At 59.6% G+C, this 56,026-nt stretch carries 54 protein-coding genes (2 of these 54 cut by a window edge); 28 read left to right on the forward strand and 26 right to left on the reverse strand.

The window, feature by feature from the left end:
• From V1T76_RS01825 to V1T76_RS01835, 3 genes are all read left to right on the forward strand, one after another.
• On the forward strand, nt 1–979 hold the 3' portion of the coding sequence (locus tag V1T76_RS01825; protein WP_330558913.1) for a class I SAM-dependent methyltransferase. The gene continues 131 nt to the left of window position 1, outside the view; 979 of the gene's 1,110 nt are visible here — the last part of the coding sequence; its start codon lies beyond the left edge, outside the window; it ends in the stop codon at nt 977–979.
• Nucleotides 980–1,050: 71 nt separating this feature from the next.
• Entirely contained in the window at nt 1,051–2,370 is a 1,320-nt protein-coding gene (ribB, locus tag V1T76_RS01830) for a 3,4-dihydroxy-2-butanone-4-phosphate synthase (protein WP_330558914.1), read from the forward strand.
• 23 nt (nt 2,371–2,393) lie between these two features.
• On the forward strand, nt 2,394–2,948 hold the full coding sequence (locus tag V1T76_RS01835) for a hypothetical protein (protein ID WP_330558915.1): 555 nt from the start codon (nt 2,394–2,396) through the stop codon (nt 2,946–2,948).
• Nucleotides 2,949–3,073: 125 nt separating this feature from the next.
• On the opposite strand, the gene yghX is transcribed toward V1T76_RS01835, so the two are convergent.
• On the reverse strand, nt 3,074–3,979 hold the full coding sequence (yghX, locus tag V1T76_RS01840; RefSeq protein WP_330558916.1) for a YghX family hydrolase: 906 nt from the start codon (nt 3,977–3,979) through the stop codon (nt 3,074–3,076).
• A gap of 120 nt (nt 3,980–4,099) precedes the next feature.
• Nucleotides 4,100–5,185, reverse strand: a complete 1,086-nt coding sequence (aroC, locus tag V1T76_RS01845) for a chorismate synthase (protein WP_330558917.1) — start codon at nt 5,183–5,185, stop codon at nt 4,100–4,102.
• Between the two features lie 342 nt (nt 5,186–5,527).
• Here aroC and V1T76_RS01850 point away from each other — a divergent pair, with 342 nt between their 5' ends.
• Nucleotides 5,528–7,768: a putative bifunctional diguanylate cyclase/phosphodiesterase gene (locus tag V1T76_RS01850; protein WP_330558918.1), complete on the forward strand. Its 2,241-nt coding sequence runs from the start codon at nt 5,528–5,530 to the stop codon at nt 7,766–7,768.
• Here V1T76_RS01850 and V1T76_RS01855 read toward each other — a convergent pair.
• Complete coding sequence (locus V1T76_RS01855) at nt 7,759–8,943, reverse strand: DUF3095 domain-containing protein (RefSeq protein WP_330558919.1); 1,185 nt, start codon at nt 8,941–8,943, stop codon at nt 7,759–7,761. The two genes, V1T76_RS01850 and V1T76_RS01855, sit on opposite strands and share 10 nt — an antisense overlap.
• A gap of 220 nt (nt 8,944–9,163) precedes the next feature.
• Between V1T76_RS01855 and V1T76_RS01860 the strand changes: the two genes are divergently transcribed.
• On the forward strand, nt 9,164–9,817 hold the full coding sequence (locus tag V1T76_RS01860) for a hypothetical protein (protein ID WP_330558920.1): 654 nt from the start codon (nt 9,164–9,166) through the stop codon (nt 9,815–9,817).
• A 50-nt stretch (nt 9,818–9,867) separates the two neighbouring features.
• Here V1T76_RS01860 and V1T76_RS01865 read toward each other — a convergent pair whose 3' ends face one another.
• The gene (locus V1T76_RS01865) at nt 9,868–10,512 is read right to left on the reverse strand and encodes a histidine phosphatase family protein (protein WP_330558921.1); all 645 of its coding nucleotides are present in this window, start codon (nt 10,510–10,512) and stop codon (nt 9,868–9,870) included.
• Nucleotides 10,513–10,600: 88 nt separating this feature from the next.
• Entirely contained in the window at nt 10,601–11,419 is an 819-nt protein-coding gene (fabI, locus tag V1T76_RS01870) for an enoyl-ACP reductase FabI (RefSeq protein WP_330558922.1), read from the reverse strand.
• 169 nt (nt 11,420–11,588) lie between these two features.
• Here fabI and V1T76_RS01875 point away from each other — a divergent pair, with 169 nt between their 5' ends.
• The 4 genes from V1T76_RS01875 (at nt 11,589) to V1T76_RS01890 (ending at nt 17,799) form a co-directional block, all read left to right on the forward strand.
• Nucleotides 11,589–13,001 (forward strand): FAD-binding oxidoreductase, encoded by a 1,413-nt coding sequence (locus V1T76_RS01875; RefSeq protein WP_330558923.1) that lies wholly within the window; start codon nt 11,589–11,591, stop codon nt 12,999–13,001.
• Nucleotides 13,002–13,255: 254 nt separating this feature from the next.
• Nucleotides 13,256–14,536 carry a hypothetical protein gene (locus tag V1T76_RS01880; protein ID WP_330558924.1) on the forward strand — a complete coding sequence of 427 codons (1,281 nt, stop codon included), beginning with the start codon at nt 13,256–13,258 and terminating at the stop codon, nt 14,534–14,536.
• A gap of 949 nt (nt 14,537–15,485) precedes the next feature.
• Nucleotides 15,486–16,949: a chromosomal replication initiator protein DnaA gene (dnaA, locus tag V1T76_RS01885; RefSeq protein WP_330558925.1), complete on the forward strand. Its 1,464-nt coding sequence runs from the start codon at nt 15,486–15,488 to the stop codon at nt 16,947–16,949.
• 418 nt (nt 16,950–17,367) lie between these two features.
• Nucleotides 17,368–17,799 carry a glyoxalase superfamily protein gene (locus tag V1T76_RS01890; RefSeq protein ID WP_330558926.1) on the forward strand — a complete coding sequence of 144 codons (432 nt, stop codon included), beginning with the start codon at nt 17,368–17,370 and terminating at the stop codon, nt 17,797–17,799.
• A gap of 71 nt (nt 17,800–17,870) precedes the next feature.
• Here V1T76_RS01890 and V1T76_RS01895 read toward each other — a convergent pair whose 3' ends face one another.
• Together V1T76_RS01895 and V1T76_RS01900 are read right to left on the reverse strand one after the other, a co-directional pair.
• Complete coding sequence (locus V1T76_RS01895) at nt 17,871–18,746, reverse strand: methyltransferase (protein ID WP_330558927.1); 876 nt, start codon at nt 18,744–18,746, stop codon at nt 17,871–17,873.
• A 79-nt stretch (nt 18,747–18,825) separates the two neighbouring features.
• Entirely contained in the window at nt 18,826–19,581 is a 756-nt protein-coding gene (locus V1T76_RS01900) for an SOS response-associated peptidase (protein WP_330558928.1), read from the reverse strand.
• 114 nt (nt 19,582–19,695) lie between these two features.
• Here V1T76_RS01900 and V1T76_RS01905 point away from each other — a divergent pair, with 114 nt between their 5' ends.
• The 4 genes from V1T76_RS01905 to V1T76_RS01920 all read left to right on the forward strand — a co-directional run bounded on the left by V1T76_RS01905 (nt 19,696) and on the right by V1T76_RS01920 (nt 21,649).
• Complete coding sequence (locus V1T76_RS01905; RefSeq protein ID WP_330558929.1) at nt 19,696–20,208, forward strand: hypothetical protein; 513 nt, start codon at nt 19,696–19,698, stop codon at nt 20,206–20,208.
• 59 nt (nt 20,209–20,267) lie between these two features.
• On the forward strand, nt 20,268–20,714 hold the full coding sequence (locus tag V1T76_RS01910; protein ID WP_330558930.1) for an NUDIX hydrolase: 447 nt from the start codon (nt 20,268–20,270) through the stop codon (nt 20,712–20,714).
• 60 nt (nt 20,715–20,774) lie between these two features.
• A complete protein-coding gene (locus V1T76_RS01915) occupies nt 20,775–21,185 on the forward strand; it encodes a TIGR02301 family protein (RefSeq protein WP_330558931.1) in 411 nt (136 codons plus the stop codon).
• A gap of 191 nt (nt 21,186–21,376) precedes the next feature.
• Nucleotides 21,377–21,649 carry a hypothetical protein gene (locus V1T76_RS01920; RefSeq protein WP_006933467.1) on the forward strand — a complete coding sequence of 91 codons (273 nt, stop codon included), beginning with the start codon at nt 21,377–21,379 and terminating at the stop codon, nt 21,647–21,649.
• Between the two features lie 89 nt (nt 21,650–21,738).
• Here the strand turns inward: V1T76_RS01920 and V1T76_RS01925 are convergent, their stop codons facing one another.
• Nucleotides 21,739–22,392 carry a LysE family translocator gene (locus tag V1T76_RS01925; RefSeq protein WP_330558932.1) on the reverse strand — a complete coding sequence of 218 codons (654 nt, stop codon included), beginning with the start codon at nt 22,390–22,392 and terminating at the stop codon, nt 21,739–21,741.
• Nucleotides 22,393–22,604: 212 nt separating this feature from the next.
• Here V1T76_RS01925 and V1T76_RS01930 point away from each other — a divergent pair, with 212 nt between their 5' ends.
• Nucleotides 22,605–23,309 carry a hypothetical protein gene (locus tag V1T76_RS01930; RefSeq protein WP_330558933.1) on the forward strand — a complete coding sequence of 235 codons (705 nt, stop codon included), beginning with the start codon at nt 22,605–22,607 and terminating at the stop codon, nt 23,307–23,309.
• Between the two features lie 200 nt (nt 23,310–23,509).
• On the forward strand, nt 23,510–23,722 hold the full coding sequence (locus V1T76_RS01935) for a hypothetical protein (protein ID WP_330558934.1): 213 nt from the start codon (nt 23,510–23,512) through the stop codon (nt 23,720–23,722).
• Between the two features lie 116 nt (nt 23,723–23,838).
• Here the strand turns inward: V1T76_RS01935 and V1T76_RS01940 are convergent, their stop codons facing one another.
• Nucleotides 23,839–25,644 carry a hypothetical protein gene (locus V1T76_RS01940; RefSeq protein WP_330558935.1) on the reverse strand — a complete coding sequence of 602 codons (1,806 nt, stop codon included), beginning with the start codon at nt 25,642–25,644 and terminating at the stop codon, nt 23,839–23,841.
• A 216-nt stretch (nt 25,645–25,860) separates the two neighbouring features.
• On the opposite strand from V1T76_RS01940, the gene V1T76_RS01945 reads away from it, so the two are divergent.
• The 5 genes from V1T76_RS01945 to V1T76_RS01965 all read left to right on the forward strand — a co-directional run bounded on the left by V1T76_RS01945 (nt 25,861) and on the right by V1T76_RS01965 (nt 31,839).
• On the forward strand, nt 25,861–26,139 hold the full coding sequence (locus V1T76_RS01945; protein WP_330558936.1) for a hypothetical protein: 279 nt from the start codon (nt 25,861–25,863) through the stop codon (nt 26,137–26,139).
• Nucleotides 26,140–26,141: 2 nt separating this feature from the next.
• Nucleotides 26,142–27,788 carry an arylsulfatase gene (locus tag V1T76_RS01950; protein ID WP_330558937.1) on the forward strand — a complete coding sequence of 549 codons (1,647 nt, stop codon included), beginning with the start codon at nt 26,142–26,144 and terminating at the stop codon, nt 27,786–27,788.
• 83 nt (nt 27,789–27,871) lie between these two features.
• Nucleotides 27,872–28,867 (forward strand): HAD family hydrolase, encoded by a 996-nt coding sequence (locus V1T76_RS01955; protein ID WP_330558938.1) that lies wholly within the window; start codon nt 27,872–27,874, stop codon nt 28,865–28,867.
• Between the two features lie 88 nt (nt 28,868–28,955).
• Complete coding sequence (locus V1T76_RS01960) at nt 28,956–30,911, forward strand: multiheme c-type cytochrome (protein ID WP_330558939.1); 1,956 nt, start codon at nt 28,956–28,958, stop codon at nt 30,909–30,911.
• A gap of 136 nt (nt 30,912–31,047) precedes the next feature.
• A complete protein-coding gene (locus V1T76_RS01965; RefSeq protein ID WP_330558940.1) occupies nt 31,048–31,839 on the forward strand; it encodes a transporter in 792 nt (263 codons plus the stop codon).
• Nucleotides 31,840–31,949: 110 nt separating this feature from the next.
• Here the strand turns inward: V1T76_RS01965 and V1T76_RS01970 are convergent, their stop codons facing one another.
• Both V1T76_RS01970 and V1T76_RS01975 read right to left on the reverse strand, forming a co-directional pair.
• A complete protein-coding gene (locus tag V1T76_RS01970) occupies nt 31,950–32,270 on the reverse strand; it encodes a DUF1330 domain-containing protein (protein WP_330558941.1) in 321 nt (106 codons plus the stop codon).
• 12 nt (nt 32,271–32,282) lie between these two features.
• Nucleotides 32,283–32,693 carry a hypothetical protein gene (locus tag V1T76_RS01975; protein ID WP_330558942.1) on the reverse strand — a complete coding sequence of 137 codons (411 nt, stop codon included), beginning with the start codon at nt 32,691–32,693 and terminating at the stop codon, nt 32,283–32,285.
• 133 nt (nt 32,694–32,826) lie between these two features.
• On the opposite strand from V1T76_RS01975, the gene V1T76_RS01980 reads away from it, so the two are divergent.
• Entirely contained in the window at nt 32,827–33,645 is an 819-nt protein-coding gene (locus V1T76_RS01980; RefSeq protein ID WP_330558943.1) for a helix-turn-helix domain-containing protein, read from the forward strand.
• Nucleotides 33,646–33,662: 17 nt separating this feature from the next.
• Here the strand turns inward: V1T76_RS01980 and V1T76_RS01985 are convergent, their stop codons facing one another.
• The gene (locus V1T76_RS01985) at nt 33,663–34,373 is read right to left on the reverse strand and encodes a helix-turn-helix transcriptional regulator (RefSeq protein ID WP_330558944.1); all 711 of its coding nucleotides are present in this window, start codon (nt 34,371–34,373) and stop codon (nt 33,663–33,665) included.
• Between the two features lie 91 nt (nt 34,374–34,464).
• Here V1T76_RS01985 and V1T76_RS01990 point away from each other — a divergent pair, with 91 nt between their 5' ends.
• Together V1T76_RS01990 and V1T76_RS01995 are read left to right on the forward strand one after the other, a co-directional pair.
• Nucleotides 34,465–36,072, forward strand: coding sequence for an FAD-dependent monooxygenase (locus V1T76_RS01990; protein WP_330558945.1), 1,608 nt, complete (start codon nt 34,465–34,467; stop codon nt 36,070–36,072).
• Nucleotides 36,069–36,263, forward strand: coding sequence for a hypothetical protein (locus V1T76_RS01995; RefSeq protein WP_330558946.1), 195 nt, complete (start codon nt 36,069–36,071; stop codon nt 36,261–36,263). The genes V1T76_RS01990 and V1T76_RS01995 overlap by 4 nt, the downstream gene beginning before the upstream one ends.
• Before the next feature lie 170 nt (nt 36,264–36,433).
• Here the strand turns inward: V1T76_RS01995 and V1T76_RS02000 are convergent, their stop codons facing one another.
• From V1T76_RS02000 to V1T76_RS02045, 10 genes are all read right to left on the reverse strand, one after another.
• Complete coding sequence (locus V1T76_RS02000) at nt 36,434–36,784, reverse strand: RidA family protein (RefSeq protein WP_330558947.1); 351 nt, start codon at nt 36,782–36,784, stop codon at nt 36,434–36,436.
• Nucleotides 36,785–36,820: 36 nt separating this feature from the next.
• Nucleotides 36,821–37,921 (reverse strand): NAD(P)/FAD-dependent oxidoreductase, encoded by a 1,101-nt coding sequence (locus tag V1T76_RS02005; RefSeq protein WP_330558948.1) that lies wholly within the window; start codon nt 37,919–37,921, stop codon nt 36,821–36,823.
• Nucleotides 37,918–38,940: a histone deacetylase family protein gene (locus V1T76_RS02010; RefSeq protein ID WP_330558949.1), complete on the reverse strand. Its 1,023-nt coding sequence runs from the start codon at nt 38,938–38,940 to the stop codon at nt 37,918–37,920. The genes V1T76_RS02005 and V1T76_RS02010 overlap by 4 nt, the downstream gene beginning before the upstream one ends.
• The gene (locus V1T76_RS02015) at nt 38,937–39,425 is read right to left on the reverse strand and encodes a GNAT family N-acetyltransferase (protein ID WP_330558950.1); all 489 of its coding nucleotides are present in this window, start codon (nt 39,423–39,425) and stop codon (nt 38,937–38,939) included. The genes V1T76_RS02010 and V1T76_RS02015 overlap by 4 nt, the downstream gene beginning before the upstream one ends.
• Before the next feature lie 2 nt (nt 39,426–39,427).
• A complete protein-coding gene (locus tag V1T76_RS02020; protein WP_330558951.1) occupies nt 39,428–40,357 on the reverse strand; it encodes a 3-keto-5-aminohexanoate cleavage protein in 930 nt (309 codons plus the stop codon).
• A gap of 9 nt (nt 40,358–40,366) precedes the next feature.
• Nucleotides 40,367–41,722 (reverse strand): aminotransferase family protein, encoded by a 1,356-nt coding sequence (locus tag V1T76_RS02025; protein WP_330558952.1) that lies wholly within the window; start codon nt 41,720–41,722, stop codon nt 40,367–40,369.
• Nucleotides 41,719–42,804, reverse strand: a complete 1,086-nt coding sequence (locus tag V1T76_RS02030; protein WP_330558953.1) for an ABC transporter ATP-binding protein — start codon at nt 42,802–42,804, stop codon at nt 41,719–41,721. Before V1T76_RS02030 ends, V1T76_RS02025 begins: the two co-directional genes overlap by 4 nt.
• 85 nt (nt 42,805–42,889) lie before the next feature.
• Nucleotides 42,890–44,029 carry an extracellular solute-binding protein gene (locus tag V1T76_RS02035; RefSeq protein WP_330558954.1) on the reverse strand — a complete coding sequence of 380 codons (1,140 nt, stop codon included), beginning with the start codon at nt 44,027–44,029 and terminating at the stop codon, nt 42,890–42,892.
• A gap of 52 nt (nt 44,030–44,081) precedes the next feature.
• Nucleotides 44,082–44,867, reverse strand: a complete 786-nt coding sequence (locus V1T76_RS02040; RefSeq protein ID WP_330558955.1) for an ABC transporter permease — start codon at nt 44,865–44,867, stop codon at nt 44,082–44,084.
• Nucleotides 44,867–45,733 (reverse strand): ABC transporter permease, encoded by an 867-nt coding sequence (locus V1T76_RS02045; RefSeq protein WP_148585064.1) that lies wholly within the window; start codon nt 45,731–45,733, stop codon nt 44,867–44,869. Before V1T76_RS02045 ends, V1T76_RS02040 begins: the two co-directional genes overlap by 1 nt.
• 108 nt (nt 45,734–45,841) lie before the next feature.
• Between V1T76_RS02045 and V1T76_RS02050 the strand changes: the two genes are divergently transcribed.
• The 3 genes from V1T76_RS02050 to V1T76_RS02060 all read left to right on the forward strand — a co-directional run bounded on the left by V1T76_RS02050 (nt 45,842) and on the right by V1T76_RS02060 (nt 49,562).
• Complete coding sequence (locus V1T76_RS02050) at nt 45,842–46,810, forward strand: LysR family transcriptional regulator (RefSeq protein ID WP_330558956.1); 969 nt, start codon at nt 45,842–45,844, stop codon at nt 46,808–46,810.
• Between the two features lie 156 nt (nt 46,811–46,966).
• The gene (locus tag V1T76_RS02055; RefSeq protein WP_330558957.1) at nt 46,967–48,049 is read left to right on the forward strand and encodes an OmpA family protein; all 1,083 of its coding nucleotides are present in this window, start codon (nt 46,967–46,969) and stop codon (nt 48,047–48,049) included.
• A gap of 7 nt (nt 48,050–48,056) precedes the next feature.
• Nucleotides 48,057–49,562 carry a caspase family protein gene (locus V1T76_RS02060; protein ID WP_330558958.1) on the forward strand — a complete coding sequence of 502 codons (1,506 nt, stop codon included), beginning with the start codon at nt 48,057–48,059 and terminating at the stop codon, nt 49,560–49,562.
• A 50-nt stretch (nt 49,563–49,612) separates the two neighbouring features.
• Here V1T76_RS02060 and V1T76_RS02065 read toward each other — a convergent pair whose 3' ends face one another.
• From V1T76_RS02065 to V1T76_RS02080, 4 genes are all read right to left on the reverse strand, one after another.
• The gene (locus V1T76_RS02065; protein WP_330558959.1) at nt 49,613–50,269 is read right to left on the reverse strand and encodes an SAM-dependent methyltransferase; all 657 of its coding nucleotides are present in this window, start codon (nt 50,267–50,269) and stop codon (nt 49,613–49,615) included.
• A 32-nt stretch (nt 50,270–50,301) separates the two neighbouring features.
• Nucleotides 50,302–51,564: a DUF3419 family protein gene (locus V1T76_RS02070; RefSeq protein ID WP_330558960.1), complete on the reverse strand. Its 1,263-nt coding sequence runs from the start codon at nt 51,562–51,564 to the stop codon at nt 50,302–50,304.
• 245 nt (nt 51,565–51,809) lie between these two features.
• Nucleotides 51,810–53,024: a L,D-transpeptidase gene (locus tag V1T76_RS02075; RefSeq protein ID WP_330558961.1), complete on the reverse strand. Its 1,215-nt coding sequence runs from the start codon at nt 53,022–53,024 to the stop codon at nt 51,810–51,812.
• Between the two features lie 257 nt (nt 53,025–53,281).
• Nucleotides 53,282–54,613 (reverse strand): dihydroorotase, encoded by a 1,332-nt coding sequence (locus V1T76_RS02080; protein WP_330558962.1) that lies wholly within the window; start codon nt 54,611–54,613, stop codon nt 53,282–53,284.
• 195 nt (nt 54,614–54,808) lie between these two features.
• Here V1T76_RS02080 and ygfZ point away from each other — a divergent pair, with 195 nt between their 5' ends.
• Both ygfZ and V1T76_RS02090 read left to right on the forward strand, forming a co-directional pair.
• On the forward strand, nt 54,809–55,723 hold the full coding sequence (ygfZ, locus tag V1T76_RS02085) for a CAF17-like 4Fe-4S cluster assembly/insertion protein YgfZ (RefSeq protein WP_330558963.1): 915 nt from the start codon (nt 54,809–54,811) through the stop codon (nt 55,721–55,723).
• 23 nt (nt 55,724–55,746) lie between these two features.
• On the forward strand, nt 55,747–56,026 hold the 5' end (the start) of the coding sequence (locus V1T76_RS02090) for an HD family hydrolase (protein WP_330558964.1). Its footprint extends 383 nt past the window's final position; only the first 280 of its 663 coding nucleotides appear in the window; it begins with the start codon at nt 55,747–55,749; its stop codon lies off the right edge, out of view.

A 56,026-nucleotide genomic window follows, 5' to 3' on the forward strand; every position in this document is an offset into this window, starting at 1 on the left:
CGAAGCCATGCGGCGGATGAACCGGGATCTCCAGAAAGAGCTTCCCGAAACGCCGAAGGTGGTGCCGACCGGTCCGGTGCCGAGCCAGAGACGCATGCTGTCGGACATCGTCAAGCTGTTTGCGGACGATTTGAAGGCCGTCGAGGACGGTCTTTATCCGCTGCCGACCGATGGAACCATGACGCCGGGCGAGTTGATCGCGACCAGCCGCGCCTTCTTCAAGGACGTGCCGGAGGTCGCGCGCCGGCGTGCGAGCGGTTCGCACCAGGAAGTGAATTCGACTGAGGGCTTTGCGGCGGCCCTGCCCCGCTATTACAGGCAGAACTTTCATTTTCAGACCGATGGCTGGTTGTCGGAGGAAAGCGCCCGGCTCTACGACTTCCAGGTGGATGTGCTCTTTTCAGGGGCCACCGCCGCGATGCGGCGCAGAGCCCTTGTGCCGTTTGCCCGCATCTTGCGCCGCAAGGACCAGCGCCGCGTTTCCTATCTGGACATCGCCTGTGGCACCGGCGGTCTCTTGCGGCCTGCCCTGTCCGCTTTCCCGCGCCTCAAGGGCACCGGGCTCGATCTGTCGGAACCTTATCTGAACGTTGCCCGTGAGCGTCTGCCGTCCCGCCGTGCGGGCTATGTCTGCGGTCTTGCCGAAACATTACCCTTTGCGGACAATTCTCTGGATGTTGTTTCCTGCGTCTTCCTGTTTCACGAACTGCCGCCGAAGATCCGCAGGCAAGTCATGGCTGAAGTGGCCCGCGTTCTGAAACCCGGCGGCTCGTTTCTCTTTGTCGACAGTCTGCAAACCGGAGACGTGCCGGAATATGACGGACTGCTGTCGGTCTTTCCGCAGCTTTTCCACGAGCCTTATTTTACGTCTTATCTCAGCGAAGATCTGACAGGGCTTGCCAAGGCGGCAGGGCTAGAACAACGCTGGATGGTTCCGGCCTTTGTCTCCCGCGTCGCCGAGTTTGTAAAAAGCGACTGATCTTTCAGTATCACTGAAATTTTTTACATCTTCTCTTGAGACTGAAAATATTCGGGCGTATATCCAACGTCATGAGATTGGATCTATGGCTCTTGCAGACCGGGGAAAGCCGCAGCGCCTTTGCGCGCCGCGCCAACCTCTCGCCTGCCTCCGTTACGGCTCTTTGCAACGATCCCAATGTCTGGGTCTCGCGGGATATGGCCCGCAAGATCGCCATTGCAACCAATGGCGCCGTAACCCCCAACGACTTTCTCGGACTGTCTACAACCAAGGAGCATCCCGTGTCCCAGGCCCGTGTCGCAGAAGCAATCCGCGCATTCGAACGTGGAGAAATGGTGGTCGTGACTGACGACGATGACCGCGAGAACGAAGGCGATCTGATTGTCGCTGCGGCCAAGGTCACGCCCGAACAGATGGCCTTCATGGTGCGTCACACCTCCGGCATCATCTGCGCCCCCATGACGGTTGCCCATGCACGCCGCCTGCGGCTTGACCCGATGGTTGCCGAAAACGATGCTCCGCTCGCAACGGCCTTCACCATTTCCGTCGACTACCGCCAGGGATTGACCACCGGCATATCGGCCGAGGAACGCTGCTCCACCGTACGCGCGCTGGCAAACCCGAATGTCGGCGCCGATGATTTCGTCCGCCCCGGGCACATCTTCCCGCTTGTGGCCAAGGAAGGCGGCGTCATGATCCGCTCCGGCCACACGGAAGCTGCCGTCGACCTGTGCCGTCTTGCCGGCCTGGAACAGGTCGGTGTCATCAGCGAGCTGGTCAATGATGACGGCACCGTGAAGCGCGGCCAGCAGGTGGCCGAATTCGCCGCGGAGCACGAGCTGAAGATGGTTTCCGTGTCCGACCTGATCGCCTGGCGCCAGCGCACCGAGAAGCTGGTGGAGCGGGTCAATGAACAGCCCGTCGAGACGGTTTTCGGCCCGGCGTATGCAACCACCTATTCCACGCCCTACGACCCGATGCACCATCTGGCCATCGTCTATGGCGACATTCTGGACGGCCGCAGCGTGCCGGTGCGCCTGCAACTGGAGTCCGTACTGGACGACGTCTTCGGTGACGCCCAGCCGCTTGACCAGATCATGAAACATTTTGCGGATCGCGGACGGGGCATTATCGTCTATCTGCGGGAAGGCTCGGTCGGCGTTGCCCGTCAGTCGAAGCGGCCAAGATCGGATTTTGAAGCCGCCGATACCGAGGAACACAGCTCCGCACAAGCTAGACAGGAACAATGGCGTGAGGTCGGACTTGGTGCACAGATCCTGAAGGACCTGGGCGTCAGTTCCATTCGCCTGCTGGCTTCTCGTGAGCGTCATTACGTTGGGCTGGAAGGGTTTGACATCAAGATTGACGAAACAGAGATCCTCGACACCTGAGGATCCTTCGGAAGGGGCCTTTCATGGCGGCGAAGAAAGAGGCAGTCAAACAAGAGGAAAACGCAAAGCTGGCTCCGGTGCCCTTCACTGTCGGTTTTAACCGCAGTCAGAGCGAGAGCCTCGTCTACGGCAGCCTCATCCTCGGTATTCTGTTCGCAGTGATCGGCGCCGTCGGCGGCCTTCCCCTGCTGGCTCTCGCCTCCCTCGCCCCATTTGGAATCGCCTATTGGCACTACCCGATGGTCGAAAAAGGCAAGCCTCAGCTCGGCGCCAATGAGGAAGGGCTCTATGTGGAGCGCATCGGCTTCATCGACTGGGCCGCGATCCGGATGACCGACGTCAAGCGGACGTCGGTCCGCAACATCGAGCTGGTTCGGCTCGACGTTCTTCTGACCCGGTCACTCGATGACGCCGTGACCAAGGCTCAGACCTTTCCGGTCTGGAAGAAGTTCATGATGCGCAACTGGAAGCGCACCCCGCGCGAACACGGCCGGGAACTGCTCGCTATCAACCTTCACACGCTCGCCGCCGATCCGGAAGAAATCCTGAGCCGCATTCGGGCCTTCAAGTTCGTCTGATCCGCCGCCCAAGACAGCCATCGGACCAGACATTTTCAGAAGTTCCCGAAAAAACGGCCGGTCACCGTCGTCCCGCCCAGGAAAACCCGAACGGGATGATCGCTCAAAGGCAGAACCCGGCTGCCTTACATCAGGTTTTCCTTGAAGAACTCGATCGTTCTTTCTTCCGCGAGCTTTGCTGCTGCTTCGTCGTAACGCGGTGTCGTGTCGTTGTGGAAGCCGTGGTTCACGCCCGGATACATATGGGCCACATAGGTCTTGCCGTTGGACTTGAGGGCTTCCTCATAGGCCGGCCAGCCGGCATTGATGCGCTCGTCCAGCTCGGCATATTGCAACATCAGGGGCGCTTCGATCTTGGAGACATCCGCGGGATTCGGCTGACGGCCGTAGAACGGCACACCGGCGGCAAGCTCCGGATAGGCAACCGCGATTGCGTTGACCACACCACCGCCATAGCAGAAGCCGACAGCGCCCACCTTGCCAGTGCTGTCGTCGCTTTTAAGCAGATACTCAAAACCGGCGAAGAAGTCGTTCATCAGCTTGGTGCCGTCGACCGTGCGCTGCAGCTCGCGGCCCTGATCGTCATTTCCGGGATATCCGCCGACGGAGGTCAGGCCGTCGGGCGCCAGTGCCATGAAACCGGCCTTGCCGAGACGGCGGGCAACATCCTCGATATAGGGGTTGAGGCCCCGGTTTTCGTGCACCACCAGCACCGCCGGCAATTTGCCGGTCGCGCCCGCCGGCTTCACCAGATAGCCGTTGACCTCACCATGGCCGTTGGGCGAGGGATACGTGATGCGTTCGGTGACGATACCGGGATCATCGGGAGCAACCTGCTGGGCAAGCGCATAGTTGGGCGACAGTTGGTCCAGCAGCATCGCGGCGGTCAGTCCACCAACCGCGAATTTGGCAGCGCCGTTCATGAACTCGCGCTTGGTGATTTTTCCATGCGCGTAAAAATCATAAAGATCGAGCAGTTCCTGAGGAAAATCCTTTGCCGTCATGCGGCGTACAGGCGTCATTTCGTTCATGTCATCACTCCCTGAAATGCATCACACGTCATGCTGCAGATAAAACTAGGGGGATGACGGGCAAGGTCCATGGCCCTCGCCTTGCGGAATTGTAATCAGTTGTAACGCTGGCAGCGACGGTCAGCCGATCTGGCCGCGATGACGCAGGAAATGGTCTGCCAGGACACAGGCCATCATCGCCTCGCCCACCGGGACGGCGCGAATGCCGACGCAGGGGTCATGCCGGCCCTTGGTCATGACATCGACCTCTTCACCCTTGCTCGTGATCGACTTGCGTTCGGTCAGGATCGATGACGTCGGTTTGACGGCGAAGCGCACGACCAGCGGATCACCGTTGGAGATCCCGCCGAGAATGCCGCCGGAATTGTTGCTCAGGAACACGGGACGGCCGACATCGTCCAGGCGAATCTCGTCGGCATTGTCTTCACCGGTCAGGCTTGCGGCATCGAACCCATTACCGACCTCGACTCCCTTGACCGCGTTGATCGACATCATTGCCGCGGCGAGATCCGTGTCCAGCTTGCCGTAGATCGGCGCGCCCCAGCCGGCAGGCACACCTTCGGCAACCACTTCAATGACCGCACCGACGGAAGATCCGGCCTTGCGGATCCCGTCCAGATAGTCAGCCCAGAAGACGGCCGCCTCGGCATCGGGACAGTAGAAGGCGTTGTTGTCGACTTCAGCCCAGTTCCAGTTGCTCCGGTCGATCTTGTGCGGACCGATCTGCACCAGGGCACCGCGAATGGTCACACCTTGCAGCACCTTGCGGGCGACAGCCCCAGCGGCAACACGCATGGCCGTTTCACGCGCCGACGACCGGCCACCGCCACGATAGTCGCGGATGCCATATTTGGCGTCATAGGTGAAGTCAGCGTGCCCGGGACGGAACCGGTCCTTGATCTCGGAATAGTCCTTGGAGCGCTGGTCGGTGTTTTCCACGAACAGCGAAATCGGCGTTCCGGTGGTTTTCTGGATGCCATCCTCATCGACCATGACACCGGAGAGGATCTTGACCTCATCCGGCTCGCGCCGCTGTGTCGTGAAGCGGGACTGGCCGGGCTTGCGCTTGTCCATGAAGCCCTGGATATCGGTCTCCGTCAGCGGAATGAGCGGCGGACAACCGTCGACCACGCAACCGATGGCAGGCCCGTGGCTTTCGCCCCAGGTGGTAACCCGGAAAAGATGACCAAAGCTGTTGTGCGACATGAATGGCGACCGAGGTTTGCAAATGAAGTTTCAGGCGCCGAGCGATACGCCATCACGCCCGCAAGCTCAAGCCCGCAGCCGGGAATAGGAAACTTTTTGGCAGGCTTCTGCCCTCTGGGGATTACCAAAATTGAAAACAAGTAGATTTCCAGTGGATGCTGCAGCCCTCTGAAGAGGTTTCACAAGCTCTGCTTGCAGGACATCGAAAAATTGCGAATGACGCGCCGAAATTCGACCCTGGATTTGCCAATCCTTAAACCTCTACCTCTATTACACGTTGTGAACGAACAATAACCAAGAGGCAAATCGTTGCGGATCAGGGGCTGGCTAACTGGACTGATCGTGTTCCTGCTGGCACCCAGCCTGGTGTTTGCCTCGCTCTGGTTTCACAACAAGTTCGACAAGGTCAACTCGATCGACAACAGCCTCGCCGGTCTTCACCTGATTGAAGCACTGGGACCGCTGCAGCAGGAAAAAGCCCTCACCGGAAAGATCAGCAGCTCGCCGGACCTCTTGCGCGAGCGCCTGGAAGAGCTGGGCGGTAGTGAGCGGTCTGCGGACCTTATGCCATTGCTCGACACCCTGCTGGAAGAGCGCAGCATTCCCCTCGCGCTTCGTCAGGCTCAAATCCTTTCCTCTAAAATCTCCCAGATCACGAGGTTGAGTTCAGCCTCCTCCTTCAAAACCGCAAAGCTTCCGCAGCTCATCACCGACACCTTGCCGACCGTGGTGATCCAGTCCGCGATCATGGCGAACAACGCCAAGAGCATCTCCACCTGGGGCGAGATCAACGTCTGGGACAAGATGGTGATCCCTGTCCAGGGCGGGCAGTACAAGATTGCAGCCGACGGCGCCGCGCGCGACACCATGGAATACTTCCGCGACCTGACCGGCGCGCAAGCCGAACTTTTGAAGGAGCAGGCCGGCGTCTTCAGGACAACAAACGTTACCTTCCAGAACGCCGGGTCAAAAATGCTGTCTTCGACGATCACCGCAGAAAAAGGCGGAGACGTCATGACCGGGCCGGTGATGGACATGCAGCCGGCGCTGGTAAATGCCACCTTTGCCTTATGGCAGTCCACGGTCGACTATCTGTTGATGGACCTGCAGCGGCAACGGTCCGAAACGCTGTTTGCCGTTTCCCTTGCAGGGCTTGTCGGCGGACTGGTGATCGTCGCGGCCTTTGCCATAGCCATCGCCCTGTCGCGCGCGCTTGCCGACAAGACGCAGCAGGAGTTCGAAAGCCTCGGCTTTCATGACCCCCTGACCGGCCTTCCGAACAGGCGTGCCCTGTTGAACACCATCCGCAACCTGCCTCCAGCGGAGCCCGGACTGCGGACCGGCGCTATCCTGATCGACCTTCGAGAATTCAAGAAGGTGAACGACCGGTTCGGCGATCACAACGGCGATTCCCTGCTTCGGCAGGTGGCAGAGCAGTTGAACCAGCGCGCCGAGCCCGATGACTTTCTGTGCCGCACCGGCGGGACGGAATTTCTGCTCCTGCGTCCGCGCCTCAAGAAGGCGGCACGCTTTGAGCAACTTGCCTTCACCTTGCTTCAGGAAATCTCGACGGACCGGATCATCGGCAACAACAGATCGGCGATCGAGGCCAATGCGGGCATTTTCATCAGCAATCCTGGCGACCAGATCTCCGATCACATTCTGACCGACGCAGCTCTGGCCCTCAGGGCGGCAAAGCAGAAAGGGCCGCGCAAGTTCGGCCGGTTCACCCCGGCGATGCGCACAGCCTTTGAGGAAAGCGACCAGATTGCCAAGGAGCTGCAAGACGCGCTCAAGGAAGGCAACATCGTCGCCTGGTTCCAGCCTCAGGTGAATATTCACACGGGCGAAGTGGTGGGCGCCGAGGCCCTGGCCCGCTGGATAGACAAAGACACCGTCCGCTATCCCGGCGCCTTCCTGCCGGCGGCCATGGAAGCCGGATACATGGACGACATCGAAGACGCGGTGCGCAGCCATGCGCTGACCTTCGCCGCAAGCCTGAGCGGCAAGACCCGGTCCGCGATACATCTGGGCCTCAACGTCACTGCCGGTCTTCTGACCAGCGCCAAGGCCGTGGACGTGCTCCACAAACGAGTGATCGACCTGGGCCTGAAACCGGCCCATGTGAGCCTTGAAATCCTGGAAGCCGTGATGATCGACGAAGCCACGGCCGCGCCGATCAAGCAGAACATTGCGCGTCTGTCTCAGCTTGGGTTCTTCATCGAGCTGGATGACTTCGGAACCGGCCATTCCAGCATTTCCAGCCTGCGCGACCTCAATGTCGACCGGGTCAAGATCGACCGCAGCTTCATTTCCGGAGTTGATACAAACCCGGCGCTGCAGAAGTTTACAAGCGCACTGATCAACCTTGCCAAGAGCCTCGACATCAGTGTCTTGGCAGAAGGCGTGGAAACCGTGGGCGAGCGGGACTGGCTGAGACGCAATGGCTGCGATGTCATCCAGGGTTTCCTCATATCGCAGGCTGTGCCAGACACCGACCTTGCGACGATGATCCTGCAACAGAATTTCAAGCCCAAGGTGTCTGCACTCGACGGAAACGGGCTGTTGCGCAGTCAGGCCTGACCGGCCGCTTTCGCCGTCATTTCTGCCTGCCGCTTCTTGAATTCGGCTGCTGCAAATGAAAACCCGCCGTCTGCGCCGTCCACAAAGTGAATATGCCGGCTGTTGCTGATGTCCTCCACGAAGCAAGTCATCAGCGCCGATGTGGAAACGTGCAGTCCGTACGCAAGATCGCCGGCCGCATAACCGGCTTTCAGATAGTCTTCGACCCTTCCAAGCTGCTCGGGTGTCAGATCCAGAACGAGCTGAAGGCTGTCGCCAACCTTGCGATGGTCCGTGTTCAGGCCAAGCTCGGGAAAGTATCGCTTCGGGTCGAAGGGACCTATGCGCCAGCCTGTGTGATGGCTGATCATGAAGACAACCGATTCCATCATCGCCTTCGCCCATCCGCGAAAGTGCCTGCCCGGAGACCCGAGCCGGACCTCATGGCGCGTGCCTGTGGGTGGGAAGCGGAAACGCAGACGCGACTTGTCCGCAAGCCTTGTGCGGCTGTCATCCGTCGAAGGGTCATAGCCGAGTTTTTCGGCAAGCCCTTGAAGGATATCCTGCATCGGAATGCGGCCGGTCGGTTTGACGATGAGAGACACGATATGGCCATTTTGCGAAGGAAGCGGCTCCCAACGGCAGGACAGCCCGTCAAGCGGCGGCAAAGCGGCATTTGGGATCGAGATCGCAAACGGGTGGGACTTCTCCTGATCTTTCAGGATCCGGTCGGCTATCGCCAGCCCGTCTCCCAGGATCATGGCAAGGTGATTGCCGGGACTGAGGAGGTACTTGCGCACTCGGACATCGCCGCCCATGGCCCGCAGATGGGAAACCGGGATGGCCGCGGCCCGCAACTCCAGCTCCATTACCTGACGCGCCAGACCGACGACGCCTGCAAGCGCATCGCAAGCAGCCTCGACATCCTGTTTGGGCACGAGCAGCATTGCCCCGTCACCCCCGAAAACAAAAGGAACCCGGTCACTGCCGATCCGGTTCAGGACTGCCGCGATTGCCGCGGCACCAACCATGTTGACTTCCTTGTAACGGCCCTGGGCAACTGCATCGCTGGAGCGGACAATATCTGCGGCAAGAACGTACCAGTCGTCCGGCACGGGGCGGTAATCGGCGAGATCCCCGACCGTACTGAAATCTGAAAAGCTTGGCAGCTCGCTGTAAAACTCATTGGCGGACACGGCACCTGACCTAGATTTTCTCCGGGCTCCCTTGCATTACCAGTTTTCTTTTACGCTGCGGTCGTCCCGACCGATCACCGGCACGGAACATGCCCGGGGGCGAACGCACCACAGGGGGTGAGTGCCTTTTTTGTTGTGTCGGCGATCACAAGCAAAACTACCTCTCATACGTACATTTCGGAAAGCAACGGACCGGCACTTTCCATAAAGGGACTCCGAAATGACTTACTCAAGAACGGCTTTCGATCAGGACCTTCTGACACTTTCCTACAATCACTATCAGTTGAATGAACTGAGGCAGAACCCCTGGGACAAGAACCGGACGCACTATGAAGCGCCCGGCGATGCAAACAGCAAGATCAGCTTATCGCACATCTCGAGGCAAACCGCGTGGGCTGTCTATGACAAAGTCGCCCGTTCGAGTGGCGACATGTATGTCGGCAGGCTGGAACAGACCCGACAGCTTTACCGGCGCTTCAATCTGGAGGACCCGAACCATTTCAACCTGACCGAGGGCCTTCCTATCAACGTCCAGAAACTTGCTCGCTGGTCTGTCTGCATCAATGACTGCTGGATCCTCGGGGCCATTCACACCCACAAGAAATTCTGTCTCGTTACCAAGATCCGCAACCCTGGTGAGATCTACGATTACACCAAAGATTTTTTCTTCGTCACGGGCCGGGAGCTCTATGGACTGAGCAGATTCGGATATCAGCCGGAACGGGAATGGGGAAGCGTCATGACCTTTGTCTGCACCAACACGCAGAAGGCCGACCGTGCGACGCTCAGGGACTACGCGGAACTCATGGGCCGTGCCGCCAACAGCGTTGTTGCAAAAGCGAAGATTTCGCTGTTTTCCCAGGGTATCTACTGATCAGCAGACCGCGTGCGAACGGTCGTCAGATCAAATTGGCAGCCGGTGCTTCAGACAATTTCGAACGTGCCGTTACGCCAGACAAAGACCTTGTCCTGCGGCACGTCCAGCTTGGGCACCAAATCGGTGCCCAGCCCTTCCAGCAAACCGCGCAAAACGCGGAAGACGCCACCATGGGACACGACGACAGACGGCCGGTCGACTGTCACCAGCCAGCGGCCGATGCGTTCCGTCAGCATCTTGTAGCTCTCGCCGCCGGGAGGAACGAAGCCCCACTTGTCGGCACGGCGGTGCAGAATCAGATCCTGTTCCTCATCGGCCAGTTCTTCCAGCGTAAAGCCTTCCCAGTCACCGAAGGTAATCTCCTTGAGCTGATCCTCAAGGCGGTAGGCCTCCACCGGCAGCCCCATGGACTGGCGCACTAACTCCATGGTGGACCGAGTGCGGTGGAGCGGTGAGGCAACAAAATCCAGCCCTGCCGGATCGATCGCCTCGCGCTCCAGAAATGCCTTCAGCCGCTCGCCATTGCCGCTTGCCTGGCCGCGTCCAGTGTCATTGAGCGGAATATCCTTCTGCCCCTGCATGCGCCCTTCGTAATTCCAGTCCGTTTGTCCATGGCGAACAAAGACCAGGAACTCCGGATCGTGCAGCCTTGGCAGCAGACCGGATGTCGGGGCACTCAGCACAGATGTCATGTCAGTTTCCGGAAGATGCGGTCAGCCCTGGCGAACGGGGCTCGTCCAATATGAAAATGGCCGGTTTGAAACCGGCCATCCGAAACGATCAATCCTTGACGACTGAGATATCCGGCGCGTCCACCGCCTTCATGCCGACGATGTTGTAGCCGCAGTCGACGTGCTGGATCTCGCCGGTCACGCCACGGCCGAGGTCGGACACAAGGAACAGGGCACTGTCGCCAACCTCCTCGATCGTCACCGTGCGACGCAGGGGCGAGTTGTATTCGTTCCATTTCAGAATATAGCGGAAGTCGCCGATGCCGGAGGCGGCAAGGGTCTTGATCGGACCGGCGGAAATCGCGTTGACGCGAATGTTCTGGGGGCCGAGATCCATCGCCAGATATTTCACGCTGGTTTCAAGCGCAGCTTTGGCAACGCCCATGACATTATAATGCGGCATCACCTTTTCGGCGCCGTAGTATGTCAGCGTCAGGATGGAACCGCCATCGGACATCAGCTTCTCGGCACGCTGGGTGACAGCGGTCAGCGAGTAGCAGGAGATATCCATGGTGCGAGCAAAGTTGTCGGAAGACGTATCGACGAAGCGGCCGGTCAGTTCGGATTTGTCGGAGAAGGCAACTGCATGAACGAGAAAATCGATCTTGCCCCATTTGTCTTCCAGCGTCTTGAAGACCGCATCGATGGAAGCGCCATCGGTCACGTCACAATGGCCCACAACAATGGCGCCCAACTGGTCAGCCAGTGGTTCGACTCGTTTCTTCAACGCGTCGCCCTGATAAGTAAGAGCCAGTTCTGCTCCCGCGTCGGCCAGTGCTTTGGCAATGCCCCAGGCAATTGACTTGTTGTTTGCCACACCCATGATCAGGCCGCGTTTGCCATTCATCAGTCCGCGCGTTTCCGCCATAGTCGTCTCCGAAAGAATTCCAATACCACCCCAGCGGGCTGGCTTCCTATGGCACAAGGGGTCTGTTCCTTCAAGAGACACGGTGACGGAATGAAGCGTCGACGCAGACGCTTTCAGACACTATGTTGGCGCCCGAATTTTACCGTCAAACTTCACGAGGACCTCGCTCATGGAGCGCACTGCCCATGCCGACCGCTTTGCCGAGATGATTGGCAAAGCCAACGTTCTGACCAGTCCGGACGACCAGGCTCCCTACCTCACAGAATGGCGCGACCTGTATCAGGGCGTCACTCCCATGGTGCTGCGCCCGGGCAGCACTGAAGAGGTCAGCGCTGTCATGACCTATGCCTATCAGAACGATCTCAAGGTCGTGCCGCAAGGTGGCAACACAGGTCTTGTCGGCGGCCAGATTCCGCAGGAAACCGGCGACGAAATCGTTCTTTCCCTATCTCGGCTGAACAAGGTTCGCGCGGTCGATCCGGCAGGCTTCACCATTACGGCCGAGGCTGGCGTGGTGCTGGAAACGCTGCAGAACGAAGCGGAAAAGGTGGACCGGCTGTTCCCGCTCGCCCTCGGCGCGCAGGGCTCGTGCCAGATCGGCGGCAACATTTCCACGAACGCCGGCGGTACCGCCGTTCTGGCCTATGGCAACACGCGCGATCTGGTTCTGGGCCTCGAAGTGGTGTTGCCGACGGGGGAGATCTGGAATGGTCTGAGAACCCTTCGCAAGGACAATACCGGTTATGATTTGAAACAATTATTTATCGGCGGTGAAGGGACACTTGGCATCGTTACCGCCGCGGCACTCAAACTTTTCCCCAGGCCCAAGAAACTGGAAGCTGCCTTCGTCGGCCTGCCGGACCCGCATGCCGCCCTCAAGCTGTTCACGCTTGCCAAGGCGCAAGCCGGCCCGGTTCTGACCGGTTTCGAGATCATGCCGCGCATCGGCGTCGAATTCTGCCTTCGCCATCTTGAAGGGGCGCGTGACCCGCTCGAAGGTGAACATGCCTGGTACGTGATGATGGAGCTGTCCAGCGGTTCGGACGCCTTTCCTGTCCGGGACCTGATGGAGAGCATTCTTGGTGAGGCGTTTGAAGATGGCCTTGTGGAAGATGCCGCCTTCGCCCAGAACCTGACCCAGGTTCAGGACTTCTGGCATATCCGCCACGGCATGTCGGAAGTGCAGAAAGCTGAAGGCGGATCGATCAAGCATGACGTTTCCGTGCCCGTTGCCTCAATCCCCGACTTTCTGGACAAGGCCATGGCTGCGGTCGAGGCCTTCGTTCCAGGCTGCCGCCCCGTTCCGTTCGGCCATATCGGCGATGGCAACATCCACTTCAATGTCAGCCAGCCGGTTGGTGCCGACAAGGAAGAGTACCTGGCAAAGTGGGACGAAATGAACGCGATCGTTCATGGCATCGTCAACGACTTTGGCGGCAGTATCTCTGCGGAGCACGGCATCGGCCGTCTCAAGCGCGATCTCCTGAAGGACGTCAAGAAGGGGATCGAACTGGATCTGATGAAACGGATCAAGGACGCATTCGATCCCAAAGGCCTGCTGAGCCCCGGCCGCGTTCTCTAGACTGTCACCGCCTCAATTCTTCAGACAATCAGTGCCGGCGTACCAAGCGCCGGCATTTTTTTGAGCAGCCCGGATTGCATCGTCCAGAGTGCCCCGTCAGCGCCGCTTGCGACCTGCATTCGCCTCAATGCAGGCGACGGATTTAAAGCTTCATTCATCACCCTTGGATTGTATTATTTTCAAGTTACACGACAAAGTATAATCTTCCTGAGCGCTGCGCATTATTTGAAACCCTTTATTTCAGGCACCCCACCATGACAAAAACCAAATGGACATGTTCCGTCGGCAGCGATGGAACCGCATCTCTTTATTGCGAACTCTCGGAAGAGGGACAGCCACCCAAGAGCGAGAAAGTCAAACTGAAAGGGGTCTGCTATTCCCCTGCCCCGATCAATGGCTCCAATTCCTATGCCCCCGCCCTGGGAGACTGGTATTGGGATGATTACACATCAGGCAGCACGCCAATTTCCAGTTGGTCTCCCTTGCTGTCACGCGACACGGCCATTTTCAGGCAGCTCTTTAACAATTCGCTTCGGGTCTACTGCATGCTGTCGCGGCAACTGGAAGGAAACGGAAGCTTTCCGGTTCCGTGGGACAGCGGCACCTATTTCACTCATCAGCATTTTCTGGATCTTGCCTGGGACGAGCCCGCGCCGCCGGAAGCGAAGATGCACCGGTCCGTGCTGGTGGGAATTCCCCTGCCCGCAACGATGTTCTGGAAGACCCAGTATGACCAGTCCACACAGGCAGAGATCAATTACTGGACCAATGTATTGCGTGAGACCGTCAGATCCGTTGCAGATCATCCGGCGGTGGCGGGGTTCACTATCCAGAACGAGCAGGACGGCGCCGACGTTTGCTACAACAAACCGGATTTGGCCAAGTTCTGGTGGGGTCAGGTGGAGAAGATGGCCGCCATCGTGAAGGAAGAAGCGCCAGACAAACTGGCGGGTATGGCCACCCATGACGACCCCAACATTCCCCTGAAGGCGTCCTCTTATATGGAGAACTGCCCGAGCATCGACTTCTGGGGCGTCAACACCTACCAGACAGAGACCTTCGACAGCATCTTCAAGGACTATGGCAACTTGCCTCCGCGGGCCTTGAAGCCCGTTCTTCTGACCGAATGGGGCGTGCCGGCCACCAGCCACAGGGACCCGAACGACGCCGGGACGATCTATGCCGACGATCAGACCTGCAGCAGGGCAGCGCAAGTTGCGCAGAAAATGCTGCCGCAGGCCTTTGCCCATCCGCTGTGTATCGGCCTTTATTACTTCGAATTTTGTGATGAACTCTGGAACCAGCCAGAAGCTCCCAACATCTACACCTGGTGGGGCGGTCCGCCCGCTCCGGGTTTCCCTAACGGCTATTGGGACAATGACGGCTTTGGCCTCCTTTCAGTGGAGCGCGGCCCTGGCCTGAACAACAACGCCCCCATCTGGCACAACACCGGCCCCACCATGCCGATAGATGTCCATACGAAGAGAAACTATCTGTTTTCGACTGTTGCGAAAATTTTCCAGACGACACCTTGACCTCATTCCTGGCGAAGCCGGCTCATTGGAGGCCGGCTTCGCCAAGCCAACGTGACCGGCCGCCGTGCTTTACTGACCTCTACTTGGAAAATGCATGCCAAGGGCTATGTAAAAGCACCTAGTGCCGGAAAGCCCGTGCCCACCGTCAACGGCCCCGGCTATTCAATTGTCAAAACTGCCAGGTTGCCGAAGTTTACCCGGAGCTGGGGATAAGATTTCTGTGGCCCGTGAGTACAGGCAGCACCCGCAGTGTATGCATTGAGATTGCCAGGATCTTGATCTGTCAGCACTTTACGGAAAAGGGAACCAGTCGGAACACGTTCTCCAATCGCTCACAGCGCCTGATTTGACCATGCGCATTGTCCCCAGCTTCCAAGATGGGCCGTACCTGATCAGCTTCCAAAATGACGATCATGCGCTCTCACCTCCAAAATGCGGGTGAGCCGGCGTTTACGCATCCTCGTCAGAAATGACATGATCTTTCGATTAAACCAGATTTTTTTATTGCCTAATGTTCTTAATTTGACAGCGGACTTTTGAAAACTCGCAGAAAAATTCCCGAAAAGTTAAATTTTTCCTAAAGTTGTCTTCAAGCTCAAAGGCAGAGCAGCAACAGCAACAGGAGAACAACTAGGTCGGGACTTGCGGCATGTCCTGACGATGACGAAAAGCAAGATTCGCCATGTAAAATTTACATGCGCAGTGCCCGTCATCTACAAAAATCACAATATGATACGTCTATGACCTCATAAAAATAAGCTATTTGTAAACATGGTAAGCAAAAGGTTAATGGTGTTTCATAGGCGTTAATAAGCCAACCGGTCCAAAGACCCAGAACGGGCAAGAGACCTAAAGAAAGAAACGGACAACGAGGCGGAAAACCGTTGTCCATAGACAGTGCACGGGGGGGAGCGATTCCAGAAAAACGGTCCCTCCGATGGAGGCCACAATGCAGGTTCAGAACTTAGCTGGTTCGGATCAATGGGATCGTGTGAAAAAGGAACTGAGAAACGAGCTCGGTGACGATGTATTTTCCAACTGGTTCGGCAGAGTAAACCACGAAGAAACCACGGGCGATGCGGTGCGCCTGTCGGTACCCACCCGCTTCCTGAAAAACTGGATCCAGAATAACTACGAGAAGCAGCTCGTCGGGCTCTGGAAACGTGAACAGGACGCTATCAACCGTATCGAGCTGACCGTTCGCGGTGCTTTGCGTCCACGTCAGATCAATACCGGTCTTGCCCCCAAGGCGATCTCTGCCCGGCGGATCAGCGGCCGTCCCGGTCCTTTCGCGAGCACGCCTCAATTCGGCGCTTCTTACGGCGTTCCGGTCATTCCCTGTCTTGCAGACAGCAATGAGGGTGCGGCGGCCGAGTTCCTGAACGGAGCGTCCCTCAATCCGAAGCTGACGTTCGACACCTTTGCGGAAGGCGCTTCGAACAGCCTTGCCTGCGCCGCCGTGCGCCAGATGGCGGCCGATCACCAGGGCACCCTGGATATGCTCTATATCCATTCTGCCACGGGCATCGGCAAGACGCACCTTTTGCAGGCAGCGGCCTCTGAAGCCCGCAAGACAGGACGGCAGGTTGCGTATCTGTCTGCCGAATTCTTCATGTATCACCTGGTCCCGGCACTCAGAACACCGGCATTCCCGGTGCTGCGGCAAGCCATGCGCTCCATCGACCTGTTGCTGGTAGACGACCTGCAGTTTCTGCATGGCAAGCAAGCCGCCGAGGAATTCAGCAAGACACTGGAATTGCTGATGGAATCGCCGAGCCAGATCATCATGGCGGCCGACCGGCCCGCAGAGGATCTCGATACGCTTGGCGACGCCCTGCGCTACCGGATCCAGAAGGGCGAGGTCGTTGGCATTCAGGCCACCGACTATGCGCTGCGCCACGATATCCTGAAGAAGCGGATCAACGCAGCGCGCCGCACGCATCCGGGATTTTCCGTTCCCGAAGATGTTGCCGATTACATTGCGCGTTACGTGATCGCATCGGCCCGGGACCTGGAAGGCGCGCTCAATCGCCTGTTCGCCCACAACCAGCTTACAAAACAGCCGGTGACGATGGACCTGGCGGAAAAGACCCTGCACGACCTCGTGCGGATCGGTGAGCCGCGCTCCATCAAGGTGGAAGAGATCCAGCAGGTGGTTTGCAAGCATTTCAGCGTCACCAAGGCAGACCTGTTGTCGTCGTGCCGAGCCCGCACGCTGGTTCGTCCGCGCCAGATCGCGATGTATATCGCGAAGGTGATGACCGGACGTTCGCTGCCGGAAATCGGTCGGCGGTTCGGCAACCGCGACCACACGACAGTGCTGCATGCGGTCCGCAAGATCGAGGACATGGTGACCAAGGACAAGGCCCTTGCCCAGGAAGTGGAACTTCTGAAGCGTCTGATCCACACCTGATCTGTTTCCGGGAACACCCCTCCCCCGGGAAACCTGCGGCGGCGGGCCTGCCCGCCTCCGCGATTGCCCTTCCCCCTACACCGGGCAATCACCCGTCTGCGTCCACAAGGGCGTAGTCAAACTCAGGCGGGACCAGCCGCCGGGTATTTCATCTTAACCTCCCTCCCCTTGAAGCCGCGCAAGCGGCTTCTTTTTTGCCGCGTTGACAGGCGCTGCGGCCGGGCGTATGCCTTGCGCCGGTTTGAGGGAACCGGCCGCCCGCAGGCTTTGGCCATGGTGAATACCCTTGCGCAAGACATCTTGCAGCTTTGATCGACCTTCACGAGACAGTGCAGGCTGATGGCAACGCGGGCCCCATGACGGGTCGCCGCCAATTGGCGAACACCTTACCGCCTGCCTTTCTTGGAAAGGTAATCCCATGACGCTACCCAGCGTTGCCAATCTCAAGGCACAGGCCAAGCGCCTGCGCGCCGCGCTTGCTGCCAAGGGGCAGGACATCTCGCACAGCCAGGCGCTTGAACTTCTCTCCGCTCAATACGGCTTCAAGGACTGGAACACGGCCTCCGCGACCGCTGCCCGTCCGAACCAGATGCAGTTTGCCGTCGGCAGCCGCGTCTCCGGCACGTATTTGAAGCAACCCTTCGAAGGTGAAGTGCTGTCGCTGAGCCGGATTGGCCCCACAGGCCACTACAGGGTGACCATCAAATTCGACACGCCGGTGGATGTGGTCACCTTCGACAGCTTTTCCGCCTTTCGCAGCAGGGTCGTGGTCGTGATCACCGGCGACGGTATCGCGGTCAAGCGAACCTCCGACGGTGAACCCTATCTGCGCATGCAGAGGACAGACTGACTTCTTGAAAACCTGACGGCCCTGAGCCGCTGAACGCTGTTTCACAGGAGACAACGTTCAGCGGCTGAGCGTCAGCGCAGCCGTGCGATCACCAGATGTCCGGGAACGGGGTCGCCTTCTTCCAGGCGCACGATGATCGGATCCATCGCGAGAATGTCGAAACCGGCCGTATCGAGAGACGTGCGAATATAGCTTTCTCCCTGCGCAAAGCGGCTTTTGGGCCCAACCATATAAGAACGGCCCTGCAGCACTTCTTCCGGCAGGGTTTCGGTCGAAAAGGCCAGGTAACCACCCGGGGTCAAACGGTCGACGGCACCTGCCAGAAAAGGTTCGACAGCGCCCAGATAGGGAAACACGTCGGTGGCCGCGATCATTTCCCAGCTTGGCCGTGAGCCGTCGTCTTCCTCGAATTCCTCAAGAAACGCGACAGCCTCGCCAACGTAAAGATCGTCATAGACTTCCCGGTCATAGGCAAGCTCGATAATCCGCTCGGAAAGATCAACGCCGGTCCGATGGCTCGTGCAGTCGGCAAGGGCCATCCCCGTAAGACCCGTCCCGCAGCCAAGGTCGAGCAACCGGTCGAAAGGACCGATCTCGAGCTTCTGAACAAGGTCGCGCACCAGCAACGGCACGCAATAGCCAAGTTCATCAACCAGGATGTCATCGAAGACATCGGCATGCTGGTCAAACAGGGTTGCGACATAGGCATCCGGCATTTTCTGCGGCGCGGCTTCCGCGCCAATGGCTGCCAGGCGGATGCTGACACCGCCCGGATCGTCCGGATCGAGTGCCAAGGCTTCGCGGAAGGCAAGCGCGGCCCCTTCCAGATCACCTGACTTCTGCAGGGTCAGGCCGCGATTATAGGCTTCCGCCAACGCTTCGTTTTCGGGAGCGTCGTCGTCGAAGGCCTCGTCCGGCTCAAATTCAGGCGTGTCGTTATTGCTCATGATCTATCCTTGCGGCTGAGCCCCTGCCCTACAGCCATGGGCAGATTTTTGCACGGCAAATTTGACTGCCCGGAGCGGATCAGAACAGATCGAGCTGCTTTTTGTCGACCGGCGCTTTTTCCGCCGCCGGCCTGGCAATCTTTTTCAAGGGCACCGACATTTCGTCCGGCGAAATCTCGCGCTGCACATCGGCGTCATCGTTGGCCACTTTGTTCACGCGGTTCGAAACCGGCGTTGCCACCAGAAAGTCGTCCTCGACCGGCCGAAGCAGCTGTTCCGCCTCTCGCCTGTCGACATTGGCAACATCCAGCCAGGTGCCGAAATCCTCCCGCTTCAGAATTACCGGCATCCGGTTATGGATCGCCGACATCATCCGGTTGGACTGGATCGTGAGGATCGCGCCGGTATCGATATCGCCGCCATCGGGATCCGACCAGGTTTCCCAAAGGCCGGCAAAACCCATGATGTCGCCTTCCGCCGGGCGGATCCAGAACGGTTGCTTGCCTTCCGGCGTGCGCCGCCACTCGTAAAAACCGGAGGCAGGCACGAGGCACCTGTGATGGCGCATGGCATTGCGGAACGATGGTTTTTGCGACGCTGTTTCGGCACGCGCATTGATGAGGAGCGTGAAACTTGCCGGGTCCTTGACCCACGGCGGCATCAGGCCCCAGCGGACAAGGTGAAAGCGCCGTGTGCCGTCGAGCGACTGGCGCACGATGGCCAGTGGCTGGGTTGGCGCGATGTTGTATCGCGGCGGGAAATTTGGCTGATCGACATAGTCAAAGAAGCTGCGCACAGCATCCGGTGGTGTCGTCAGAGCCAGGCGGCCGCACATCGCTTTTCTCCCATGAGGCTACCTCAACCACGGCAAACTGGGTTCCGCCGAGTTAGGCAATTGGAAATAAAAAAGAAGTACCGTAGGCTCCAAGTCAATAACAGGGGGACGGGTATGGAATGTTTGCATCCAGTTTTGGGCGCCGGGGAGCTGGCAGCCGAAAGGCTGGAAGAGGCAAACATTAATCCCCATACCGGCCTGGCGACCGATTATCTCAATCATTTCAATGAAGTGATGATGCTTCTGGAAATGCTTCCAGATATGCCGGACTGCGCCGAAGATGTTCTGGAATGGGAACCTCTCGACTATGAGGGCCACTTCGAGAACTCGTCTTTCAAGGACAAGAACCTGGCCATCATGGCCTATCACGCTGCCCCTGCATATTTGCGCGAACACCTGGAAAAACAGGTCGCGGGCATCAACAAACTCGTGGGCAGCATTCAGGACCAGCTTCGCGACACGCCGGATCCGGCAATGATCGCGGCAGACATAGCCGACAAGGCCACGGTTGAAATCAAGCCTCTGATCGCCGTTGCCGGTGCCGTCATCCACGGCCATGTCGAGCCCGAAGCAACCCAGCACGAAGGCGAAGGCGCGCAGGCGGAAATCGACGCCCTGTTCGCATAACGCAAGGCCGCTTATTCTGGCCGGGCAGAATCAGAATTTTCTCCGCCCGCCGAGGTTCCATGTCGAGGTTTTATCCGGAAACGCCACGCGCCAGTGTCAGTGTGCTGTGTCACCGCGAGGGCCGTGCCCTGCTTGTGAAGCGCGGCAGACCTCCATTCAAGGATCACTGGAGCTTGCCGGGTGGCGTGATCGAGCTGGGCGAAACCCTGCAGGAAGCAGCCGCTCGAGAACTGTTTGAGGAAACCGGCGTCACCGCGGAACTTGGCGAGCCTGTCGAGACATTCGATTCGATCCAGCGCGACGAAGATGGCCGCGTTGCCACCCATTTCATCCTGACGGTGTTTTGCGGCCCCTATGTTTCCGGCGATGCAGTTGCCGCCGACGATGCCGCCGCGCTCGACTGGGTCCGGATAGAAGACCTTGATGGTCTGTTGACCACGCCCGGCACACCTGACCGCATCCGGCGGCACATGGCCGCTTTCGGCCAACAGCAGACGGACGTCTAATCTTGGGATCAACTTGCCATAGTGCTTGCGGTGCCGGGCCGGGTTCCGCATGATCGGCCCATGATGAACCGCCGCCTGCAAGCTTTCTTTATCCGGACCGCTGTCGTTCTGGCCTTCGGGAGCGTGTATCCGGTTCAGGTTGTATCGGCCCAGGAAACTGCGATCGACGAGCCGCCCTACGAACAGCAACTCATGCGTCTGTCGGAGATCTTCGGAGCGCTGCATTTCCTGCGTCCGCTGTGCAAGGAAAGCGACAATCCGAGCTGGCGTGACCGCATGGAGGATTTCCTGGACGCTGAAACGCTGGACGAGAATCGGCGCCGCAGATTCATTGAGCGTTTTAACCAAGGATATCGTGGATTCTCAGTCGCTTACAGAGAGTGCACCGAGGCTGCCCGTCTCGCAATGGCACAGTACTTGAGCGAAGGAGAGGTCATCATCAGCGACGTCACGAGTCGCTACGGCCGGTAATTTCCGCAAAAATATTCAAATCGTTACGAGTTGGTTAACCTTTTGAATCAAATTTGTGGGTGGCCGTTAAGTTTGCGTTCACGGTTACTTATCAGCGCGGTTCGCCGTGCTAGGATCAATACTCAAGATTCGGGGCAGGAACACGCAGGGGTTGTTTCCCTTGCGTTCGGGAAGGACCGGTAAGGAAGCGAATGATAAACGACGATTACGCCGACGCGGCGATGGAAGCCGAATTTGCTGAAGACGAAGACATCAGGCGTGCTGCCCTCGGCTTCATTTCCGACGCATGGGCTGAAGCTATCGCCAATGGCGTGGATGCGGACGCGGTCGCTCATGCGGCGATGTTCACAGCGCTTGCGGATCTGGTTGCTGCCTATGGTGAGGATGCCGTGGCCAAATTGGCCGAAGGCCTGCCGGATCGTATCCTGCAAGGCGACTACACCGTGAACCGGGTTCTCCAGTAATCCCCGTACGGCACACGTTCTGAAAAGGCCGGTTGTCCGGCCTTTTTGATTCCAGCCTTTTACTTGCAGCCTCGTGTCTCCGGCGCGCCCTAAGCGGTCAGCTCAATGCCTGCAGCTTCCAGCGCGAGCTTGAGATAGATCAGCGCTCCGAACAAGACCAGCAGAAATCCGGCAATATGGTTGGCGCGATCCAGCCAGAGGTCGTCTATACGCGACTTGAAGTGCGAGACGGATGCCGAAACCAGCACCCACCATGTGGTTGCGCCTGCTGTGACCCCGGCAACCATCACCAATGCACCAAAATGGTCACCGCTCTGGGGGCGGTAGTCGCCGAGACTGCCGAATATCGCCACAAAGGCGAGCACTGCGCCCGGATTGGTGATGGCCATGAAAAAGGCCGCCGTCGCATCGGCCCAAAATCCGTGTTCCCGTTGCTTTCCGTCCCGGGTCAGATGCGGATGGGTGTTCCAGATCTTGATACCGAAAATGATCAGCAACGCCCCGCCGAAAATCTCGATGAGGTCGAACTGGCCCCTGATGAAATTGGTGACCGCCGAGACGCCGAAAATCGCCGCTGCGGCAAAAATGGTATCGGCGAGCACGGCACCCAGCCCCACGAAAACCCCTTGACGGAAACCGCCGTGCACGGCGTGTTGAATGGCCATGATATTGACAGGACCGACAGGCGCTGTTGTGAGAATGCCAACGAAAAACCCGATCAGCGCATATTCGAAAAACGACACGGTCGGTCCTTTTCTAGACCTTTGATTTTACTTTTAGAGCGAACAGACCTCTCGATAGCGGCCCGGTGGCGTTGTGACAAGACAAGAGGAAATTCCGCTTCCTCTGTTTTCACCCTCGCACGAATTGTTTAAGGAAAGGCGCGGGGCGATGCCTGCCTTCACCGTGATGACATGTACGGCTGTGGACAGGCGCGGATAAACGAGGAACTTTCATGAGTCGGATTTATCAGGCCGCGGTTCTGGCTGCCGGCCTTCTGGCAGGCACAGCTTTCGCAGTTCCAGGTGTCGCCAAGACAGTCCAGGTGGAAACGATCCCGGTTGCGCCGAGCGAGCCTGGAAACGCACCGGCCATTCCGGCAGAAGACCTTACTTTGCCAGAGGCCGAAGAAACGGAGGACGCCGAACCGGCTGCCGCCGAAGAGGCCCAAACACCTGCGAATGACAGCGCGGAGCTGCCTCAGGTGCTTTACAGCACATCGTATCTGCCGAAACCGGTTCAGCGCATGCAGGCCCAACTCAAGGAAGCCGCGCTTTCAGGAAACATGGAACGGCTGCGCATGGTGTTCGAAAGCAACGAACTGCCGCCCACCGTCTCGTTCGGCCAAGTCGACGACCCGATCGACTTCCTGAAAGAGATCTCCGGCGACGGCGAAGGCTTCGAGATCCTGGCCATCCTTGCCGACATCATGGATGCCGGGTTCCTGCACGTCGATGCTGGTACGCCCCAGGAAATGTACGTCTGGCCTTATTTTGCCCGTTACCCTTTGCACGACCTGACGCCTGACCAGAAAGTCGAGATGTTCCGGATCGTCACTGCGGGTGATTATGCCGAAATGAAGGACTTCGGTGCCTGGACGTTTTATCGCGTCGGTATCGGCCCGGACGGCACGCTGCATTATTTCGTGGCCGGTGACTGACCAGAGCGCCCGGTGACAGGCCAAGCGCCTGGTGACCGCAAGTCGCCAGATAAATCGGACATGTCAATCGACCGGGCTATTGCGGCAAATGAAAAAATCGTGACAATCAATACGAGCGCAGGCCGTTCGTTACCCCATAGGCACATGCTTGCGCCCCGCCTTCCAACTCCCGCCACCTGCGGCGCATGCGAGTGACCAATATGATTGCAAGATTTTTCTCCGCTGCCTTTCTGATTTCCCTTCTGGCCCTGGGTGGCTGTCAATCCAGCAGCCAGTCCGGTGATGGTCTGGAAAACGGCAGTGCTGCGCCTCCCATTGGTGATCTGAGTTCCGTCGATCAGGGACCGGACGGCGACCCCGACGCGTGTGCCGGCGCAATGTCCGAAGGCACCTCCATGACGCCGGGCTGTTAACGGCCGCCTGTTTCTCAAAACCGGTCCTCGGAATGGTTGGCGCAAAAACGCCGCCGTTCCGCAAACGCCTCATGGCTGCATTACCTCACAGGCAATTCAAGCAATCCTGGGTGTTCTCACTCCCCGGCTGGATCTTTCCAGCCGGCTGTTTTCAAGCCTTCGATCAGGGCGGTGACGATTTGATCGCTGACCTGGTGAGAACGAAGGTAACCGGCTGGATCCCGTCCTAACTCGGGAGACATATCTGCCATCTTTTCCAGCGCCGCGTGGGCGGCAGCCTTGTTGCCAAGTTTGGCTTGTGCAACGGCGACAAGGCACCAGCTAATCCCGGATCCGTCCAGAACGCCCTTCTTTGCGGCGGTCAGCATTTCCGCATATTGGCCCTTCAGGAGGTGGTCGACGGCGATCAGGTGATAATACCAGCCGGGTGCATTCCGCGTGCGCTCGATCGCCCTTTCCAGGTAGGAAATGCCTTCATCGAATTTGCCTGCGACAGCAAGCCGCCATCCGAGTTGGGCCATGGTGTCCGGATCGTTGGGATTGAGAGCGAGCGCCTTTTTGGCCAGCCTTTCGCCTTCCTCGATGTTGCCCATGTAGTGATTGATCGACGAAAGCGCCTTGAGCGCCAGGATATTGTTGCCATCAAGGCTCAAGGCATGTGACGCAGCATCCAGTGCACGGTCGAAGGCAAGTTCCTTGCTGCCGTCTGCCGTCAGGCCGAAGCGTGCGGCATCAAGATAGATCCAGCCCAGCATCGCCCAGGCTTCGACATACCCCGGATCCTGTTTGACCGCGCGCTCGAGGCACGACTGGACAGTTGCATGGAGTTGCCTCGAAAAGTTCCTCCGGTAGACGTAGCCGCGCAGCACGCATTCGAAACTGTCGTTACTCGGCTCGTTTCCGGCAGGCAGAGTGCTCGCCAGTTCGGTCTTGATCACGCCATAGGGCTGCCCGGCAACGCTCGCGATATCCGAAGCGATGCTTTCCTCGATTTCAAGCAAGGTCGATCTGCTGCGCATGCGGTCGTAGCTGCCAGACCACAGAACCCGCCTGCTGGGGCTGTGCACCAGTTTGGCGCTGACACGGATCACCCCGCCTTCCGAGCCGACCGTACCTGTAATCAGGAAGGAGACATCCTCCTGGCGGCCGATCTCAACCGGATCGATTGTGCTGGCCCCGTTGGCGCCGGACGGAGGCCAGAAGATGTGAAAGTCCGGAAACCGGCTGAGAGCGGTCATGATCTGCTCCGCAATTCCTTCCGCCAGTATCTGCTGTTCCGGATCCGTCGAGGTCACCTTGAAGGGAAGCACCATCACCGACGGTTTCAAGACGTCATGCCGCTCCTGTCGTGCCGGGAGGAAATGGATTACGGCTGCGGCTCCGACTGCCGCCAGCACAAACAGGATTGCTGCGGCGGCAAACGCCCACGGCAATTTGGACGTCGATCCCGCCGGGTGCGCGGTGGCTTCAACGTCTTCGGCCGGCTTTGCCTGAACGCTCTCCTCGCTTGCTTCAACAGCGCTCTCCTGTGCGGGAACGTCTGCCAGATTGTTATGAAACTTCGGAGCGTATTGGCCTTTGGGAATGGAAATGCGAATTGGGTTCTGGGCACCATCGGCGATGTAATAGCTGTCCAGATCGTGCCGCAGACGCCTGGCCTCCAGACGGACGATCGGGTCCGACTGCGGGTCGAAGCTCTCGTCGCGGCCGAAGACCGCCAATCCGATGGTGTAGCCCTTCAACGTCTCTGCGCGCCCGGCCAACGCTTCCTCTATCAGAAACGTCAGCATGGCCCGGCGCTTGGGGGTTGCGTGAAAGTGGTCGCTTTGCAGGACACGGGCAAGTTCTTCCCGAACGCGGGCCGGGCAATCGAACTCCTCCTCGTCACCCGTTGCAACTATGTGTTGCCCGCCAGACCGCATCTTCCCCCCTTGAAAGTGCTAAAAAAATAACTTTAACCGAACGATAGTCCAATGCCGTGAGCCTTGTCACCCGCAACAATGCTCAAAACCGGCAAAGACGGTAAACAGCCCCCAAGACTCCTGTTCGTACCTGTTCACACCTTGTAACTGCTCTGATTCCGAAACGTAATTTTACTGGAATTTTCCAGGAGCTCTCGAGATCGGAGCAATGTCGTCATGCCGGCTGCAGCGCTCATCATGCATCGCTTCAAAGTGGACGAACTTGCGCTTCGCCGCCTCTGCAGCACTCACCCTGCCTTCCTGTCACTATGTGAGGACTACGCAACCGCCTGTTGCGCTCTGGAACGCTGGGAGAACGATGAAGCCAAGGCTGAAGACTATCGGGCCGTGATCGAAGAGCTCGAACGGGAAATTTCGAGCTTCCTGACAGGAAGTGTTCGTATCGACGGGCCGCCACCGGCCTCCTCCACAAATGGTCCAAAAAGGAGCCATTAGATATGTTGACCAGAATAGTAACCGGACTGGCGGTCGCAGGCATGGCCTGTACAACGCTGTCAGGCATGGTCTTCGCCCAGGACGCGAAGAAACCCAACATCCTCTTCATTGTCTCGGATGACACGGGCTACGGCGACACGGGTCCGTATCTGGGCGGTGAAGCGCGCGGCATGCCGACGCCGAACATCGATAAGCTGGCCGACGACGGCATGATGTTTACCCAATTCTACGCACAGCCCAGCTGCACACCGGGCCGCGCTGCCATGCAGACGGGCCGCATTCCCAACCGCTCCGGCATGACAACCGTGGCGTTTCAGGGCCAGGGCGGCGGGCTTCCCGCTGCCGAGTGGACATTGGCATCGGTCCTGAAAACAGGTGGCTATGACACCTATTTCACGGGCAAATGGCACCTTGGGGAAGATGACTACGCCCTGCCCAATGCCCAGGGCTACGACGTGATGAAACACGTCGGCCTCTATCACCTCAACGCCTATACCTATGCCGATCCGACCTGGTTCCCGGATATGCCAAAAGACCTGCGCGAGATGTTCGCAAAGGTCACCAAGGGATCCTTGTCCGGCAAAGCCGGGGAAAAACCGACAGAGGACTTCAAGATCAACGGCCAGTATGTGGACACGCCGGACAAGGGCGTGGTCGGCATCCCCTTTTTCGATGGCTACGTGGAAAAAGCCGGTCTGGAGTTTCTGGAAGAGGCCGCAAAGAAGCCGGACACGCCGTTCTTCATCAACGTCAACTTCATGAAGGTGCACCAGCCGAACCTGCCCGCACCGGAATTTGAAGGAAAGTCGATCTCCAAGACCAAATATGCCGATTCCGTCGTCGAGCTCGACAGCCGCATCGGCAATCTGGTCAAGAAACTCGATGAGCTTGGCCTTGCCGACAATACGATCGTTTTCTGGACCACGGACAACGGCGCCTGGCAGGACGTTTATCCCGATGCCGGTTACACACCGTTCCGGGGCACCAAAGGCACCGTGCGTGAAGGCGGCAACCGGGTTCCGGCTATCGTTCGCTGGCCCGGTCACGTCAAACCGGACACCAAGAGTGCCGCGGTCGTCGGTGGTCTGGATCTGATGGCAACCTTCGCCTCTGTCGCGGGCATCACGCTGCCGACCGAAGACCGCGAAGGCAAGCCGATCATCTTCGACAGCTACGACATGACACCGGTCTGGGAAGGCACGGGAGACTCCGACCGTAAAGCCTGGTTCTATTTCACCGAGAATGAACTGTCGCCAGGTGCTGCCCGCGTCGGCAACTACAAGGCCGTGTTCAACCTGCGTGGCGATGATGGCGCATCTACCGGTGGACTTGCAGTCGACAGCAACTTAGGATGGAAGGGCGCGGAAAGCTATGTCGCAACTGTGCCGCAGATCTTCAATCTGCTTGCCGACCCGCAGGAACGCTACGACATGTTCATGAATAATTTTACCGAGCGCACCTGGTACCTGCCGGTGATCAATGAGGAAGTGAAAAAACTCGTTGAATCCTACGTGAAGTACCCGCCGCGGAAGCTGCAGAGTGAAGTTTACACAGGGCCGATTACTTTGACCCAGTATCAACGCTTCAAGTACGTTCAGGAAGCGCTTGCCAAGGACGGCTTCTCGATCGGCCTGCCGACCGGAAACTGATCTGAAACATGCAGACGATATCCGCCCCGATCAGTGACGGGGCGGATAGCAGCCAGAAATCACCATATCGGAAGGTCCCAGCTATGAAAGCCAGATCTCTCTTCAGAACGTTGGTGCTTTGCCTGATGGCGGTCAGCGTCTCGGCGGCGGGAGCCCTGGCCCAATCCGATCCGTTGCCGTCCTGGAACGATGGCGCAAACAAGCAGGCAATCGTAGAGTTCGTCGAAGCTGTCACGACGGAAGGCGGTGCGGACTACGTGGCACCGGGCGACCGGATCGCCACCTTCGACAATGATGGTACCTTGTGGGTGGAGCATCCCATGTACACCCAGCTTGTCTTTGCACTCGACCGGGTAAAGGCCATGGCGCCGGACCATCCGGAATGGAAGACGACCCAGCCGTTCCAGGCCGTTCTGGAAAACGACATGGAAGCCCTCGGCAAGGCCGGCGAAAAGGGTTTGATGGAAATCATCGCTGCCACCCATGCCGGCATGAGCACCGACGCGTTCGAAAAGACGGTCACCGACTGGATCGCAACCGCCAAACACCCGAGGTTCGACAAGCCCTATACCGACCTTGTCTATCTGCCGATGCTCGAACTTCTCGCCTATCTGCGCGCCAACGACTTCAAGACCTTCATCGTTTCCGGTGGCGGCATCGAATTCATGCGCCCATGGACCGAGAGGGTTTACGGCATACCGCCCGAGCAGGTGGTCGGCTCGTCCATCGTGACGGAATACAAGGTCATCGACGGCGTCCCCACCTTGATGCGGACACCCAAGATCGCCTTTATCGACGACAAGGCGGGTAAGCCTGTGGGCATCCTGACCCACATCGGCAAGCGCCCGCTGGCAGCCTTCGGCAACTCCGACGGCGACTATCAGATGCTGCAATACGCGACCGCCGGATCCGGCAAGCGCCTCGGCATGTTCGTCCATCACGACGATGCAGTCAGGGAATATGCCTATGATCGCGATACCCATTTCGGGATGCTGAGCAAGGGCCTGGACGACGCCTCCAAGGAAGGGTGGCATATCATCAGCATGAAAGACGACTGGAAGCAGATCTTTCCGGACTAGATCCGCCGGAAAGATACGATTTGGTGCCGGCAGACGCAGACCTCTCGCGTTATCCGGCGGATACGATGGAAAGGTTTGAGCGCCCAGAATGCTGTTCACCCGATTGCTCGCCGCGCTCATTGCAACGCTCTGGCTTCAGAGCGCCATCGCTGCCGAAAACCTGTCTCCAGCTGTTCCGGACTATGCCGGCACTCCCGCCTGTACCGGCTGTCATGAAGCGGAAGCCAGCGCGTGGCGCCGCTCACACCATTCCAAAGCCTGGATGGAGCCCGGCCCGGACACGGTCGACGCGGACTTCAACAATTCCGAGTTCACGCACAAGGGGCGCACGAGCCGCTTCTTTATGCGCGACGGCGACTATTTCATCGAGACAAGCGACGTTCCGGGAAAGACGCAGACCTTCAAGGTGATCGGCGTCGACGGGATCGCGCCGTTGCAGCAGTATCTGGTCGAAATCGAACCAGGCCGGGTGCAGTCTTTCGATGTGGTGTGGGACCAGGAGAACAAGCGCTGGTATCACCTTTACGGTGACGATGCACCTCCACCGCAAGACGGCCTGCACTGGACCGGTCCTTACAAGAACTGGAACGCCCGCTGCGCGGAGTGCCACGCCACTGGCTTTGAAAAGAACTACGACCCTGGAACCAGAACCTATACCAGCCGGCAGGCGGAAATCGGGGTCGGATGTGAAGCGTGCCACGGTCCGGGCGCTGCTCATCTTGCCTGGGCGAAAGACCCGGAGACATATGCCCAAAGCCCCTTCCCGGGAACCGGCCCGTCCGGTCTTTTGCCGGTTTTTGAACAAGGTCGGCCGGAAGCAGAAATCCAGCAATGCGCAGGCTGTCACTCACGCCGCGAAGCCTTTGAGGATGGCAATCCGGTGCCGGGTACTCCTTTCCATGACGCCTACAGACTGTCACCGCTTCGTGCAGGCCTTTATCACGCCGACGGGCAGATCCTCGATGAGGTCTATGTCTACGGCTCCTTCCTGCAGTCGAAAATGTACGCCAAGGGCGTGACTTGCAGCAATTGCCATGAGCCGCATAGCGGAGAACTGCGTGCAGAGGGCAACGCCGTTTGCACCCAGTGTCACAGCCCTGCGGGCAACGAGGCTTTTCCGTCGCTGACTGCCAAGCTCTATGACGATCCTTCTCATCATTTCCACCAGCCGGCGACGCCTGGTGCCGCCTGCAAATCCTGCCACATGATCGAGCGGGTCTATATGGGCATCGATGGCCGGAAGGATCATTCCTTCCGCGTTCCACGGCCGGATCTTTCTGAAAAGCTCGGAACGCCCAATGCCTGCAACGATTGCCACGACGACAAGTCCGCCGCATGGGCTGCCGGAGAACTTGAAAAGCAGTTTCCGGACAGCCTCCACCGCGGCCCGCATTTCGCGGAGATCTTTTCAGCCGCGCGGCAGAACCCGGGCGTGAACGCTGCCGACCTTCTGGCGGTCGCGCATCAGGCGAGTTACCCGGGAATCGTACGGGCGAGTGCGCTGGACCTGCTGCTGCCTGTCGCGACACCGGAGATTGCCGAGGCTGTCACCGACCTGTTCGCAGATCCGGAGCCAATGGTCCGCGCCGGGGCGCTGGCGCTGCAACAGCAGGTACCGCCACCCCAGCGACTTCCCCGGATCATTCCTGCCTTGAGTGACCCGGTCAAATCCGTACGGATTGCGGCAGCCCGCCTTATGATCGGCGCTCCGATTGCCCATATACCCGGCAAAATGGCCGAGGCTGCCTCCAGTGCCACCACCGAATGGCAACGGTCGCTCGCAAACAAGGCTGATTTTCCGGAAACTCAGCTCGTGCTGGGCGGAACGGCGCTCGTCCTTCGCAATATCCCGGCAGCCATAGCAGCCTTTGAGGAAGTCACCCTGCTGGATCCGCAAATGGTCAACGCCTGGGTGATGCAGGTGCGCATCAAGATGGCAGTTGGCGACATGGCGGGAGCGCAGCTCAGTCTGCAAAAGGCTCTGGTTGCCAATCCGTCCGACCCGACGCTCCAGTCCTACAGACAGCAGCTTTCGCAACAATAGAACAAGAAGGTATGTTATACTTCAGATTGCTTTTTCCAGAAATACATCCGCCGCATCCAGACGACACATCTGGGTCTCATTGAGGATCGGGCCCTGCTACGGCAACAAGCGGCCCTGGACATGGAAGGCACGTAACATGAAGCAGCTGTTTGTCGTGGGAGCTCTCGCGCTGTTCTGCCAGGTGACGCCGGCAGGCGCTCAAGACGCCGACCTTGCCAAGAAGCTCTCCAATCCCGTGGCATCGCTTATCAGCGTGCCGTTTCAATGGAACTACGATCACGGATTTGGTCCGTCGGACGGCGACAAGGTCACGCTGAACATTCAGCCGGTTATTCCGATTTCACTCAACGAGCACTGGAACCTGATCTCGCGGACGATCGTGCCCGTGGTCTGGCAGGACGATATCGCAGGGAATTCAGGCACGCAGTTCGGTCTCAGCGATACCACGCAGAGCTTCTTCTTTTCACCCAAGGAACCGACTGCGGGCGGGATCATCTGGGGTCTCGGTCCGGTGATGTTGCTGCCAACAGGCACCGATGATCTGTTGAGCACTCGCAAATGGGGCGCGGGACCGACAGGCGTTGTCCTGCGTCAGTCCGGTCCCTGGACCTACGGTGGACTTGCCAACCATGTCTGGTCCTTTGCGGGCGACGGGAACCGCAGCGACGTCAACTCGACCTTCCTGCAACCGTTCCTGTCCTACACGACCAAGGACGCCTGGACGTTCACGCTGAACTCGGAAACCACCTACGACTGGACGTCGAACGAATGGTCGGTGCCGATCAATGCCATGGTTGCCAAACTCGTGACGATCGACAAGCAACCCATCAGCTTGCAGGCGGGTGTTCGCTACTACGCGGCAAGTTCGGACAACGGTCCGGACGGCTTCGGTGCACGCGCCGCGGTCACGTTTCTCTTCCCGAAATAAGAGCCAATCGTTTCAAGCACGAATTGCGGACGAAAGACATCAGATCAAAAAGGCCGCTCCCTTCACCGGGGACCGGCCTTTGCCTTTGGTGCGACACGGGTGCCGCGACATCACAGCAACACATCGGTTGCCTTGTGGTCTTCCCCCACCCCTTCGATGAGGAACACCTCCCCCACCGCCTGGTTCAAGCGTAGAGGCAGGATTGCCCGGTAGGCTGGCGACGCATACCAGGCCTCGGCGTCTTCCCGGTCCGGGAAGGCAATCACGATCAAGTCTCCCCGAAACGCGCCTTCAAGTTGATGCTTCTCGCCGCCGTGGATGATGAAGTGGCCATCGAACGGTGCCAGGGTCGCGTCGATCCCTTCCAGGTAGGCGACGATGTCTGGCCCCATGTCGACTTCGCGCAGATGGCCAACGGCATAACAGGTCATGGTCCGGCCTCCTCACGCAAGCGGTTGCGCGACGACCGGCTGAAGCCGTGCGGCCTTCCACTCCAGCCAGGTAAAACAGAGCACGGCAACGGCCTGAACCAGAAGAAACGCCCACCCCAGACTGTTGGGCGAAACCAGACCGGTGATCGGCAACAGCAGACTGGCGACAGCCCAGAGAAGGTTGCCGGTGACAATCAGACCGGACGCCCAGCCGGGCACCTGATCCGCGTACGCAAAGATCGCCATGAATACCGCCACAGGAAACAGGGCCAGCCCTGCCCAGAAGAGAAGGCCGGCGGGAAGCGCCGTCAATCCGGCAATCCATCCCGATGCCCCAACAAGCAGGCACCCCGTCACTGCGCAGGTGAGCGCGTCTAACCGCAGAACCATCTTCAGGGAAACAGGTGTGTTCGGTTTGGTCATCGTCTCTCTCCATTCGTGAAACCCACCCGCACAGTGCGGGCGGCGATGGCGAAAGGATTGCCAACCGATGTTCTGAAGTCGATTACTTGGCAGGTAATTGAATTTCCGAACCCACCCCGGCAAGGTGACGATCATGAAGCGAACTATGGAGACTGCGGGCGATCTGCTGCGTCAATGGCGACAGCACCGGCGGATGAGCCAGCTCGCGCTGGCGAGCGAAGCGGATATCTCTCAGCGGCACCTGAGTTTTCTGGAATCCGGGCGATCGCGCCCGAGCCGGGACATGGTGATGCACCTGGCCGGGCATCTGCATATCCCCTTGCGCGAACGCAACGCCATTCTCGTTGCTGCAGGCCATGCCCCACACTATCCGCAGCACGATCTGGGGGAACCAGAACTTGCCTCGGCAACAGCCCTTGTTCGTAAGATTCTCGACGGGCATATGCCCCATCCCGCCCTTGCAGTGAACCGCTATTGGGAGCTGCAGGCCGCCAATCAGGCGGTCTTTGCGCTGCTGGACGGTGTCGCACCCCACCTTCTGGAAGCACCGGTAAACGTCCTGCGCCTCAGTCTGCACCCTGACGGACTGGCCTCGCGGATCCTCAATCTCGGCGAATGGCACACGCATATCCTTGCGCGCCTGGCACACGAAGTCGAACAATCCGCCGATCCGAAACTTGCTGCGCTGAGAGACGAACTTGTCGCGATGGCGCCTGCTTCCGCTCATAAATCAAGGAACCATGCTTCTCCTTCGGAAGGGCGCATCGCCGTTCCGCTTTATCTGCGAGGCCTCGAAGGAACCTTGAGCTTCCTGAGCACGACGACGGTGTTTGGCACAGCAGTGGATGTCACCCTGTCCGAAATCGCTATTGAAGCGTTCTTTCCGGCAGATGCGGAAACCGCACGGCAGATGACGGCCATGACAAACGGAACCGCTGGCGGAGATGCCTGAACCGCTTGCACCCTGGGCTACCTCCCGCAGATCGCAAATAGCCCCGCTCTGGAGGTAACGCCAAGCTTGGCGTAGGCGCGTTTGCGGTAGGTGATCACCGTTGACGGGGCAACGTCCAGATCCGCCGCAATCGCCTCCGCCTTGCGTCCGGACAGGATGCCGAGACATACCGATCGCTCACGCTCGCTGAGCGCCGCAAGAGGTGGTGGCAGGTCCGTGTCCGATGCCTTTTCGAAATGGAGCAGAGCCAGCCGTCCGGCGAGACGCGCCAGATCTGAGTCACACAGGGGAGCGGCCGGATCGCTTTGATAGAGGCTGACGAAAAGGTGTAGCCTTTCTCCGACTGCGAGCAGTGTTGTTTTCGCCAGCATGCCGGGATTTTCGAAAAAGAGCTTCCGGTAGTCCGAGCTCATCCGGCAGGCGATCTCGTCCAACCGGCGCAAGGTCACGGAATGGATCGGTGCGTCCATCAGGTCCGGCAGCAGCGGGTCCTTGAGAAACCAGCCGTCGAGATAGGTCTCGGCAAGTTTCCCGGCCATGGCCGAGCGGCTGAAGTGCCAGGACAACAGGCAGCGCGCCTGTGTGCCCTCGATGGCAAACACCATGATCTGGTCGACGCCAAGCGTTTCGACAAATGCAACAAAGGTCTGGGCAAACCGGACCGTGCCCAGATCCGCGAGGCAGGCTTCGATGTGACAGGCAGTGCTGTGTCCGTCCGATGTGCTCATGAGATGCTGATAGCATGTCCTCCCCAAAAGGGGACAGACACCGGACGCCCCGCCTCCTAATCTTCCCTCGACAATCAGGGAGGACACGCAGATGAGGCCAGCCGGACGTGCCGAAACGGACTCGCTCTATTTCACCTATCCGCATTTCGATCCGCCTTCGGATCGTGCCCATCTTACCCGGCCTGTCCGTGTCGCCATTGCCGGTGCGGGGCCGGTCGGCATGACAGCCGCGCTGGCATTGGCTCGGGAAGGAATTGCCTCCGTCCTCTTCGATGCGAAGGCCACCTTCAACGACGGCAGCCGTGCGATCTGCATTGCCCGGCAGAGCTACCACATTCTGGACCGGCTCGGTGCTGTGGAACCCTTTGTGGAAAAATCATTGGGCTGGACCAAGGGCCGCAGCTTCTATCGCGGCCGGCAGATCCTCGAATTCGAAATGCCGGACAGTCCGCGCGAAAAGTACCGGCCGATGTACAATCTCGAACAGCAATACATCGAGCAGTACCTGTGGGATGCAATCGAGCAGGAGCCGCTGATCGAAACGAGATGGCAAAGCCGCGTCACCGAACTTGATGACCTTGAAGAAGGCGTCCGCCTGACGGTCCAGGACCCGCTCGACAGCTACCAGATCGACTGTGACTGGCTGCTGGCAGCAGACGGCGCACGCAGCACCGTCAGGGGGCTGCGCGGGTTGCGGCTCAAGGGCGAGAATTTTGAAGGCCGCTACGTGATTGCCGACGTCCAGATGGAGCATGATTACCCGACTATCCGACGCGCCCTGTTCGATCCGGATTGCCGCCGCGGCGGAACGATCCTTTTTCACAAGCAGCCCGACAACATCTGGCGCATCGACTATCAGCTTCGCGAGGGCGAAGACGAAGCCGAGGCAATCCGCGAGGACACCGTACGTGCCTCCGTGGCGGCGGTTCTTGCGGAAATCGGTCATGACGGGGACTGGGACCTGGAGTGGTGGAGCATCTATTCGGCCAACACCCTGGCACTGGACGACTACCGCGACGGCCGGGTGTTCTTCATCGGTGACAGCGCGCATATCGTGCCGATCTTCGGCGTGCGCGGGCTCAACAACGGTCTTGCCGATGCCCATAACATCGCCTGGAAACTGGCCTGGGTGCTGAAAGGCAAAGCCGGCCCTCGCCTGCTCGACAGCTATACGCCCGAGCGGCGCGGCGCGACGCTGGATGTGTTTCAGAACGCCTCCAGATCTGCCCGTTTCATGACACCACCAACGGCAGGCTGGCAGTTGATGCGCGATGCAGCGCTCAACCTCTCGCTCAGCCATCCCTTTGCGGGAGAACTTGCCAATCCGCGCCAGATGACACCCTATACGTATGCCGACAGTCCGATTGTCACTGCCGATGAGGATGGCTTCGACGGTGGGCCAAAACCCGGTGCGGTCTTGCCGAACGCCCGCGTTGGTGAGAGTTTCCTGTCCGACCTGCTCGGCGACGGGTTTTCGCTGATTACGTTCGATATGGCGCTGGCAGATCAGCTTGAAGGCCTCGACCTCACCCTGATCGTGCTGCAGCCGGGCTCGGAAGCAGCTGAAGTGCTGGCGGCGACACCCGGCAGCGCCTATCTCGTCCGGCCTGACATGCATATCGCTGCGCGCTGGCAAACCGCTTCGCCAGAGGCAGTCCGCGCAGCTCTCGAGCTTGTAGTCGCTGGAGGACAAGCATGACGCACGCCGATCTGGAATCTGTTTACGAGGCTTTGGCCGAACAGCTCGACGCCATCGGGCCCGATCACCGGGAGCTTTACCTCGCCAAGCTCGCCTTGCTGCTGGCGCATGAGATCGCCGATGCCGGTCGTGCACGTTCACTTGTTGCCGAAGCTGCCAGCAATCTCGAAGTATCATGTCAGCGCAGTTGAGCGGCGGATTTCTTTGAACGGAGCCTCTCGTTAGAGAGATTTCAAAAAAATTGCCTCAGTACCTCCCCGATCCCGGCTCGCGCTGCGCTTGGCCGGGATGACGCCGGTGCGTCTGATTCCGGTTCGTTGAACCGACCCCGCCAATCGGCGGGGTCTCTATCGATAGCGCTTTAGGCCAGCGCCGCGATGACGATGATCTCGACCTTGTATTCCGGCGCGGCCAGCTTGGCTTCACCGGTTGCGCGTGCCGGCGGATTGGCCGGATCGACCCAGGCGTCCCAGACCTTGTTCATCTCGGCAAAGTCCTTCATGTCGTCCATCCAGATGGTCGTCTGAAGAATGCGGCTCTTGTCGCTTCCGGCCTGCGCCAGAAGAGCATCGATGCGCTCCAGGATGGTCTGGGTCTGGTTGGTGACAGTGTCGCCCGGATTGCCGACCTGGCCAGCGAGATAGACGAGACCGCCATGGATGACAGCCTGGCTCATGCGCGGGCCAACTTCCAGCCGTTTGATGTCGGACATGATTGAATTCCTTCTAGTCTTGAAAGAGACGCCCGCTCAGAACAAGCGGGCGGGATCGAGAGCGGCCACGACCTTTTCGGGCAGTTCGCTCGGGTATTTGAGGCAAAGATCCGCAACGAGCCGGGACAGCGCCGGTGCCGTTTGTACGCCGTAGCCGCCCTGACCGGCAAGCCAGAAAAACCCTTCCGCGTCCGGTGCGAAACCGACAACAGGTGTGCGGTCCGCAACGAAGCTGCGCAAGCCCGCCCAGTTCCGCTCGACGCGCATAACGGGCATGGTCACGGCCTGTTCGAAGCGGTGCAGGCCTTCAGCCAGAACCATGTCGTCCGCCCAGGCATCGTGCGGTTCGACAGGATCTTCATCGGCGGGCGAGACCATGAACTTTCCCGCATCCGGCTTGGCGTACCATTGCTCCGACGCACTGGCGACAAGCGGCCATTTCGTGACATCGACACCATCCGGCGGCGGCACGATGGCCGCCGAGCGGCGCATGGGCACGAGGCCGATCTTGCGAACGCCTGCTAGATTCGCAATCTGATCGGCCCAGGCCCCGGCGGCATTGATGAGGACCGGAGCCTCAAACACGCCCTTGGGCGTTTCGACGCGCCACTTGTCTCCACTCCTGAGAATGCGCTGCGCGGGTGCTTCCGTCACGAAGCGCGCCCCGGCCTTGCGTGCAAGCCGGGCAAAGCCCTGCAACAACCGGTCGACGTCGATATCCTGTGCGTCCCGCTCGATGGCGGCAGCGGCAATCCTCTCCTTGCGAAGCAATGGAAACAGGGCGACGGCCTCGTCCGCCGTCAGGACGTCCATATCTTCGGCGCCGTCGAGATAGGCCTTGAACGCGTCCAATTCGTCCTCGGTCGCAATCAGCATTTCGCCCCGGGGCGACAGCAGGCTTTCGTCGGAAATCCCTTCCGGGTTTTTCAGAACCGGCTCGGAAGCGGCATTCAATGCCCGCAAGGTGGCATTACCGTAGTTGCGGATGAAGATGGCAGCCGAGCGGCCGGTCGCGTGGCGGCCGAGCGCATCTTCCATTTCCAGCACGGTGACTTTCGCTTCCGGTGCAAGCCGCGCCGCAGCCCCTGTGCCGGCGATGCCGCCGCCGATGATCAGAAAGTCCGATGTCTCGATCATGCGTCCTGGAACCCTTTCAGAAAACTGGTGAGGTTCTGGCCCAGTTCTTCCGAAAGGTAGCCGCCCTCCTGCACGAACAGCACCGGCAGGCCGAGATTCGCGATAGCGGCACCGATCCGTCCGAAGCCGGACGTGGTGATAGCCAGCCCCTTTAGGGGATCCTTCTCGTAGGCATCAAGCCCCAGGGCAACAACAAGAACGTCGGTGCCGAAAGCCCTGATATGATCGAATGCCGTTTCCAGAGTTTTCAGATAGGCGTCGTCCCCCGTGCCGCGCACCAGCGGCAGGTTAAGATTGCAGCCTCGACCGGCGCCCTCGCCGCGCTCATGTCCGTGGCCCCAGAAGAACGGATAGAACCGTACCGGATCGGCATGCAGCGAGACGGTGAGCACGTCACCACGCTCATAGAAGATGCCTTGCGTGCCGTTGCCGTGGTGGACATCGATGTCGAGGATCGCCGGCCGCTTGCCTGCCTTCAAAAGCCTTTCGGCGGCAATGCCAGAGTTGTTCAGAAAACAGAAGCCGCCCGCCAGATCGCCAAAGGCATGGTGGCCGGGCGGGCGCGACAGCACGTAAGCGGCCTGCTCCCCGGCTGCCATCAAGTCCGCGCCGTGAATTGCGCTTTGGGCAGACCAATAAGCCGCCTCCCAGGTGCCCGCGGCGATGGGGCAACTGGTATCGGCCTGGTGGAAACCGGCCTGACCGACTGCCGAGCGCGGATAACTTGCCGTGCGCCTGTCCGGATGAATGTTCGGGATAACCTCGTCGGAAGCGCCCTCGATCCGACTCCAGCGGTCATGGATCGTTTGAAGAAACACCAGGTATTCCGGCGAATGAAGCGCTGCGATGGGCCCGAGGCCATGATCGTCAGGAACCTCGAAACGGCAGCCGGCAGCCTTCGCCCCTTCGGTCAGAACCTCGATACGCCTCGGCTGCTCCGGATTGGCAAGTCTGGTTCCATTTGCCATGAAGTGCTTGGGATCATGCGCCCATTGGCGGTCGTCAAAAATGGCTTTCATGAGCGTTGCCTCAATTTGTCGAGTGCCGGTGCGCGCAGATCGAAGACGGTTTCCCCTTCCCGAGGCGTAAAACCGAGCCGTTCATAAAAACGGCGCGCATCCGGATTGTCGTGATAAACGGCGAGTTTCAGAAAGACCGGTGTCCAGCTTTCAGGGGCAAGGTCGAGGCTCGCGGCAAGCAGGCGCTGGCCCAGACCTTCTCCGCGCGCCTCACCATCGACCCAGAGGTCGGAAACGTAGAGACCGGTGCCGCCGCGTGTGGTCGAAAAGACCGGCGAGGCCTGCAAAACTCCGAGTGTCCGGCCGTCAGCGTTTCGTTCTGCTAGCAGCGCGAAAAAAGCCGGGGCTTCTGAAAAGCCATGGCGAATTACATCATCGAGACTGGCAACATGGGTGTCGCCCATATCGGCTGAAAGCTGGAGCAGTGCCTCGTGAAGCCTTTCGGCATCGTCCCGCTCCGCCCGCCTGATCGTAATGCCACTCATGATCAGAAGGCCGTCCCGCCCGCGCCCTTGAGGCCAAGCATTTGCCGGGCGTCCTCCGGTGTGGCAACCTTGCGTCCGAGTTCTTCGACAATCTTTCGGATCTTGGCGACCTGTTCCGCGTTGGAGCGGGCAAGTTCGCCCCTGGCAATGTAGAGATTGTCTTCCAGCCCGACGCGCACATGACCGCCCATGCTGGCGGCAATTGTCGCAAAGGGGATCTGCTGCCGGCCAGCCGCAAGGACGGAGAACAGATAGTCGTCGCCGAACAGCTTGTCGGCCATCCGTTTCATGTGCTGCAGGTTTTCCGGGTCGGCGCCGATGCCGCCCAGAACACCGAAGACGAACTGGATGAAGAACGGCGGCTTGACGAGCCCGCGGTCAGCGAAGTGGCGCAGCATGTAAAGGTGACCGACGTCGTAGCATTCGAACTCGAAGCGCGCGCCGCGCTGCTGTCCCATCTGGGTGAGCACGAATTCGATGTCCTTTGGCGTGTTCTTGAAGACGAGATCGTCCGTGCCGCGCAGGAAAGGCTGCTCCCAGTCGTGCACCCACGTGTCGTAGCGGTCGGCCAGGGGATAGAGCGCGAAGTTCATCGTCCCCATGTTGAGCGAACACATTTCCGGCTCGGCCTTCAGCGGCCCGGCAAGCCTGTCCTCCAGGCTCATGATGGCGCTGCCACCAGTGGACAGGTTGAGCACCGCGCCGCAGCCCGCCTTGACCTCCGGTAAGAAGGCCATGAAATCCGCTTCCCGGGCAGACGGCTGCCCCGTTTCGGGGTTGCGCGCATGAAGATGCAGGATGGCCGCGCCCGCCTCGGCGGCGCCGATGGCCTGGCCTGCGATTTCAGCGGGCGTTACCGGCAGATGGGGCGACATCGTGGGCGTGTGAATGGAGCCCGTGATGGCACAGGTGATGATGATCTTGTCTGTCATGTCTTTATGTTAGCTGGCTCTGGCCTGTTGCTTCGATATCCTGTCGAGGAACTGGCTGAGAGAGAGGTCAAGGCCTTCGATGATCTCGGCAACATGATCCGCGGTCGAGATCATGGGTGGCGCGATCAGGAAATGATCGCCGCTGTAACCGCCTCGCGTTCTGCGGGAATAGATGATCAGGCCGTTCTCGTAGGCAATGTCGACGAGCTCGTTGAAGGCGTTCAACTCCTTGGCAAGCGGTCTCAGGCTTGCCCTGTCCTCAACCAGTTCGAAGGCCAGCAGCAGACCTTCGCCGCGCACGTCGCCGATGATCGAATAACGATCCATCAGCTTCTTCAGTTCGCGCTTCAGGAGCGCCCCGGTCTCAGCAGCGTTCTGGCAGAGGTTTTCCCGCTCGACCTCCTCCAGCACCGCAAGACCGGCAGAGCAGGCAAGCGGGTTGCCGGCATAGGTGAAGCCATGCAGGAAACCGCCATTGTCGAGCACGTTGGCGACAATGTCCTTGTGCGCGATCATCGCCCCGAGGGGTGCATAGCCTGCGGCAAAGCCCTTGGAGATGACCAGAATATCCGGATCCACATTCCAGTGCTCGCCGGCGAAGAATTTACCGGTGCGCCCGCCTCCGGTCATGACCTCGTCGTGGATCAGCAGGACGCCGTAGCGCGTACAGATCTCGCGAATGCGCTGCATGTAGCCTTTCGGCGGCACAAGCGCGCCGGTGGAGGCGCCGCCGACCGGCTCGACGATGAAGGCGAGGATCGTTTCCGGGCCTTCGGACAGGATCTTTGCCTCCAGCATGTCGGCATAATGCTGCCCCGTTGCCTCATCGTCCGGGTCCAGCCCGTCGAGATAGGCACGCGGTGCCGGGATCTTCGGCATCGGCCGCATCATCGGGTCGAAGGGGGCGGTGAGCGGCGCGTAGCCTGTCAGGGCCAGCGCCCCGAGCGTGCAACCGTGATAGCTCGGTTCGCGCGAGATGATCTTGTAGCGCTGTGCCTCACCAATCGCGATCGCGTTCTGGCGAGCCAGCTTGATGGCACTTTCCACCGCTTCCGAGCCACCGGAAACGAAGAAGACCTTTTCCAGCCCCTCAGGCGCCAGCGCGGCCGTCCTGGAGGCCAGCAGTTCAGCCGGTTCGGTTTCGAAGTGGAGGCGATAACCAAAGGTGGACTTGTCCATCTGCTTGCGCATTGCCTCAAGCACGCGCGGGTTGGAATGGCCGATGTTGCAGACCATCGCCCCGGAAGAGCCGTCGAGATAGCGCTTGCCGTCGACGTCCCACATGTAGACGCCGCGCGCCTGGTCCAGAACGGGTCGGCGCTGGCGGGACTGGTAGAACAGATGAGAGGTTTGCGGACGGCTCATGTGGCAGCTCCCGGCAGAGCTGCGCAGTCGCGCGGGCGGAAGCGAACGGAAACGTCGGAGCCTTCCTGAAAGGGATGCTGATCGATCATGTTGATCACCTGAAGCTGCTGGTCGCCGACACGCACGAAATACCGTGCCGCCTGACCCTGGTAGTCCACCGCCTCGACCTTGCCGTCGAGTGCGATGCGATCATCCGCCGGAGCGGTTTTTTCCGCCAGCAGAAGTTTTTCTGCCCGGATCACAAGCTGTGCAGGACCGGGTTGCGACACGTTGGGGGCCTTTTCCTTCGGCACTCTGATCTTGCCGAAGTGAGGCAGTTCGAGAGACAGGTCCTGCCCGTCTACCGCCTTGCATGTGGCTGGCAGGATGTTGGAGATGCCCAGGAAACGCGAGACGAACTCGCTCGCAGGTGTGTTGTAGACCTCTTGCGGGGTGCCGATCTGTTCCACCCGTCCGTTGGACATGACGACGATCCTGTCGGACATGGCAAGCGCTTCGGACTGGTCATGGGTAACGAAGACCGTGGTGATGCCGATCTGGTGCTGGATACGCTTGAGTTCCACGCGCATGTCCTCACGCAGGTTGGCATCGAGGGCAGACAGCGGCTCGTCCAGCAGCAGGACGTCGGGCTCAATGACAATGGCCCGCGCCAGGGCGATACGCTGCTGCTGGCCGCCGGAAAGCTGCTTGGGATAGCGGTCGCTGACGTGGGGCAGTTGCACCAGTTCCAGCGCGTCGCACACCTTCTTTTCAGCATCCGCCTTGGAGATATCGCGGTATTTCAGGCCGAAAGCCACGTTTTCGGCAATCGTCTTGTGCGGAAACAGCGCGTAATTCTGGAAGACGAGACCAAGGTTCCGCCTGTGGATCGGCACATCGTTGATGCGCTGGCCCTTGATGGTGATGTCGCCTTCGGTGGGGTCGATCAGTCCGGCGATCATCCTAAGGGTCGTCGTCTTGCCGCATCCGGAGGGGCCGAGCAGCGTGACGAAGCTTCCGTCCGGGATGTCCATGCTCATCCGGTGAACAGCAGTAAAGCCGCCGAACTTCTTGACGATATTTTTGAGGGAAACCTCACTCACGCAAATTCTCCAGGTCCTGGGGAGAAGACGACCTTCCGGCAGTAGTGCCGGAAGGTGCTGGGTCGGTGATGGGGCCGTATCGGGCTCAGTAGCCCTTCTGGATCCGCCCGAACATCTTGGACCAGTCCTGCTCGTGGCTGTTCCAGTATTCCGGATTGGCGAAGGTCAGACCGTCGAGCGTTCCTGTCGGATCGAAGGCCGGCAGGGTCGGGATCTTCTTGCCGAGGTCGACCTTCGTCGGGTCGAGCGCCGGCGGATAGTTCTGGCCTTCGGCGACCGCGATCGAGGTTTCGGGCGCCAGCATGAAGTTCAGCAGTTCTTCACAGGCTTCCATCGGCGAGCCCTTGATCACGAACAGGCATTCCTGCCAGCCGAAACCGTTGGGCGGATCGATATAGCCGATGTCGTGGCCCTGCTCCTGCAGCGCATAGATCCGGCCGGACCAGCCCTCGGTGACGTAGATTTCCTCTTCCGCCAGAAGGCTCATCAGCTCGGCGCCGGACTGCCAGTATTTCAGCAGAAGATCCCGATTGGTGCGCACGGCCTGCCAGACGGCATCCATGTCCGTTGCGTTGTTCGGGTCCTGGTCGGTCTGCAGCGATGCATACCAGACACGGGTGCGCCAGTCGGACCAGCCGCCGATCTTGCCCTTGTAGGCTTCGTCGATCAGGAGCTTCGCGCCCTTTTCCTTGGCTTCTTCGTCGGAGATGTATTTCCGGTTATAGGCAATGCCCGTGGTGCCATAGTCATAAGGCACGCAGGACAGCTTCCCGTCGGTGACACCGCGGAAGACGTCGGTCAGCTTCGGGATCACGTATTTCAGGTTCGGGATGTTGTCCTCGTTGAGCGTCGAGTTCAGCCCGAGATTGACATAGCGCGCATAGTCGAAGACACCAGACAAGTGCGCGATGTTGTATTCGCCTTCCTGGCTGGCCTTGACGCGCGACAGATATTCATCACCCCCGCCGAATGTTCCGTCAACAACCTTGATGCCGGTCTTTTCGGTATAGGGGTCGAACGCGTATTTGCGGAAGGCTTCCGAGACGACCCCACCCCAGCCATCGAAGCGGACTTCCTCGGTCGCGGCCATGGCATGGCGGGCAAAGGGCGTCTGCACACCGTAGGCGAGACCGGCTGCCCCGATCAGGCCGAGGAACTTGCGGCGGTCGAGATCGCCGTTGAGATAGCGTTCGCGCAGACGCTCATAGCGTTTGGTATTGTCCATCTTGGTTTCCACTCTGGTTCTGGTGTCGGTTACTTGCTTTGATCGCGCGGTTCTAACCGCCGCGCTGCATGGCCATCCGCCGGGCAATTGCCAGCCCGATAAGCGGGAGGCCGACGGTAAGGAAAATCATCACGGTGCCGAGCGCGTTGATCTCCGGGGAGATGGAATTGCGCAGCATGGCAAAGATCTGGGTGGGCACGGTTTCGACCCCGCCCGGTTTCCAGAACAGGGTGCCGGTGATGTCGTCGAAGCTGATGGTGAAGGCGAAGAGCATGCCCGCGAAGACAGCCGGCGCCAGCAACGGCAGCGTGATCTGGAAGAAGGCCTGCACCGGGCTGGCGCCAAGGCTGAGCGCGGCTTCCTCATAATCGCGGCGAATGCCGACAAGGCGGGCCTGCACCACCAGGATGACAAAGGGCAGCGTGAAGATGACATGCCCCATCAAGAGCAGGAAGAAGCTCTTGTTGATCGACAGGAAATTCAGGAACAGCAGCAAGGCAACCGCCAGCACCACCTCCGGCACAAGGATGGGGGCGATCAGGAGGGTGGAGATCATGTTGCGGCCAGGCACGTCGTAGCGCACCAGGGCAAGGCTTGCCAGAACACCAAGTGTCGTGGAGATCAGCGCCGTCAGCGCGCCCAGAACAATCGAGGTCTGGAACGCCCGCAGGATGGCGTCGTTTCCGGCCAGTTCGACGAACCAGCGGAACGAGAAACCAGTCATCGGAAAGCTGCCGAACTGGCTGGCGTTGAAGCTGAGCAGCACCACCACCGCGACCGGCAGGAACATGAACAGATAGACGAGCAGCGTATAGGCCCGGATCAGTTGCCACCCCATCAGCCGAGCCCCTTCATCAGTTGGCCCATGCCGAGATAGTGGTTGTAGATCAGAACCAGAGCCCCAAGGACGGCGAGCAGCATGAGCGAGAGCGCAGAGCCGAGTGGCCAGTTGAGCTGGGTGATGATCGCCTCGAAGACGAGATTGGCGAACATGGCGTCCGTCGGACCGCCCAGAACCAGCGGCGTGATGTAGGTGCCCGCGCTCAGCACGAAGCAGAGCAGACCGCCTGCAGCCAGCCCCGGCAGGGACAGCGGCAAGGTAACTTCCCGGAAGGCCTGCCAGCGGGTGGAGCCGAGCGAACAGGCGGCGTCTTCCAGCGAAACATCTATCCCTTCCAGCGCCACATAGACGTTCAGCACCATGAAGGGCAGCAGAAAATGCACGAGGCCCAGGATCACCGTTGGCTCGTTATAGAGCATCTGGACCGGTTCGGAGACGATGCCGAGATTGAGCAGCACCCAGTTGACCGCGCCGGACACGCCCAGAATGTTGATCCAGGACATGGTTCGAATGATGTAGCTGATCCAGAACGGCAGCATCAGCAACAGCAGCAGCAATGCCTTGTTGCCGCGCGAGCGGGCGATGAAATAGGCCGCCGGGTAGCCCATGACAGCGCAGGCAATTGTCGTGATCGCCGCGATCCGCAGCGTACCGAGCAGGATGTCGCGATAGAAGGGATCAGTGAGCGCCTCGTTCCAATTGTCCAGATAAAAGCCAGCCTGGTCGGCGCCAGTGGCAGTGCGCAGCCAGAAGGAATAGACCACAATGAAAACGAGCGGAATGAACAGCAGCAATCCGACGGCAGTCAACGCCGGGGAGAGAAGGATCCATGGCTGCCGTTTTTCCCGCGCCTCAACGCTCATGCGCTCGAACCCCGCCAAATGCCTTGCCAAAATTGCTTGACTTCAGCGTCGCAGACAGGTGTTCATTGATCAAATAGATAGTGGAAATTATAACTATAGATCTGATCAATGACCGAGCGATTGCGCCCAATCCAGGCAGAACGGCTTGCCCGCGAACTGGACTGGAACCTGCTGAGAACCTTTATCGTGCTGGCCCAATCGGGCAGCGTGACGAGGGCGGCCGACCGGCTGCGCCTCAAACAACCGACCGTTTCCAGCGCGCTGAAGCGGCTGGAGGACCGGTTGGGGCGCAAGCTCATCAACCGCAAGCCGGGCCAGTTCGAGCTGACGGAAGCCGGTCAACTGCTGCTGAAGGAAGCTATCGAGATCCAGGGATCCATCCTGCGGCTTGGAACCCTGATGCGCGACGTTACCGACGAGATCCGCGGCCATGTGGAGATCGCCATGGCCAGTCACGTGGTCTCGCCACTTTATGACGATACCTTGCGGGCCTTTCACGAACGCCATCCGGCGGCAACGCTGACCGTCAATGTGTCCGCCAGCAAGGATGCTCTGGAGGCGGTAACCTCGCGCAGGGCGTCTCTAGCTGTCTGCCTGGTGCGCGAACGCAACCCGAAGCTTGAATATCTGCGCCTTTTTCGGGAGTTCTTCGGCCTGTTCTGCGGTCCACCCCATCCGCTTTTCGGCAAGACGAACCTGACGAAGGCCGATCTTGCGGGGCAATCTTCGGTCAGTTTCGTGACCGACCGGCTGGAAGATGCACTCCGTCCGGTCACCTTGATGCGCGCGGAAGCCGATCTGGAAGACAGGGTTGTCGGCACTTCGGCCAATCTCGAAGAAGTGCGGCGTATGATCATCGCAGGGCTGGGCATCGGCCCCCTGCCTGTCCATGTCGCCAAGCGGGACATCCGCGATGGGCTATTGTGGCAGTTACCGCCCTATGACGCGCTGCCGGAGATCGACGTTCATGTGGTCTGGAATCCGAAGGCGAAACTGAACCGGGCCGAACAGGCCTTGCTCGACATGCTGCTTGAAAAGATCCGGGAGACACCGATCGAGAAACGGACGTACCGCTGAAGCGCCTCGCAGCGTGCCTGCGTCCCGGCCGAAACCGTGACGACGAGGCTGGAATGCCACCAGCGGGACGTTGCAATCCCCCTTCATTTTTGCAAAACTTTCATAGTTTTACGGAACAGTGGCGGTCAACGCCGACCGGGCTGAAAGGGTTAAAAGATGAATAGTGGACCGCTCGCCTGGAAATACCTGTTCCTCGCGCTCATGGCAGTTGCCCTGTTTCAGTCGCCGGCCACCGCGGCGGACGACTTCTTCCAGGGCGGCTGGACCTTGCAGCGGGACGCCTCGTCCCTCCGGTTCCAGTCGGTGAAAAACCTCACCATCGTGGAATCCAGCTCTTTCGCCGAATTTGAAGGCGGCATAGACGAAACCGGTACCGCCAGGGTTCGCATCTATCTGGACTCGATCGATACGAAAATCGACCTCAGAAACGTGCGCATGCGGTTTTTGTTCTTCGAAACGTTCGAATTCCCCGAGGCGGTGATCACCACGCAAATCGATGCGTCGGCTCTGGCCGACCTGCCAACCGTCAAACGCAAGATCATACCGCTTGATTTCAAGCTGGATCTGCACGGTGTTTCCAAGACCTTCCAGTCCGATGTTGCCGTGACCTACCTGAGCGAGGATCTGGTTGCCGTTTCGAGCACTGCGCCGGTTTCCGTTGCAGCGTCTGACTTCAACCTTGGCGGCGGCATCAAGAAACTCGAGGAAGCTGCCGGTGTGGTGATCGTGCCTTCGGCTACTGTTTCCTTCGATTTTGTCTTCGCGCGCAAAACCGCTGAACCGGCTCAGAGCGTTTCGACGGATGCGGCACCACAAATCACAGCTTCTCAATTGGCGGCGAGCACCGCGCTGGAACCGGAAGGCAACCTGGACAGCGAAGCCTGTACCGGCCGGTTCGAGATCCTGTCCCGCACGGACAATATTTATTTTCCAAGTGGAAGTTCACAGCTTGACCCACGAAGCGAACCGCTGTTGAACAGCCTCGTTGACATCATCTCAAGATGCCCGGGACTGGTCATCGAAGTCGGCGGCCATACGGACAGTGACGGCAGCGATACATCGAACCAGCTTCTGTCCGAACGCCGGGCGGGTGCGGTCAAACAATACCTTGTCTCGAAGAACATTCCCGAGAGCAGGATCAAGAGCGTCGGTTATGGTGAAAGCCGGCCCGTCGCAGCAAACACCTCTGCGGAAGGAAAGCGCCGCAACCGGCGGATAGAGTTTGTCGTTGTCGAATAAGCTTCTCATGCATCGCACTGCGATCGGTTTTCTTCTGGCGCTGACAGTCAGCCTTGGCATGCTCATGAACAGGGCACAGGCGGAAGCGCGACTGGCGCTTGTGGTCGGCAACGGCAACTACACCGAGGTCATGCCGCTGGACAATCCGGTCAACGATGCCGAGCTGATGGCCGACACGCTGCGCAAGGTCGGCTTTGACGTAACGCTCGTCACGGACTCCAGCCAGCACGAAATGATCACGGCGATCTCACGGTTCGGCAGTCGTTTGCGGGCGGCCGGTGAGGACGCGACCGGGCTTTTCTATTATGCCGGTCACGGTGTGCAGTCCTTCGGTACGAACTTTCTGCTTCCGGTCGACATTGAGCTTCAGGACGCTGCCGACCTAAGCCTTGTCGGCGTTCCGGCCCAGGCCGTTCTGCGGCAGATGTTTTCGGCGCGCAACCGGACCAATATCGTCATTCTGGATGCCTGCCGCAACAACCCGTTCGTTGCGATCCCGGACCTGAGCGACAACGGCCTTGCGGAAATGAAAGCGCCCCGAGGCACCTTCCTGGCCTATTCGACAGCCCCCGGCGATATTGCCCTTGATGGCGCCGGTGGCAACAGCCCGTTCACCGAAGCGCTGGCGCGGCACCTGCCGACACCCGGAATGTCCGTTGAAACCCTTTTCAGAGAAGTGCGGATCGACGTTCTGAAGGATACCGGCAACCAGCAGACGCCCTGGGATACGTCCTCCCTTACCGTCGATTTTCAGTTCGTTCCTGCCAAGGCCCCTTCCGCGGAAGAAGTCGAGCTTCGCCAGATATGGGACACGGTCAAGCTCAGCCAGGATCCCTTGCAGGTGCTCTTGTTCCTGCGCGCGCACCCGGACAGTCGCTATGCCGGAGAAGCCAGAGAACTCCTGACGGTTCTGATGGAGAAAGAGGCACAGCCCGTGGTATCGGCAGAGGCTCCGCCGCAACCGGCTTCCGAGCCTGCCGCCCCCCAGACAAGCGAGCGCGACATGATCGAAACAGCGCGCCGCGAGGGAACGGCAAGTGCCTATCAGACCTATCTGGATGCCTATCCAAACGGGGCGTTTACAGAACTGGCGCGCCTGGAACTGCAGACGATCCTGAACAAGGAGCAGAGCGCCGATCCGGTTACCAATCAGCCACCGCCCGAAGAAGCGCCCGTGGCCGTCCAACAGCCCTCAACTGACCAGGATCAGAAAGGTCCGCCCGCGGTCATCGCGTTCAATGCGCCGCTCGCCATGGGCGATCCGGACATTGCCAGCCGCAGTATTTCGGAACTGATCACAGGATCACCTAAATATCCGCCGATCGAAGGCCTGCCGGAGGCTGTCTGGAAGGACAAGACCTGCGCTGCGTGCCATCACTGGGAACAGGCCAACCTGTGCGACCAGGCCAAGACCTATGTCGCTGACAAGTCCCGCGCCGTGGCGAAGGAACACCCCTATGGTGGCGCCTTCAAGAATGCCTTGCGGCTCTGGGCCGAACAGGGATGTCCCTGAGCTCAGCGCCGGTTTCTTTTTCGCAGGACCCGCTATTCTTTCAGCCCCGGTCAAACCGGTCTGGAGATCACCGCATAATCCGCATAGCCAGCGTAAAGACGGTGGAATGACAGCAGCGCGCCGTTCTTGGCGGCAAGACCTCTCAGCTCGTCTTCCAGACTTGCGCGCGGAGACACGTGGAAGGATTTCAGCCAGGCAAACAGCAGGCGCTTGAACCAGCAAGGCATCCGCTCCTGCTGACCGAAATCAACGACATGAATACGTCCGTCCGGCGCCAGCCGGGCAGCACCTGCCGCCAATGCTTCACGCCAGATCGGGATCATGGACAACGTGTAGGAATAGAACACCCGATCAAAAGCCGGCACGCCCAGTCCTTCCGTTACAGCGGGATTGGCGGCATCGCCTTCCACAAGCCTGATCCGCTCCGTCAGGCCAGCCTTGTCGATGTTCTTCTGCGCGGTTTCGAGCATGTTCCTGGAAATGTCGACACCGAAGAAGCGCACGTCCGGATAAGCCTTTGCGGCCGCGATTAGGTTCCGGCCCGTGCCGCAGCCGAGTTCCAGAACAGTGCCACCTCGCGGAGGCTGGAGATCACGGATCAGCCTGTCACGCCCAAGCAGATAGAACTTGCGGGTGAGGTCGTAAAAATGGCGCTGATGGCGATAGACGGCGTCCATCAGCCGGGCCGTTTCGACAGCTTGAGTCATGATGCTCGTTTTCCGTCCCGAGACCGGCCAATCTAACCGTTGAACACATAGAGGTGGAAGCCACCATAGATGGAAGAACGGTCCTGACGGCCGAGTTCCAGGCTTTCCTCTTCCTCATAGGTCCAGCGATCCAGAATCCGGTCGGCGACGCAGCCCGGCAGCAAGGTCGGCTCAGCAGCCGTGCGGAAGATGACCCGGGCGCCCGGGCGGGCGGTGCGGGTGATTTCGGCCCAGAGGGCGTTGAGCTGATGATCGGTCATCCAGTCCTGAGCGTCGAGCAACACGTAGGCATCGAGCGTGTCGTCCTGAACCGACTGGAGATGCTCGGTGAAATTCCGGTTGAGCACGCGGACACGGCCGGCACGCTGACGGATTTCCTCGAAGTGTTCCCGCTTCAGATAGGGCGGCAAGGGCCCTGCGGGACCTGTGCTGTCCTGACCACCGGGGGCATAGCCCCGGCCAAAAGCCTGCCAGGCAAAATAGTTGTCCTGCATGGAAAAGTCGCAAGCCAGCTTCTCGAGCCGCTGGCGCAGAACCGCGGACATGTCGCCCTCGGCACTGGCAGAGACCAGCGCATCATATTGCGCCGGGGGAATGCCGAGGCCGTAGAGAGACATCTTCTTCGACGTTGCCCAGCGTACCAGACGCTTGTCGAACAGCGGCGCCAGCGCGGTATCAAAGAAGCTGCGCTGCTCTTCCAGCGACTTGGTCTTGACCATGTATTTCGGGTCGATGCCATAGAGCTTCGCGATCAGGTGCCCGGCACCGATGCAGTAACCCAGCAGGCCGTGGTGATAGAGATCGCGCGAGAACAGCGTGATCCGCTTGCGGCCCCAGTTGGCCATGTCGCGGCCTTCCCAGTAGGCGACCGTTTCCGGATCGAGCTTGTCCTTCAGGAAGCGCTGATAGGCAGCCACATTGGCCTTTTCATCGGCTTCACCGAAGAACCTGTAGAAAATCTCGTAATTCGGCAGATGCTTGGCGGCCGCCAGCTTCAAGCGGCCCAGCGCAACATGTGCGCGGTTGAGATCGACTGCGGTGATTTCGGCCGGATTTGCCGTCAGGTAAGACATGACGTTGCAGCCGCCGGACGCAATGGCAATCATCCTGGAGTCCGGCGTCAGGCGCAGGGCCTTCATGTCGACGTCCGGATCTTCCCAGATCTGCGGATAGACAAGCCCCTTGAAGGCAAATGTGAACAGGCGCTCCAGAAAGCCGTCCTTGGAGGTTGCTTCAGACCGGTGAACCGCATTCTTGAGACGTTTCTTCGATGCGGTGAGCGTGCTCTGCGCCATGTCTTTCCCCCGAGTCACCTGCGCCAATAAACTGCCTTCCGATACGTGACGGATGCGACAGTTTGGTGACGTTTGCGGAGATTCGAGCCGTTATCCGGATAATAAAACCGGCCGTGAGCACCAGCCGATCCGTTCCTGACGCGCCTTCGGTTTGCCGGGATGGACCACCTGAAGCCCATCAGACGGAAAAGCCCCCGCCGAGGCGGGGGCCTGTCACTTGTCCAGCACGGTTGGGATATCTGAACCTAGCGGGTGATCACCACGAAGTCGGTGCCAAGACCCGTGTTGCGGGTGAAGTTGCGGTCCGTGACCGTCAGGGACGAGCCCGGGGTCAGCATTGTGGACACTTCAAGCGCCACTTTCCTGGACATCTCGATCCGGTCGAGAACATCGGTTGCCGAGCCACCACGCTCCCCTTCCGCGGAAACTGCGATCCAGTCAACGGACGTGTCGCCGGGCTTGAAATCCATCGCGGTGAAAACGTGCGTTCCGATTTCCTGATCGATATCCTTGATCGTGACCGGTGCGGAATAGACATCGCGGAATTTGCGGCGGATCCGCAAGGTGGCGTTCTGCGGTTCTTCGTAGCCGGCATCGGCATGAATGCGAACTTCCAGCGCATCGGTCAACTGACCGGTTACCGGCAGCTCGGCCCCTTCCTGATACAGGCTGATGGCGGCGCGGGTCTTGCGGCCCATGACACCGTCTTCCGGACCAGCGTTAAAACCCATCTGGTTGAGCAGTTGCTGCAGCACCTGAATACGGCTCGGCGCTTTCTGCGGCGTGATGATCATCCGAAGCGGCTGATCGAAATACGGATTTTCAGGCTGTACCGCCGGCAGATTGGCCTGCAGGGGCGCTTCCTGAATGGCCCCGCGCAGGGCCGGATCAGACGCGATGGTCTCGTCCGTCAGGCTTGCGACCTCGGTTTCCGGCACATAGGGCTGCGGCAGCACCGCGTGGTGGACACCCAGCGGGTTCGCGTCTCCCCTGGTGACAACAACATGCATGCCGCGCTCGGTCATGCTGTAAAGCGACTGCGCAAAGGCCTTGGGAAGACGAATGCAGCCGTGAGAGGCCGGATAGCCCGGCAGCCGGCCGACATGCAGGGCAATGCCTGACCAGGTCAGCCGCTGCATGAACGGCATCGGCGCATCATCATAGAGATTGGAAAAGTGCTTGCGCTTCTTTTCCAGAATGGAAAACACGCCAGTCGGTGTGCTGTGGCCGCGCTTTCCGGAAGAAATCGACGAAATCTCGATCAGATCCAGGCCGCGATAGACCTTGATCTTCTGTTCGTCCAGCGACACGAGCATATGCAACGGCGGCTCGCTTGCCACATCCGTCTCCGGAGCGGCGTCCCGCGCAAATGCCGACGACATCGCGGCGAAAGAAATAACTGCGGCTCCGGTCAGGTTCAGCAGCGCGCGCTTGCGCCTGCTCCGGCAATTCATTTCCATTGACAACATCCCTGAGCTCCCCAACGCAAATACCCATAAAGCTCGATTAAAACTGTACCCAATACCTGTGTAGATCGGGTTAGGAAACACGGTTACTTATTGGTTTCCTTCCACCTTTCAGCCGCAAAGTCGCACATTAGCCAGCTCGCGGCTGTTATTCACATCACATTTTTGTACAGTTAGCAGACGCAACGTGAACCCGGCCTGAACGGTGAAAACGGCCCATTCATGCCTCAGGTTCCCAGGAACGGCTTTTTTCAGGCTTTCAATGCATCGAGAAAACGGACGGCTTCACCGCGCGAGGGAGCTGCCAGTTCGCCGTCCCACATGACACGCTGTCCTCGAACAACGGTGCCAACCGGCCAGCCGGTGACATCCTTGCCGTCATAGGGCGTCCAGCCGCACTTGGAAGCAATCCACTCGTTGCGGATCGTTTCCTTGCGCTTCATGTCCACCACGGTGAAGTCGGCATCGTAGCCGACGGCGATCCGGCCCTTGCGCGCCGTCTGGAACAGACGAGCCGGCCCTGCGCTGGTCATGTCGACAAAGCGCGCCAGGCTGAGCCGGCCTGCATTGACGTGATCCAGCATGATCGGCACCAGCGTCTGCACGCCGGTCATGCCGGACGGCGAGGCCGGATAGGGCTTCTGTTTTTCTTCCAGCAGGTGCGGCGCATGATCGGAGCCGAAAATGTCAAGAATGCCTTGCTGCAAGGCCCACCACAGGCGCTCCGAGTGGCGCGGCGCGCGAACGGGCGGGTTCATCTGAACCAGCGTACCCAACCGATGGTAGGCTTCGTCCGTCAGGGTCAGATGGTGCGGGGTGACCTCGATGGAGGCAACGTCCTTGTGGTCGATCAGGAAATCGACCTCTTCCGCCGTCGACAGATGGAGAATGTGGATCTTGGCGCCGGTTTCGCGCGCAATGCCCACCAGTCGCTGGGTGCACTGGAGCGCTGCGACCTCATCGCGCCAGATCGGGTGAGAGCTCGGATCACCTTCAACCCGCTCTCCCTGACGTTCGCGCAGGCGGAACTCATCCTCGGAGTGGAAGGCTGCCCGGCGGCGGGTAGTGGACAGGATTTCCTTCACGCCCTTGTCGTCTTCCACCAGAAGATCACCGGTGGAGGAGCCCATGAAGACCTTGATGCCAGCGGCAGCCGGCAGGCGCTCCAGGTCGGGAATATCCTTGACGTTGTCCCGCGTGCCGCCAACCCAGAAGGCAAAATCGCAGTGCATGCGGTGATGTCCGCGCCGCACCTTGTCGGCAAGAGCTGATTCCGAGGTCGTCAGCGGATTGGTGTTCGGCATTTCAAACACCGCGGTGACACCGCCCATGACCGCAGCCCGGGACCCGGATTCCAGATCTTCCTTGTGGTCGAGACCTGGCTCGCGGAAATGCACCTGGGTGTCCATGACACCTGGAAGAACATGCAGGCCCGTACAATCGACCGTTTCGCCGGCCTGTGATGCGTCGAAGGAGCCGATGCCCGCAATCCGGCCATCGCGAACAGCAACATCACGCTGTCCTTCGCCATCCTGATTGACAACGGTTCCGCCCTTCAGGATCAGGTCATAGGTCGCGCTCATGTGGCTCCTCCGCGTAAAGTTGGGTCTATCGGCAGGTCGGTTCACCGGGCTTATACGCGGCCCGGCGACAAAGGGCCAGACAGGGGCCAGCAGATTCAGAACCTTGCCCACGGTGGACAAAGCGCCTATGTGCCAACCAAGTAAATCTGGCCAGACACTCTGTCTGAAACAGCCATCCTTTCCATGGAGCCTGCCGTGCCGACCTTGTCCTATGCCCCTCTGTCCGACCGCTCGCTGATCCGCGTTGGCGGTGCCGATGCACAGCACTTCCTGCAAAATCTGGTAACGGCAGATATCGACGGCATGACGGATGGCGGTGCTAGCGCAGGTGCCCTGCTGACGCCGCAGGGAAAGATCCTGTTCGATTTCCTGATTTACCGCCTGGAAGGCGGTTATCTGCTGGATGCGCCTTCGGCAACCGCTGCCGAGCTTCTGAAACGGCTGACTTTCTACCGGTTGCGGGCGAAGGTGGATCTGGAGCTGCTGCCGGAAGACGTTGGCGTGATTGCTCTCTGGGCTGACGGTTCGGACGCAGGCGAGGATCTGGAATGTAATGTGGAAGGCGCCCTTTCTGCCGTCACCGACCCACGGCTGCCCGCACTCGGCAGGCGCATTGCAGGTCCGGTCGCAGAGCTTGCCTCGAAGCTCCTGGCCACGGCCGAGGACCTTGCGGCCTATGACCGTCATCGCATTTCAAAGGGCGTACCCGAAGGCCTGAAGGACTACGACTACTCGGATATTTTCCCGCATGACGCCGACCTGGATCAGCTTGGCGGCGTTTCCTTTTCCAAGGGGTGTTATGTCGGGCAGGAAGTGGTTTCGCGCATGCACCACCGGGGCAACGCCCGCAAGCGGTTCGTTCAGATTGAAAGCAGCGCCGCGCTTCCGGAAAAAGGCACCGACATCACGGCCGGCGGCAAATCCGTCGGCGCCCTCGGCTCCAGCGCCCCGACTGACGATGGCGCTGTGGGCCTTGCGCTACTGCGCCTTGACAAGGTGGCCCAAGCCAAGGACAACGGCACCCCTCTGCAATGCGGTGACGCGGAGATTCTGGTAAAGCTGCCCGACTGGGCTTCCTTTTCCTTGCCGGAGCCGAGCACCGCGGACTGAAACCGCGAGACCCTTGAGAACCGATGGCCTCTGCCCGTACCGACCAGCCCCCGCGCGCCTGGCAGCGCATGTTGTCCGGCAGACGGCTCAATCTTCTGGACCCCTCGCCGCTCGACGTCGAGATTTCCGACATCGCTCACGGGCTTGCCCGTGTGGCCCGCTGGAACGGCCAGACCTACGGCAATCACGCCTTCTCGGTCGCTGAACATTCGCTGATCGTCGAGGATATCGCCTTGATGCTGAAGCCCGACCTGCCACCGCACTGGCGACTTGCGGTTCTGCTTCACGATGCGCCGGAGTATG

The sequence above is a fragment of the Roseibium sp. FZY0029 genome (assembly GCF_036350355.1).
In the GTDB taxonomy this organism is placed as follows: Bacteria; Pseudomonadota; Alphaproteobacteria; order Rhizobiales; family Stappiaceae; genus Roseibium.

Bases quoted from the DNA above. Each gene is read 5' to 3' on its own strand.
- ribB (WP_330558914.1), top strand. From the start codon at position 1,051: ATGAGATTGGATCTATGGCTCTTGCAGACCGGGGAAAGCCGCAGCGCC.
- V1T76_RS01835 (WP_330558915.1), top strand. From the start codon at position 2,394: ATGGCGGCGAAGAAAGAGGCAGTCAAACAAGAGGAAAACGCAAAGCTG.
- yghX (WP_330558916.1), bottom strand. From the start codon at position 3,979: ATGAACGAAATGACGCCTGTACGCCGCATGACGGCAAAGGATTTTCCT.
- aroC (WP_330558917.1), bottom strand. From the start codon at position 5,185: ATGTCGCACAACAGCTTTGGTCATCTTTTCCGGGTTACCACCTGGGGC.
- V1T76_RS01860 (WP_330558920.1), top strand. From the start codon at position 9,164: ATGACTTACTCAAGAACGGCTTTCGATCAGGACCTTCTGACACTTTCC.
- V1T76_RS01865 (WP_330558921.1), bottom strand. From the start codon at position 10,512: ATGACATCTGTGCTGAGTGCCCCGACATCCGGTCTGCTGCCAAGGCTG.
- fabI (WP_330558922.1), bottom strand. From the start codon at position 11,419: ATGGCGGAAACGCGCGGACTGATGAATGGCAAACGCGGCCTGATCATG.
- V1T76_RS01875 (WP_330558923.1), top strand. From the start codon at position 11,589: ATGGAGCGCACTGCCCATGCCGACCGCTTTGCCGAGATGATTGGCAAA.
- V1T76_RS01880 (WP_330558924.1), top strand. From the start codon at position 13,256: ATGACAAAAACCAAATGGACATGTTCCGTCGGCAGCGATGGAACCGCA.
- dnaA (WP_330558925.1), top strand. From the start codon at position 15,486: ATGCAGGTTCAGAACTTAGCTGGTTCGGATCAATGGGATCGTGTGAAA.
- V1T76_RS01890 (WP_330558926.1), top strand. From the start codon at position 17,368: ATGACGCTACCCAGCGTTGCCAATCTCAAGGCACAGGCCAAGCGCCTG.
- V1T76_RS01895 (WP_330558927.1), bottom strand. From the start codon at position 18,746: ATGAGCAATAACGACACGCCTGAATTTGAGCCGGACGAGGCCTTCGAC.
- V1T76_RS01900 (WP_330558928.1), bottom strand. From the start codon at position 19,581: ATGTGCGGCCGCCTGGCTCTGACGACACCACCGGATGCTGTGCGCAGC.
- V1T76_RS01905 (WP_330558929.1), top strand. From the start codon at position 19,696: ATGGAATGTTTGCATCCAGTTTTGGGCGCCGGGGAGCTGGCAGCCGAA.
- V1T76_RS01910 (WP_330558930.1), top strand. From the start codon at position 20,268: ATGTCGAGGTTTTATCCGGAAACGCCACGCGCCAGTGTCAGTGTGCTG.
- V1T76_RS01915 (WP_330558931.1), top strand. From the start codon at position 20,775: ATGATGAACCGCCGCCTGCAAGCTTTCTTTATCCGGACCGCTGTCGTT.
- V1T76_RS01920 (WP_006933467.1), top strand. From the start codon at position 21,377: ATGATAAACGACGATTACGCCGACGCGGCGATGGAAGCCGAATTTGCT.
- V1T76_RS01930 (WP_330558933.1), top strand. From the start codon at position 22,605: ATGAGTCGGATTTATCAGGCCGCGGTTCTGGCTGCCGGCCTTCTGGCA.
- V1T76_RS01935 (WP_330558934.1), top strand. From the start codon at position 23,510: ATGATTGCAAGATTTTTCTCCGCTGCCTTTCTGATTTCCCTTCTGGCC.
- V1T76_RS01940 (WP_330558935.1), bottom strand. From the start codon at position 25,644: ATGCGGTCTGGCGGGCAACACATAGTTGCAACGGGTGACGAGGAGGAG.
- V1T76_RS01945 (WP_330558936.1), top strand. From the start codon at position 25,861: ATGCCGGCTGCAGCGCTCATCATGCATCGCTTCAAAGTGGACGAACTT.
- V1T76_RS01950 (WP_330558937.1), top strand. From the start codon at position 26,142: ATGTTGACCAGAATAGTAACCGGACTGGCGGTCGCAGGCATGGCCTGT.
- V1T76_RS01955 (WP_330558938.1), top strand. From the start codon at position 27,872: ATGAAAGCCAGATCTCTCTTCAGAACGTTGGTGCTTTGCCTGATGGCG.
- V1T76_RS01960 (WP_330558939.1), top strand. From the start codon at position 28,956: ATGCTGTTCACCCGATTGCTCGCCGCGCTCATTGCAACGCTCTGGCTT.
- V1T76_RS01965 (WP_330558940.1), top strand. From the start codon at position 31,048: ATGAAGCAGCTGTTTGTCGTGGGAGCTCTCGCGCTGTTCTGCCAGGTG.
- V1T76_RS01970 (WP_330558941.1), bottom strand. From the start codon at position 32,270: ATGACCTGTTATGCCGTTGGCCATCTGCGCGAAGTCGACATGGGGCCA.
- V1T76_RS01975 (WP_330558942.1), bottom strand. From the start codon at position 32,693: ATGACCAAACCGAACACACCTGTTTCCCTGAAGATGGTTCTGCGGTTA.
- V1T76_RS01980 (WP_330558943.1), top strand. From the start codon at position 32,827: ATGAAGCGAACTATGGAGACTGCGGGCGATCTGCTGCGTCAATGGCGA.
- V1T76_RS01985 (WP_330558944.1), bottom strand. From the start codon at position 34,373: ATGAGCACATCGGACGGACACAGCACTGCCTGTCACATCGAAGCCTGC.
- V1T76_RS01990 (WP_330558945.1), top strand. From the start codon at position 34,465: ATGAGGCCAGCCGGACGTGCCGAAACGGACTCGCTCTATTTCACCTAT.
- V1T76_RS01995 (WP_330558946.1), top strand. From the start codon at position 36,069: ATGACGCACGCCGATCTGGAATCTGTTTACGAGGCTTTGGCCGAACAG.
- V1T76_RS02000 (WP_330558947.1), bottom strand. From the start codon at position 36,784: ATGTCCGACATCAAACGGCTGGAAGTTGGCCCGCGCATGAGCCAGGCT.
- V1T76_RS02005 (WP_330558948.1), bottom strand. From the start codon at position 37,921: ATGATCGAGACATCGGACTTTCTGATCATCGGCGGCGGCATCGCCGGC.
- V1T76_RS02010 (WP_330558949.1), bottom strand. From the start codon at position 38,940: ATGAAAGCCATTTTTGACGACCGCCAATGGGCGCATGATCCCAAGCAC.
- V1T76_RS02015 (WP_330558950.1), bottom strand. From the start codon at position 39,425: ATGAGTGGCATTACGATCAGGCGGGCGGAGCGGGACGATGCCGAAAGG.
- V1T76_RS02020 (WP_330558951.1), bottom strand. From the start codon at position 40,357: ATGACAGACAAGATCATCATCACCTGTGCCATCACGGGCTCCATTCAC.
- V1T76_RS02025 (WP_330558952.1), bottom strand. From the start codon at position 41,722: ATGAGCCGTCCGCAAACCTCTCATCTGTTCTACCAGTCCCGCCAGCGC.
- V1T76_RS02035 (WP_330558954.1), bottom strand. From the start codon at position 44,029: ATGGACAATACCAAACGCTATGAGCGTCTGCGCGAACGCTATCTCAAC.
- V1T76_RS02040 (WP_330558955.1), bottom strand. From the start codon at position 44,867: ATGGGGTGGCAACTGATCCGGGCCTATACGCTGCTCGTCTATCTGTTC.
- V1T76_RS02045 (WP_148585064.1), bottom strand. From the start codon at position 45,733: ATGAGCGTTGAGGCGCGGGAAAAACGGCAGCCATGGATCCTTCTCTCC.
- V1T76_RS02050 (WP_330558956.1), top strand. From the start codon at position 45,842: ATGACCGAGCGATTGCGCCCAATCCAGGCAGAACGGCTTGCCCGCGAA.
- V1T76_RS02055 (WP_330558957.1), top strand. From the start codon at position 46,967: ATGAATAGTGGACCGCTCGCCTGGAAATACCTGTTCCTCGCGCTCATG.
- V1T76_RS02060 (WP_330558958.1), top strand. From the start codon at position 48,057: ATGCATCGCACTGCGATCGGTTTTCTTCTGGCGCTGACAGTCAGCCTT.
- V1T76_RS02065 (WP_330558959.1), bottom strand. From the start codon at position 50,269: ATGACTCAAGCTGTCGAAACGGCCCGGCTGATGGACGCCGTCTATCGC.
- V1T76_RS02070 (WP_330558960.1), bottom strand. From the start codon at position 51,564: ATGGCGCAGAGCACGCTCACCGCATCGAAGAAACGTCTCAAGAATGCG.
- V1T76_RS02075 (WP_330558961.1), bottom strand. From the start codon at position 53,024: ATGGAAATGAATTGCCGGAGCAGGCGCAAGCGCGCGCTGCTGAACCTG.
- V1T76_RS02080 (WP_330558962.1), bottom strand. From the start codon at position 54,613: ATGAGCGCGACCTATGACCTGATCCTGAAGGGCGGAACCGTTGTCAAT.